The organism is Sphingomonas sp. CFBP 13706 (assembly GCF_014842355.1).
Lineage (GTDB): Bacteria > Pseudomonadota > Alphaproteobacteria > Sphingomonadales > Sphingomonadaceae > Sphingomonas > Sphingomonas aerolata.
The window spans coordinates 574,293-631,963 of sequence record NZ_JACYVM010000001.1 but is presented as its reverse complement, the minus strand read 5'-3'; the positions used below and the strand labels follow the sequence as shown (position 1 = coordinate 631,963).

Genomic DNA, 57,671 nt, shown 5'->3' with positions numbered 1-57,671 from the left:
TGCGCGAGGAGGCGGGGCGGTTGTGGCTGACCGGCGTCGACAAGCGCGAGCGGCGTGAGTTCGCGGTCGCCGATGCCGGCGGCGCCGCGCCGGGCGATCTGGTGCTGGCCGAACTGGCGGGCAAGCCGCCGCGGATCGCCGCGCGGGTCGTCAACAAGCTGGGCGACCCGTTCGCCGCGCGCAGTTTCTCGCTGATCGCGATCCACAAGCACGGCATCCCCGACGTCTTCGCGGTTGAGGCGATCGACGAGGCGAAGCGTGTCGCACAGCTCCCGCTCGGCGACGACCGCGAGGATCTGCGCCACCTGCCGATCGTCGCGATCGACCCGGAGGATGCGCGCGATCATGACGACGCGGTCTGGGCGCAGGCGGACCAGGATCCGGCCAATGCCGGCGGCTGGAAGGCGATCGTCGCGATCGCCGATGTCAGCTTCTACGTGCGGCCGAAGTCGGAAATCGACCGCGAGGCGCGACGTCGTGGCAATTCGGTCTATTTCCCCGACCGCGTCGTGCCGATGCTGCCCGAGATCCTGTCGGCGGACGTCTGTTCGCTGAAGGAGGGCGAGGATCGCGCCGCGCTCGCCTGTCACCTCGTGATCGGTCGTGACGGGACGCTCAAGTCGTGGCGTTTCACCCGCGCGGTGGTGCGGATCGCGGCGAACTTGGCTTATGAGGAGGCGCAGGCCGCGATCGACGGTACGCTGGCGCTCGACATGACGGAGACGGTGCTGAAGCCCCTCTGGGGATGCTGGGCGTCGCTGGCGAAGGCCCGCGATGCGCGCGCGCCGCTCGACCTCGACCTGCCCGAGCGGCGGGTGGTGCTCGACGAGAAGGGCCGAATCATGTCGGTTGCGCCGCGCGAGCGGCTCGATGCGCACCGGCTGATTGAGGATTACATGATCGCGGCGAACGTCGCCGCGGCCAAGGCGCTCGAGGGCAAGAAGGCGCCGGTCTTGTACCGCGACCATGAGCCGCCGAGCCGCGAGAAGCTGGCAGCGCTGAAGGATTATCTCGAGACATTCGGGGTGCCGTTCGCGCTGGGGCAGGTCATCCGTCCAGCGACGTTCAACCATGTGCTTGAGCGGATCGGTGACGCCGACTTCCGGCCGCAGGTAATGGAGCAGGTGCTGCGCACGCAGACCCAGGCCTATTACAGCCCCGCCAATCACGGGCATTTCGGGCTGGGGCTCGGCAGCTACGCCCACTTCACCTCGCCGATCCGCCGTTATGCCGATCTGATCGTGCATCGATCGCTCGTCGCGGCCTATGGCCTGGGGGCAGGCGGTCTGCCTGCCGAGGATGCAGCCGGGATGGAGGCGATCGGCGAGACGATCAGCCGGCTCGAACGCCGCGCGATGGAGGCGGAGCGCGACACGATCGACCGCTATGTCGCCTCGTTCCTCTCCGAACGCGTCGGCCAGATCATGGAAGTGCGGATCACCGGCGTCACCAATTTCGGATTCTTCGCGACTGTCGAGGGAATCGGCGGCGACGGGCTGATGCCGGTGCGCGACCTTGGCGGCGAATATTTCCGTTTCGACGAGGCGGCGCGGACGCTGGTCGGCGAAGACAGCGGCGACGTTTATGCGCAGGGGCAGATGCTCGACCTGAAGCTCGCCGAGGCGAACCCGGTATCGGGCGCGCTGCGCTTCGAGATGCCCGAGGGGAAGGGGGCCGCGGGACCGGCACGCGCGCGCAAGCCGGGCCGCGAGATCAAGCGGCGCGGGCGTCCGGCGAACATCCGGCACCAGGGAAAGCGACGCTGATTGTGATCCCCGTTGCCACGGATGTCGCGGAAGCTTTGGCATAAGCCCGGCGAGGTGCTAACGGCGCGCGCATGACGACCGAATTGTCCCGCATCCGCAACTTCTCCATCATCGCGCATATCGACCATGGCAAGTCGACGCTCGCCGATCGACTGATCCAGCAAACCGGCGGCCTCACCGCGCGCGAAATGTCCGAGCAGGTGCTCGACAACATGGACATCGAGAAGGAACGTGGGATCACGATCAAGGCGCAGACCGTGCGCCTGGCTTACCGCGCGAAGGACGGCGAGGATTACGTCCTCAACCTGATGGACACGCCGGGCCATGTCGACTTCGCCTATGAGGTGAGCCGCAGCCTCGCCGCCTGCGAGGGCGCGCTGCTGGTCGTCGACGCGGCGCAGGGCGTCGAGGCGCAGACGCTCGCCAACGTCTATCAGTCGATCGAACATGATCACGAGATCGTGCCGGTCATCAACAAGATCGATCTTCCCGCCGCCGAACCCGAGAAGGTCCGCAAGGAAATCGAGGACGTGATCGGCATCGACGCGTCCGGCGCGGTGCTCGCATCGGCCAAGTCGGGGATCGGCATCGAGGACATCCTCGAGGCGATCGTCACGAAGATCCCGCCGCCCAAGGGCGATCCGGAGGCACCGCTGAAGGCCATGCTGGTCGACAGCTGGTATGACCCGTATCTCGGCGTCGTCATCCTCGTCCGCGTGATCGACGGCGTTCTGAAGAAGGGCCAGCAGATCAAGTTCATGCAGACCGGGACGATGCATCTGGTCGACCGCGTCGGCTGTTTCCGCCCCAAGATCGAGCAGCTGACCGAGCTTGGCACGGGCGAGATGGGCTTCATCACCGCGCAGATCAAAGAGGTCGCGCAGACCCGCGTCGGCGACACGATCACTGATGCGAAGCGGCCTGCGCTCGAGGCGCTGGCGGGCTTCAAGGAAGTCCAGCCGGTGGTGTTCTGCGGCATGTTCCCGGTCGATGCGGCTGAGTTCGAGAAGCTGCGCGAAAGCATCAGCAAGCTGCGCCTCAACGATGCGAGCTTCTCGTTCGAGATGGAGACGTCGGCGGCCTTGGGTTTTGGCTTCCGCTGCGGGTTCCTGGGCCTGCTCCATCTGGAGATCATCCAGGAGCGCCTGACGCGTGAGTATGACCTCGACCTCATCACCACCGCGCCGTCGGTGGTGTACGAGATCGAGCTGACCCACCCCGATCCGGCGGGCACGACGCATATCGAGCTGCACAACCCCGCCGACATGCCCGAGCCGAACAAGATCGCGACGATCAGCGAGCCGTGGATCGAGGCCACGATCTACGTCCCCGACGAATATCTCGGCAGCGTGCTCAAGCTGTGCCAGGATCGCCGCGGCATCCAGAAGAACCTGACCTATGTCGGCGGCCGCGCGCAGGCGACCTACGAACTGCCGCTCAACGAGGTCGTGTTCGATTTCTACGACCGGCTAAAGTCGATGTCGAAGGGCTATGCGAGCTTCGACTATCACCAGATCGGCTACCGCGAGGGCGACCTCGTCAAGATGGGCATCCTGGTCAACGAGGAACCGGTCGACGCGCTGAGCATGATCGTCCACCGCGGCACCGCCGAAGTGCGCGGCCGCGGGATGGTCGAGCGGCTGAAGGACCTGATCCCGCGTCACCTGTTCAAGATCCCGATCCAGGCAGCGATCGGCGGCAAGGTGATCGCACGCGAGACGATCAGCGCGATGCGCAAGGACGTGACCGCCAAATGCTATGGCGGCGACGCGAGCCGCAAGAAGAAGCTTCTGGAAAAGCAGAAGAAGGGTAAGCTGAAGATGCGCGAATATGGGTCGGTCAGTATCCCGCAGGAGGCATTCATCGCTGCGCTGCGGATGGGCGACGACTCCTGATCGGATGTTCTCTTTCAGGCTGACGTGACGGATTTGTCATCGTCCCGATCGTTCGCGGGCATGAATGGTGGTGCATGGCCCGCGATCCTGGGGTCGGATAGCGTTGGTCATGGCACTGCATCCTGTTTTCTACGACGCTAGCGGTCGGCGTCGTCGTCGTTTCGCACTGGGTGTCATCGCGTTCGTCGCGCTCGTCTTATTGTCGGTCGCGGTGTTCGCCGTGTCGATCGGCGCGGTCCCGTCGGCACCGTTGCTGCCGTTCGAGCCCGAGCATCCCGGCCTCCACCGTCTTCCGGCACCGCATAGCGGCGTGATCGGCCGGGCGCAGCGCAGCATCGATTATTACGGCAAGGCGCTGTTCGGTGGCCCCACCGCGGGCGCCGGCAAGGCGGGTGCGAAGGGGGGCGTCGGACAGGCACCGCGCGCGACCAATCCGCGGCTGGCCATCGCCTTCCACGTGCCCTGGGACGAATCGAGCGTGGCGAGCCTTACCCGGCATGTCGAACAACTCGACTGGGTCATTCCCGGCTGGGTGTCGGTGACCGGGGCCGACCACCGGATCACTATGTTCCGCGATGTCGCGGGCCGCGCGGTGCTCAATCGCGCGATCCACCGCCCGGTGATCCTGCCCATGGTTCAGAACGCCAAGGATGGCGACTGGGACGGCGCGGGCAGCGCCGCGCTGTTTGCGGATGCGAGCGCCCGGCGCGCCTTTCTCGATCGGCTGGTCCCGTTCCTCGCGGCGAACCATGCAGGCGGCGCCTTCTTCGATTTCGAGAGCCTGCCCGCGGGGGCGCAGGCGAACTACCGCCTGTTCCTTGCCGAGGCGAAGGCGCGGTTCGCACCGCGCGGCTGGGTCGTCGCGATCGCGGCGCCGGTCGGGAATGCCGACTGGAACATGCATGCCTATGCGCGCGTGACCGACAAGATCTTCCTGATGGCCTATGACGAGCACGAGACGAGCGGCCCCGCCGGGCCAATCGCATCGCAGCGCTGGTTCGCGCGGTCGGTCGCGAATGCCGCGCGCGGCGTCGCCCCCTCAAAGCTGGTCGTCGCGTTCGGATCCTACGCCTATGACTGGCATGACCGTGGCGGCGATGCGCTGGGCGTCGAGGAGGCGTGGCAGGCGGCGGCCGATTCGGGCACCGTCCCGACGTTCGACAAGGGCAGCGGCACCAGCAGCTTCGCCTATGCCGATGGCGGGACCCGGCATCAGGTCTGGCTGCTCGATGCGGCCAGCGCGTACAACGAACTGGCTTTTCTTAAAAAAGCGGGGGTGCAAAGCTTCGCGCTGTGGCGGCTTGGGTCGGAGGATCCGGCGCTCTGGTCGATCTTCGGGCGCAACCATCGCCGATTGCCCGATCCGCGCGCGATCAATACGACCCCGGCCGGGACGAATGTCGATATCGAGGGCAATGGCGAGATCCTGAAGATCGGGTCGACGCCGGTGTCCGGGCTGCGTGATACGGTCGCGGCTGCCGACGGAACGATCGCGGACGTCCGCTTCACGCGCATGCCCTCGCCCTACGTCGTCCAGCGGACGGGCTACAGCCCGCGGGCGCTTGCGCTCACCTTCGACGATGGGCCGGACTCCGAATGGACGCCGCAGATCCTGGATATCCTCAAGCGCAAGCACGTGCCGGCGACATTCTTCGTGGTGGGCGAGAATGCGCTGACGCAGCGGAGCCTGCTCGAACGCATGGTGGCCGAAGGGCATGAGGTCGGCAGCCACACCTATACACACCCCAATCTGGCGACCGTATCGGGGCGGCAGGTCGGGTTCGAGCTCAACACGACGCAGCGGCTGTTCCAGGCGTTCACCGGGCGATCGCTCCGCCTGTTCCGCGCACCCTATTTCGGCGATGCCGAGCCGAGCACCGCGGACGAGATCAAGCCCGCACTAGAAGCGCAGCAGCGCGGCTATGTATCGGTCGGCCTGCACGTCGATCCCGACGACTGGAAGCGTCCGGGCACCGCGGCGATCATCGACCGCACGATCGCACAGGTCGTGGAAGGATCGCCCGAACGCAGCGCCAACATCATCCTGCTGCACGATGCGGGTGGCAACCGTGCGCAGACCGTCGCGGCGCTGCCGGTGATCATCGATCGATTGCAGGCGATGGGCTATCACTTCGTGCCCGTCTCGGCGCTGGCCGGGCTGACGCGCGATGCGGCGATGCCGGTGATATCGTCGAGCGACCGGGTCGCGGCGGTCGCGGATCTTGCGCTGTTCAGCACGCTGGGTGGGCTGGTAATCGGACTGCGCTGGATCTTCGGGATCGCGATCACCATCGGCATCCTTCGTGCGCTCGCGCTGTCGGCACTGGCGCTGATCCAGGCACGGCGCGAATTGCGGACGGTGTTCCCGGCAATCGATCCGGCCCGATTCGTGACGGTGATGATCCCGGCGTTCAACGAGGAACGCGTCATCGTCCGCGCGGTCGAGGGCGTGCTGGCGTCGACCGATGTCGTGGTGGAGGTGATCGTGATCGACGACGGGTCGAGCGATGATACGAGCCAGGCCGTCGCCAGCGCCTTTGCCGGCGACGCGCGGGTGCGGCTCATGACTCTGGCGAACGGCGGCAAGGCGCGGGCGCTGAACCGCGGGCTGGCCGCGGCGCGCGGTGACATCGTCATCGCACTCGACGCCGACACGCAGTTCGAGCCGCTGACGATCGCACGGCTGGCGCGGTGGTTCGACGACCCGGCGCTGGGGGCGGTCGCGGGCAATGCGAAGGTCGGTAACCGGGTCAATCTGATCACCCGCTGGCAGGCGCTCGAATATATCACCGCGCAGAATCTCGAGCGTCGCGCGCTCGCGCGGCTGAACGCGATGACCGTCGTGCCGGGCGCGGTCGGCGCGTGGCGACTGGCAGCAATTCGCGCGGTCGGCGGCTATCCCGACGATACGCTGGCCGAGGATCAGGATCTGACGATCGCGATCCAGCGCGCGGGGTGGACGGTCCAGTATGACCAGTTCGCGATCGCCTGGACCGAAGCGCCCGAGACGCTGCGCGCGCTCGCCAAGCAGCGGTTCCGCTGGGCGTTCGGGACGCTCCAGTGCCTGTGGAAGCACCGGTCCGCGATCGGCCGCAGCCAGCCGTGCGGGCTTGGCTGGGTCGGGCTGCCCCAGGCGATCGTGTTCCAGATCCTGCTGGCGGCGATCTCACCGATCATCGACCTCGCGCTGCTCGTCAGTGTCGCGACGACCTATGTCGCGGTGTCGGCGCATGGCTGGGCACAGAGCAGCCACGACCTGCAGACCATGCTGACCTATTGGCTGGTCTTCACCGCGATCGACCTGCTCGCGGCGACGATCGCGTTCGCACTCGAGCGACGCGAGCGGTGGAGGCTGCTCTGGCTGCTGATTCCGCAGCGGATCGGCTATCGCCAGGTCATGTACTATGTCGTGCTCAAGGCGCTCGCCCAGGCTTTGCGGGGGCCGATGGTCGGCTGGGGCAAGCTGGCCCGGACGGGGCGCGTGACGGCGCCCTCCGGGGCAGAATGAACCCGACGTCGGTTGTGGCGTTCAGTGGGCGGCATACTATAGCGCCGTGGTGATTGGCGGGCCCGAGGGGACATGATGAAGTATCCGGTATTGCTCGCCATGCTGGCCGTCGGCGGCGTCGCGACGGGCGCTGACGCTGCACAGCGCGCGGCACCGCTCGTGCTGGCAGCGGCGAGCCTGCAGGAATCGATGACCGCGGCCGCCGATGCGTGGGCGGCGAAGGGGCATGTGCGCCCGACGATCTCGTTCGCGGCCTCGTCGGCGCTGGCACGGCAGGTCGAGGCCGGCGCGACAGCGGACCTGTTCGTGTCCGCGGATGAGGACTGGATGAATGAGCTGGCGAAGCGCCGCCTGATTGTCCCTGCGTCGCGCGTGACGTTCCTGGGAAACCGGCTGGTCGTCGCGGCGGCGGCAGGGACGACGGTGCGGATCCCGTCACGCCCGCCTGCAGCGCTGGCGCGGGTGCTGACCGCGGGGCCACTCGCGATGGCGGATACGCCCGTCCCCGCGGGGCGGTACGGCCAGGAGGCGCTGGAGGCGCTCGGCGTGTGGAAACAGGTCGCGCCGCGCGTCGTGCGCGCCGAAAACGTCCGGGCGACGTTGGCGCTCGTCGAACGCGGCGCTGCACCTTTGGGGATCGTCTATGCGACCGATGCCAAGGCATCGACGCGCGTCAGGATTGCGGACGTGTTTCCCGCATCGACGCATCCGGCGATCACCTATCCGATCGCCCGGCTGACGACGTCGCGCAATCCGGAGGCCGAGGCGTTCCGCCGTTTCCTGACGTCACGTCAGGGCAAGGCGATCTTCGTGCGTTACGGCTTTTCGGCGCGCTGAGTGGCGGATGGGTTCGTCCTGACACCGGCGGAATGGGGGATCGTCGGTCTGTCGCTGAGGGTCGGCGCCGTCGCCATGCTGATCACATTGCCGATCGCGTTCGGCTTCGCCTGGCTGCTGGCGCGCGTGCGGTTTCCCGGGCGGATCCTCATCGATGCGGTGATCCACTTGCCGCTCGTCGTGCCGCCGGTCGTGACGGGGTGGCTGCTGCTGCTCGCCTTTGCGCCGAACGGGCCGGTCGGCGGGTGGCTGCAGTCGTGGTTCGGCGTCAGCGTGCTGTTCCGCTGGACGGGTGCGGCGATCGCGGCGGGGGTCATGGCGCTGCCGCTGATGGTGCGTGCGATGCGGCTGTCGATCGAGGCGGTCGATGCACGGCTCGAAAGTGCGGCGCGGACGCTGGGCGCGGGGCCGTGGCGGGTGTTCTGGACGGTCACGCTGCCGCTGAGCGTACCGGGCGTGCTCGCGGGCGCGGTGCTGGGCTTTGCGCGATCGATCGGCGAGTTCGGGGCGACGATCACCTTCGTCTCCAACGTGCCGGGCGAAACGCAGACGCTGCCGCTGGCGATCTATTCGGCACTTCAGCAGCCGGGTGCGGAGATGCTGGTGTGGCGGCTCTCGGCGATTTCCGTCGCGCTGTCGCTGATCGCACTGGTGGCGTCCGAACTTCTGACGCGGCGCGCGGGCAGGGGGCTGCATGTCCTTTGAGATCGACGTCCGCAAGCGTCTGGGCGATGCCGAGGTCGCGCTGACGCTGGCGGCGGGGGACGGCGCGACCGTGCTGTTCGGACCGTCCGGTGTTGGCAAGACCAGCATCCTGAATATGGTCGCCGGGCTGCTTACGCCCGACCAAGGCCGGATCGTCGTCGATGGCGTCACGCTGTTCGGGGAGGGTGTCAACCTGCCACCGGAACACCGCCGTGCGGGCTATGTATTTCAGGAGGCGCGGCTTTTCCCGCATCTGAAGGTGCACGCTAACCTGCTTTACGGCGCCGGCCGCGACACGTCGGGGTTCGAGGAGCGGATCGGCTTCCTGGGGATCGCGCATCTGCTCGACCGCTGGCCGCGGTCGCTATCGGGGGGCGAAGCGCAGCGCGTGGCGATCGGACGTGCGTTGCTCAGCAACCCGCGCTTCCTGCTGCTCGACGAGCCGCTGGCGTCGCTCGACCGACCGCGCCGCGAGGAGATCGTCCGTGCGATCGAGCATCTGCGCGACGCGATGCGCCTGCCGATCCTGATGGTGACCCACGACCCCGACGAGGCCGCACGGATCGGCACCCGCGTCGTGCGGATGTAGCGCTGGCATGAAAAAAGGCGGCCCGGGAAAACCCGGACCGCCTCTTTCGTAGCTCGGTAAAGCGTTTAGCGCTTCGAGAACTGGAAGCTACGACGGGCCTTCGCCTTGCCGTACTTCTTACGCTCGACGACGCGGCTGTCGCGCGTCAGGAAGCCTGCTGCCTTGACCGATGCACGCAGCACCGGCTCGAAGCGGGTCAGCGCCTGGCTGATGCCATGCTTGACCGCGCCGGCCTGGCCCGAAAGGCCACCGCCCTTGACGGTGCAGACGACGTCATACTGACCTTCGCGCTCAGTGATGCCGAACACCTGGTTGATGACAAGACGCAGCGTCGGACGTGCGAAGTACACTTCCTGGTCACGACCGTTGATCGTGATCTTGCCGGTGCCGGGCTTGACCCAGACGCGAGCGACGGCGTCCTTGCGACGGCCGGTCGCATAGGCGCGACCCTGCTTGTCGAGGATCTGCTCGCGGAGCGGCATCGGCTCGCGGACCGGCTCGTTCGAGACGGGCGCTGCGATGTCGCCTTCGCTGGTCGGCAGCGACTGTGCGGCCGGAGCAGCCGGTGCGGGCTGGTTGGTCAGGCTCGCGAGATCGGCGAGCGACTGGCGGTTGTCGGTCATTTACGCACCCACCTTGTTCTTGCGATTCATGCTGGCGATGTCGAGAACCTCGGGGTTCTGCGCCTCATGCGGATGCTCGGTACCCTTGAAGATACGCAGGTTGCGCATCTGCTCACGGCCAAGCGGGCCGCGCGGGATCATGCGCTCAACGGCCTTTTCGAGAACGCGCTCCGGGAAGCGGCCGTCGAGAACCTTGGCGGCAGTGATGCCCTTGATGCCGCCGGCATAACCGGTGTGCTTGTAATAGACCTTCTTCGCGGCCTTGTTGCCGGTGAAGCGGATCTTGTCGGCGTTGATCACGACGACATTGTCACCGCAATCGACATGCGGGGTGAACGACGTCTTGTGCTTGCCGCGCAGGACGTTGGCGATGATCGACGCTGCGCGACCGACCACCAGATCCTCGGCATCGACGATATGCCATTTCTTCTCCACCTCGTGCGGCTTGGCCGACTTGGTGGTCTTCATGAGCGCCTTCATGGGGCTGAGACCTTTGCTGAAACGATATGCGCCGCCACGACGGACGGCGCTAACGAGGCGGCAATGGCGAAAAGGGGTGTTTAAGTCAAGCTTTCCGCCGGTTTCATGGCGGGTATTGTGATACCTTGGACGGATTGCCGAGGCGATGCGCGGCAAATACCGTGGCGATCAGCAACAACGCGGCGTTGGCCTGATGTGCGACGGCGACATGGATGGCGACACCGGTCATGAGCGTCGCGATGCCCAGAAAGACCTGCAGCGTGACGAGCCCGACCACCCAGAAGCCGGCGCGCGAGCCGTGCTGCGTCGCGCGAACGGCGAGCCAAACGAGCCCGGCAGCGGTGGCGAAGGCGAGCCACCGGTGAATGAACTGGACGACGATCGGGTTGTCGACAGCGTTGATCCAGCCGGGTGACAGCATCGGGACGCCGGCCGGGAATAGGCTGTCACCCATCAGCGGCCAGCTTGCAAAGGCATAACCAGCGTCGAGCCCTGCGGTGAACGCGCCATAGACCAGCTGAACGAACAGCAGCGCAAACGCAGTGATCGCGATCGGCATGAGGCGGGCTGGCGCCGCAAGCTTCGAGCGGTGGAGTGCGATCAGGTCCAGCGCCGTCCAGACAATGCCGGCGAGCGTGACGAGCGCGGTCATCAGATGGACCGCCAGACGAATGTGGCTGACGTCGGTGCGAACGGACAGCCCGGACTTCACCATCCACCAGCCGACAGCGCCCTGAAGCGCACCGAGCGCCAGCAGCGCGCCGAGTCGCCAGCCATAGCCGACCGGGATCGCCCGGCGCAGCGCGAACCACAGGAGCGGGATCGCGAACGCCGCGCCAATCGTCCGTGCCAGCGCGCGGTGGAGATATTCCCAAAAGAAGATCGCCTTGAACCCGTCGAGCGTCATGCCGCTGTTGAGCTGGCTATATTCGGGGATCTGCTTGTAGTTCGCGAATTCCGCCTGCCACTGCGCAAGCGTCAGTGGCGGGATGATGCCGGTGATCGGCTTCCATTCGGTAATCGAGAGGCCCGAATTGGTCAGGCGCGTTATGCCGCCCACGACGACGATACCGACGATCATCACCGCGACGATAAGAAGCCAGATCGCGACCGCTCGCGGACGCGCTGTGGACAGGAAGGCGGCACTGGGCTGGAGCATCGCACGGCTCTACGCCTGTCTGACTGGGGCGTCGAGTATCAGGGGTTATCGGCCGCCGGGTTTCTACCGGGCCGGGAGCCGCGCACGGCGCGTTAAGAACGAGCGCACGCGCAGGATTGATCACGACGTCGATCGAGCGTCCTTTTCCTGGAAAAAAAGCGAGCGGACGGCGGGCGTTCGGTCGAATGTGATGTTGTATCCTTTCCTCTGATGGACTATCTGAGCCGAACGATGTCGACGACCGCCCACCACCACAACCATGCGCATCCGTCCTGGATCGCAGGCCTGGATCGCTATGCGATCGGGCTTTCGGGTCTGTGCATGGTGCACTGTCTGGCAACGTCGGTGCTGGTTGCGCTGATGTCGACCGCGGGTGGGGTGCTGCTCGATCCTATCTTCCACGAAGTCGGACTGACGATCGCGATCCTGTTCGGTGCGGTCGCGCTGGGGCGCGGGATCCTTCATCATGGCTATGCGATGCCGGCGGCGATGGGTGCGTTCGGGCTCGGGATCATGGCGGGGGCGATGACGCTGCCGCATGATTCGGGGAGCGGTGAGACGCTCTGGACGATCATCGGCGTCGCTTTGCTCGCGTTCGGGCATGATCTGAACCGCCGCGCCGACAGCTGAGCCGGGCCGCAGGATCGCCCGGGCGCGGTCGCTGCTTGTCGCGGCTCCTGCGGCACCCTAGATTCACCGTATAATGGCAACGCATTCGCATTCGCATCATGAGCCGCAAGGCGCCGACCTCAACGTTGCCGCACAGGCGACGCTGGAAAAATCGGGCGAGCAGTGGACGACGATGCGCGCCAGCGTGTTTTCCGCGCTGGCTGGCTTCGACAAGCCGGCTTCGGCCTATGACATCGCAGAGGCCGTGTCGAAGGCGGAAGGGCGGCGCGTCGCTGCCAACAGCGTTTACCGGATTCTCGACTTGTTCGTGGGCGCCAATCTCGCGCGACGGGTCGAAAGTGCGAATGCGTATGTCGCCAATGCTCATCCCGATTGCCTTCACGACTGCATCTTCCTGGTGTGTGATTCGTGCGGGCAGACGACGCATATCGACAATGACGTGATCACCCGCGGCGTCCGCAACGCGGCGGTTTCGGCCGGTTTCGTGCCTGTCCGCCCCGTCATCGAAGTCCGCGGCCGGTGTGCCGCATGCGAGGCGCAGCGCTGATCGAGGACGGCTGCCAGCGCCATGACGGGGTAACCAATCTGGCGTCGCTGCGTAGAATTATCCGCGGATGGCGGGGTTTCGTTCGGTAACAATCGACACCAAACCTGTGCTGCGATAAGCCGGTGGGATGGCAGATACTCCTGTAACCCCGTTGCTCGACACGGTTTCGACCCCCGATGACCTGCGCAAGCTGAAACCCGACCAGCTTCGCCAGCTTGCCGATGAACTGCGGACCGAGACGATCTCGGCCGTCGGCACGACCGGTGGCCACCTCGGATCGGGGCTCGGCGTGGTCGAGCTGACGACCGCGATTCACTATGTGTTCGATACGCCGCGCGATCGTCTGGTCTGGGACGTCGGGCATCAATGCTATCCGCACAAAATCCTGACGGGCCGCCGCGACCGGATTCGGACGCTGCGGCAAGGTGGCGGCCTCAGCGGCTTCACGAAGCGGAGCGAGAGCGAATACGACCCGTTCGGCGCTGCGCATTCCTCGACGTCGATCTCGGCCGCGCTCGGCTTCGCGGTCGCCAACAAGATCGCGGGCACGCCGGGCAAGGGTATTGCCGTTATCGGCGACGGCGCGATGTCGGCGGGCATGGCCTATGAGGCGATGAACAATGCCGAGCAGGCGGGTAACCGCCTCGTCGTGATCCTGAACGACAATGACATGTCGATCGCGCCGCCGGTCGGCGGTCTGTCGGCCTATCTCAGCCGGATCGTGTCGAGCCGCGAGTTCCTGGGCATTCGCGAGCTTGCCAAGAAGCTCGCCCGCCGCCTGCCGCGGCCATTCCACAACGCCGCGCGGAAGACCGACGAGTTCGCGCGCGGCATGACGATGGGCGGTACGCTGTTCGAGGAACTCGGCTTTTATTATGTCGGGCCGATCGACGGGCATAATCTCGAGCATCTGATTCCCGTGCTCGAGAATGTGCGCGACGCGGAGGAGGGCCCGATCCTCGTCCATGTCGTGACCAAGAAGGGCAAGGGCTATGCGCCCGCCGAGGCCGCGGCCGACAAATATCACGGCGTGCAGAAGTTCGACGTGATCTCGGGCGTGCAGACCAAGGCCCCGCCGGGACCGCCGCAATATCAGAACGTGTTCGGTGCGCAGCTCGTCGCCGAGGCCGCCAAGGACGACCGGATCTGTGCGATCACCGCAGCGATGCCGTCGGGCACCGGCCTCGATGCCTTCGCCAAGGCCTATCCCGATCGCTTCTTCGATGTCGGCATCGCCGAACAGCACGGCGTGACCTTCGCGGCGGGGCTTGCCGCGCAGGGGATGCGGCCGTTCTGCGCGATCTACTCGACGTTCCTGCAGCGCGCCTATGACCAGGTCGTCCATGACGTCGCGATCCAGAACCTGCCGGTGCGCTTTGCGATCGACCGCGCCGGGCTGGTCGGGGCGGATGGTGCGACGCACGCTGGATCGTTCGACGTGACCTATCTCGCGACGCTGCCGAATTTCGTCGTGATGGCGGCGGCGGACGAAGCCGAGCTGGTCCATATGACGCACACCGCGGCGCAGTATGACACCGGCCCGATCGCGGTGCGCTACCCGCGCGGCAACGGCACGGGCGTCGCTTTGCCTACCACGCCCGAACTGCTCGAGATCGGCAAGGGCCGGATCGTTCGCGAGGGCAAGGCCGTGGCGATCCTGTCGCTCGGCACGCGGCTTGAGGAAGCGTTGAAGGCGGCCGATGTGCTCGAGGCCAAGGGGCTGTCGACCACCGTCGCCGATCTGCGATTCGCCAAGCCGCTCGACGTCGAGATGATTCGCAAGCTGCTGACCACGCACGAGGTTGCGGTCACGATCGAGGAGGGCGCGGTCGGCGGTTTCGGGGCGCATGTGCTGACGCTGGCCAGCGACGAGGGGCTGATCGATGGTGGGCTGAAGCTGCGCACGCTGCGTCTGCCGGATCTCTTCCAGGATCAGGACAAGCCCGACGCGCAATATGCCGAGGCCGGGCTCGATGCGGCGGCGCTGGTGGAAACCGTGCTCAAGGCGCTGCGCCATAATTCGGGCGGGGTTGCCGAAGCGCGCGCGTGAGCGGGCCGACCAAGGCCATCGTGATCATCGCGCTCGCGGTGATCGTGATGGTGTCGCTGAACATCGCCATGTGGCGGCGGATGCGCGCCGGGCTGGCCGCGGCGCGCGCCGCGGACCAGCAGGATCAACAGATGCCGGCAGACGACACACTGCGCGGCTGAGCCAGAATGACTGCCCGACTCGTGCCCTGCCTATCTGCCCAGATAGTGGGAGTGGGCCGCGTCTGTTGCGCTGACGGCGAGGATCGATCGCGCCTGGCTGGCCGGCAGAGCCTGGCCGTGACCGTCGCCACTCGCGGCGATCACCCGCTCGAGCAGATCCTGTCCCTCGCGCCACCAGCCGATACCGCTTGCGGCATTGAGATGCCCCTGCGGGCCGGCATCGACGAAATGACTGCCCCAGTCGGCGGCCATGCTGTGCGCGCGGTCGGGCGTAACCCAGGGATCGTCGCTGCTCGCGACGACGATCGAGGGGAAGGGAAGGGCTCCGCGCGGGGTCGGTGAAAAGCCCTTGAGCTCGGCCTGGGCCCCACCGCGATCGACATCGGCGGGCGCGACGAGCAATGCCCCCGCGACGGGCCATCCATAGGGTTGTGGGCTCAGCTCGGCCCACCACGCCACCGCAAGGCAGCCAAGACTGTGCGCGGCAAGGATGACGGGGGCCTGCGCGCGCCGGATCGCCTCGTCGAGTCGCGTGACCCAGGCGTTGCGATGCGGCGTGTTCCACATCCCCAGTTCGACCCGGACGGTATCCGGCCGGGCATCTTCCCACAGGGTCTGCCAGTGTGACGGACCGGAGCCACCGAGCCCGGGGACCGTCAGGATGGTCGGTTGAACGCTATCATATGGTGCAAAAGAACCCACGACGCCTCTCCTTCTCCATACCCCCGGAACCCGAGGGTGGGATCGTGATCGATCAACGCTCTAGGGGACGTCGGCCGATCACGATCCCTGTCCTTAAGATAATCCCACCAGTTCAGTGGGCAATAAACATTGCGGCAAAAGGAAGGCAGCTTGCGATGATCGGACGCCGGGGCGATAGGCTGGGCGTATGGCAAAGCAACGCGCGGATCAGATGCTGGTCGACAGGGGACTGGTCGAGTCGCGGACGCGCGCCCAGGCGCTGATCATGGCGGGGCTGGTCTTTGCCGGCACGCGCAAGGTCGACAAGCCGGGGCAGACGCTGGCGGACGACGTCGTGCTCGACGTGCGGGGTCGCGATCACCCCTGGGTGTCGCGCGGCGGGATCAAGCTCGCGCACGGGCTCTCACATTTCAGCTGGACGGTCACGGACGCGGTGGCGATCGACGTCGGCTCGTCGACCGGCGGGTTTACCGACGTGCTGCTCAGCAACGGGGTCGCTCGCGTCTATGCCGTCGACAGCGGGACCAACCAGCTTGCGTGGAAACTCCGTCAGGACCCGCGCGTGATCGTCCACGAACAGACCAGCGCGCGCATCCTGACCGACGCGCATATCCCCGAACCGGTCGACCTGATCGTATGCGATGCGAGCTTTATCGGGCTGGCCAAGGTGCTCGAGCGCCCGATCGGGTTCGCACGCCCCGGCGCGCGGCTCCTCGCGCTCGTCAAACCGCAGTTCGAGGCAGGCCGCGAAGAGGTCGGAAAGGGCGGCGTGATCCGCGATCCGGCCGTCCATGCGCGCGTCTGCGGCGAGGTCGCGGCCTGGCTCGAGGCACAGGGCTGGCAGGTCGAGGGCGTCGTCGAGAGCCCGATCACCGGCCCCGAGGGCAATATCGAGTTCCTGATCGCCGCGCGTGCGATCGCCGCGCCACGCGACTGAGGATCCGGATGCTACCCGCGCTGGACCCGGATCGGCCATCGCAGAATGACACACTTCCCGATCGGTCCATGCATGTTGCGGTTTACGGCAGGGCGTTCCCGCGGCAGGACTAAGCCGATCAGTCTTGAAAGGACGTATGTGGGAGGCATCGCTTCGAAGGGCCAGCTGAGGATGTCGTTCCTGCGCTGGGCGATCGTGACCGTTCCGTTGATCGTCCTGCTGGGCTTTCTGGCCGGGCGCGCGGTCCCGGTGGGGAGCGAAAGTGCTTGGTACACCAGCCTGGTGAAGCCCGCGCTCACTCCGCCAGGCTGGGCGTTTCCGGTCGCCTGGTCGACGCTCTACGTGCTGCTCGGCCTGGCTCTCGCAATGATCCTCAATGCGCGCGGCGCGCGGGGGCGAGGCCGCGCGATCGCCTTGTTTGCCGCGCAATTCGTGTTGAATCTTGCCTGGACGCCATTGTTCTTCGGCGCGCACCGAATCGGTGCGTCGGTGCTCGTCATCGTCGCGATGCTGCTGCTCTCAATCGCGGCGACATTCCTGTTCGCGCGTATCCGGCGCGGGGCGGCGTGGCTGATGGTGCCCTATATGGTGTGGATCAGCTTTGCGGGAATGCTCACATACGGTATAGGCCGGCTCAACCCCGAGGCCGAAACCCTTGTGCCGACGACGCGCACCTCCCAGATGTTGTGAAGAGGCGCGCGGCGCGAGTTACTAGCAGGATGATGATAATGCAGTCCGAAAACCGGATGTTCGACGATTTCGTGAAGGTCCTCAACGGCGCCGCAGGAACCTTTGCCGGTGTCGGCCGCGAAGCGCAGTCTGGGGTTCGCGAGCGTGCCCGTGAATGGCTCGGCGGCCTCGATTTCGTGAGCCGTGAGGAGTTCGACGCGGTCAAGTCGATGGCGGCCGCCGCGCGCGACGAAAATGACGCGCTGAAGGCCCGGCTCGACGCTCTCGAAGCAAAAATGCAGGTCGGCGTCTGACTTTTCCACAGATTTCTGGGCATTCGGATCGAACGGGGTTGTCGGAGCATTTTTGCCCCGGCACCCTTTGTCGCGTGACAAGGAGTGCCAGGACGTAATGATGCTCGACCACGCCGACCATGACCAGGACGATGCTGCGCCCATCGACATGCTCGAAGCCTATTATGCTGCGCATGGATGGGAACATGAACGTCACGACGACGAGATCGTCGCGACCGTAAAGGGCAGCTGGACGACGTACGAACTGCGCGCCTTGTGGCGCGAGGATGACAGCGTGCTGCAGTTCCTGGCGTTTCCGGACATCAAGGTGCCCGATGAACGGCGTCAGGCGGTCTACGAGACGATCGGGCTCGCCAACGAGCAGCTCTGGATCGGCCATTTCGAACTCTGGTCGACGAGTGGGATCCTGCTGTTCCGTCACGCGGCGATGGTCGATGGCGGCGAGGATGGCACGATGTCGCTGTCGGCCGCCGAATTGCTCGTCGAATCGGCGATCGAGGAGTGCGAGCGCTTTTATCCGGTGTTCCAGTTCGTCCTGTGGGGCGGGAAGACGCCCGCGGATGCGCTTGCCTCGGCGTTGATCGAAACCCAGGGCGAGGCGTGATCGCGCGCGTTTCCCCGGGCGCGGCGTGCCGATGACCGGGCGGATCCTGATGATCGGCTGTGGCAATATGGGCGGGGCGATGTTGGCCCGCTGGCTTGCCGACGGCCTTTCACCTGACAGCGTGACCGTCGTCAGCCCCAGTAAGCGCGTGATGCCACCCGGTGTGCGCGTCGTCGCCGCTTTGCCCGACTCGGACGACTGTTCCGCCGAAACTGTCATGCTCGCGCTGAAGCCGCAGCAGCTCGGCGCACTGAAGACGCCCGTGTTCGCGGGCTATGCGCCAAAGCTGCTGATTTCGATCCTTGCGGGGGTCGAGATTGCCGCACTCCAACCTCTGTCCCAGGCGCAGGCGGTGGTTCGGGCGATGCCCAACCTGCCGGTTGCGATCGGGCAAGGCGTGGTTGCGCTGCACGGCGCGACGGATGACGGCGCGGCGCGTGCGACCGCGGAGGCGTTGATGACCCCGCTCGGCCTGGTCGAGTGGATCGCCGCGGAGGCGCAGTTCGATGCCGTCACCGCGCTGGCGGGATGCGGGCCGGGATTCGTGTTCCGCTTTGCCGACGCGCTGGCCAAGGCGGGGCAGGCGCTCGGCCTGCCGGCGGATCAGGCGGCTCGGCTCGCGCTTGCTACGCTCGAGGGCTCCGCACGGATGGCCGGCACCGCGGACGTTTCGCCGGCGGTGCTGGCGGACCGGGTCGCGAGCCCGGGCGGATCGACACGCGAAGGGCTGAACGTGCTCGACGACGGCGATGCGCTGGTCACCCTGATGTCCCGCACGCTGGCGGCGTCGGCACGGCGCAATGCGGAGATGGCGGCAACGGCACGAGGCGACCTCGAGCCGCGCTAGTCATCCGCGCAGCTTTATGACCTGCTCGCGCTCCTCTTCCGGAATCAGGCCTTCGAGCACCGCCCAATAGCCCGCAACCGCGCCGTGGCCGGCGTGATTATAGGCTGCGGACATCTTCTGTCGCGCAGCTTCGAACAGGTCGCTCTCCATCTTGCTGCCGACCGGTGTCAAGCGCAGCAGCCGCTGACGCCGGTCACGATCGCCGGGACGGACCTCGATAAAGCCACGATCGCTAAGTTCGTTCAACACGCGGCCGAGCGACTGTTTGGTGATCGCCAGCAGCGACAGCAGCTCGCTGACCGTCATGTCCGGTTTGCGGGCGATGAAATACAGGGCGCGGTGGTGCGCGCGCCCCAGCCCCTGCTCCGCGAGCCCCGCATCGATCGACCGGACCAGATGGCTCTGACCGAAGTACAGGAGTTCCATGCCGCGACGCAGTTCGGGTTCGCGAAGAAACAGGGGTGAAGCGGGTGATGCTGAGGCAGCCATGTTGACCGGTTTAGTCTTCGGTCCTAGTCGACGGCAAGCCGTGGAAAGAGAGAAAAATTCAATGCATCCTCCGTTGTCGCAGGCCTCATCGTCCCCAGACGCGAGCATGACATTTTCGTTCGAACCGTGTGGCGATCCGGTCGCTGCGAACGAGCGTGCGCAGCGCCTGATCGATCCCGGCTTCGGCCGGGTCTTCACCGACCATATGGCGATGATCCGCTTCAGTGACACGAAGGGCTGGCATGATGCCAGGATCACGACGCGCGCGCCGATCATGATGGATCCCGCGTCGTCGGTTCTGCACTATGCGCAGGAAATCTTCGAGGGGATGAAGGCCTATCGACTCGCCGATGGCGGCACCGCGCTCTTCCGGCCCGAAGCCAATGCGCGGCGCTTCCAGGATTCGGCGCGCCGGATGGCGATGCCCGAGCTTCCCGAGTCGCTGTTCCTCGAATCGGTCGAGCGGCTGGTCAGGACGGATCAGGACTGGATTCCCGACAGCGACGGCGGCGCGCTGTATCTGCGGCCGTTCATGTTCGCGAGTGAGGTGTTCCTGGGGGTCAAGCCGAGCGCCGAATATCTCTACATGGTGCTCGCTTCGTCGGTCGGTGCCTATTTCAAGGGCGGCGCCTCCGCGGTCTCGATCTGGGTCAGCCAGCATTACACGCGCGCGGCACAGGGGGGTACGGGCGCGGCGAAGTGCGGCGGCAATTATGCCGCCAGCCTGCTCGCGCAGAAGGAAGCGATCAGCCAGGGCTGCGACCAGGTCGTCTTCCTCGATGCGGTCGAGCGCCGCTGGGTCGAGGAACTCGGCGGCATGAACGTCTTCTTCGTGTTTGCGGACGGCAGCCTGTCGACCCCCGCTCTCACGGGCACGATCCTGCCCGGCATCACCCGCGATTCGATTCTGACGCTGGCGCGGGCGCAGGGGATCACCGTGCGCGAGGAGCCCTATGCGATCGATCAGTGGCGCGCCGACGCGGCGAGCGGCAAGCTTGTCGAGGCGTTCGCCTGCGGCACCGCCGCGGTCGTGACCCCGATCGGGACCGTCGCGTCGCCCGAGGGCCGCTTCACGATCGGCGGCGGCGAGCCGGGCGCGATGACGCTACGGATCCGCGATTCGCTCGTCGCGATCCAGCGCGGTCTGGCGCCGGATGCCAATGGGTGGGTCCATCGACTCGATTAAGACGCGATAGGGCTTTTCTCGTCGGGGCGCGCCGCTATAAGGCCGCCTCTGCTGGGGCGTCGCCAAGTGGTAAGGCAGCGGCTTTTGATGCCGCCATGCGCAGGTTCGAACCCTGCCGCCCCAGCCAGTCCTTCCTGCGTCTATCGGTTCTGCCATATATGGGGAGCCGAGGATTGAGTGAAAGCAGGCGGTGATGACCCATCCTTATGATCTTGAACGGTTCGTCACTGCGCAGGCGGCAGTCTACGAGTCCGCGCTTGCCGAGATAAGCGGCGGCGCCAAGCGTGGGCATTGGATGTGGTTCATCTTCCCGCAGATTGCCGGGCTCGGTCGAAGTGCGATGGCGCAGCATTATGCGATCGTGTCGCTGGAGGAGGCGCGGGCCTATCTCGCGCATCCGGTGCTCGGGGCGCGTCTGCGGCAGTGCGTGGAAGCGCTTGACGCGCTGACGGGGACGAGTGCCCGGGCCGTTTTCGGTGAGGTCGATGCGATGAAGCTGCGATCGTCGCTGACGCTGTTTCGCGAGGCGGGGAATGATCCGCTGTTCGGCGCAGCGCTCGATCGCTGGTTTGCCGGGACGAGCGACGCGGCCACCCTCGGCCTCATCAACAGACCAAGCTGACGACGATCCGCGTCGCGCCGTTCAGTCCTCGGCCCAGCGCCGGAGCAGGTTGGATTGCGTCTTGGCGAGCAGGTCGAGTTCGGGCGTCTTGCCCAGCCGCTCGAACAGCGCGTGGCGGGCGGTTTCGAGATCGAATAGCAGTTCCCGTGCATGCGCGTCCCGAACGAGGCTCCGGACCCAGGTCACCGCGGCAAGCCGCTCGCCCGACACGACCGGCGCCACGCGGTGCAGCGAGGTCGTCGGATAGCAGACCGCCGAGCCCGCAGGCAGCTTGACGTCCTGTTCGCCGGCGGCGGATTCGATCACCAGTTCGCCGCCGTCATAATCCTCAGGCTCGCTGAGGAAGACCGTCACCGACACATCGGTTCGCATTCCGCCCATGATCGCATCGTCGACATGGCTGCCATAGGCCATGCCGGCGTCATAGCGGCTGAACAATGGCGGGCGGACGACATGCGGCCGCGTCGCCATGCGGAAAAGGGCATTGTCGAGCAGCCGATCGACGACGAGGTCCTGCATCTCGGCGAGCAACGGGTCGCCGCGGTCGACCTGTTCGTTGCGTTTGACCGGGCGCGCCTCGCGCCCCGCGGTCCGTCGGCCGTCGACATAGCGGGTCTTGCGCATATTATCTCGCAGCCACTGGAGATTGTCCGCATCCAGGACGTTGGCAATCATGATCATCATGGGAAATCTCGCAAATCCGGCATGAAGCCAGGTGACGCGCCCTTAACAGTTGAGTGCCCTCCCGGCCAACGCGTCGGGACCGAGGAGATAGTATGCGTACGAAATTGTGGATGGGCGTCGGCGCCTTTGTGATCGCGCAATCGGGCCAAGCCGTCATCAGCGACGCGGCCGCCAAGCCAATGCCGTCGCCAGCTCAGCAGGTCGGTGAAGGTGAGGGCGAAGGCGAGGGTGAAGGTCGGCGGGTCGTTCGGTCGGGCAAGGCCCGGCATGCGGTGACATCGCCGCGGCGCGTGCGCGCGGTGCAGCAGCAGCGTGGCCAGCGCGGCGAAGGCGAATATGAGGGTGGTGAGAACGAGCGCGGCGAGGGTGGCGAAAATGAGGGTGGCGAGGGCGAACGATGAGCCGGCTACGCCCCTTGGCGTGACCAGCACTGCCGCGCGGATCGGCATGATCCGTGCGGCAGTAACGAGACGGCACCATCGGCATCGCCCCGGCCGTGACGAACGAACGATCAGTCGGGGCTTGGTCCGCTCGGCTTGGCGCGATAGCGATCGAACCAGGCGATGATCGCGGAGGCCTTTGCCGCGGATTGCGACGGCCGTGCGGTGAAGCCGCCATGGCTCGCACCCGGCACCTTGACGAGCGCGGTCGGTACGCCGCGAATCTGCAACGCGGCGTAATATTGCTCGGATTCCGAAACGGGCGTGCGGTAATCGTCGCTGCCCACCACGACCAGGGTCGGCGTCTTGACGTTGCCGACCAGACTGAGCGGCGAGCGGTTCCAGTAGCTCATCGGATCCTCCCACGGCAGTTTGGTGAACCAGTAGCGCGACGTGAACAGCGTATTGTCCATCGTCAGCGCCTCGCTTGCCCAGTTGATCACCGGCTTCTGCGTCGCCGCGGCCTTGAACCGGTCGGTCTTGCCGACAATCCAGGCTGTCAGGACGCCACCGCCCGATCCGCCGGTGACGAACAGATTGTCGGCATCCGCGGTCCCGTCCGCAATCGCCGCATCGACCGCGGCGATCAGGTCGCCATAATCGTCGGACGGGTATTTCTTGTCGATCAGATTGGCGAACTCGGCACCGTAGGAGGTCGAGCCGCGCGGATTGGTCCACAGCACGGCATAGCCCGCCGCGGCATAGAGCTGCATGTCGGTGGCAAACCCCGGGCCATAGGCGCTGTTCGGCCCACCATGGATTTCCAGGATCAGCGGCACGCGCTGGCCGGGGGTTCGCGTGGCGGGCGTTGCGAGCCAGGCGTCGATCGCGCGGCCATCGGGCGCGGTCACCGCGATCTTGCGGATCGGCGCGAGCGTCTTGGCGCCGGTCATCACCGCGTTGAGTTGCGTCAGCTGCCGTGACTTGCCACCGCTCGACACCCAGACATCGGCGGGAGCGCTGCCGTCGCCGCCGGTATAGGCGATCGTTCCGCCTCTCGCGACGGAGAACTCGCCCCCGGTATAGGGCCGGTCGAGCCCGCCGCCCGCGACATTGTCGACCAGCGGCGTCGTCCGGCCGTCGAGGCCGATGCGCGCGATCCGGCGCTGGCCGTGATCGTCATAGCTCGCATAGAGGCTGCGCCCGTCGGCGGCCCACACCGCATCCTCGATCCCGCGATCGAGCGCGGCGGTCAGCGACCGGGGACTGCCAGCGTTGCGGTCGCCGAGGTAGAGCTGGGTGTTCTCGTAACTGCGCCGCTTGTCGTCGAAGCCGAGCCACGCGATCCGCGTGCCGTCGGGAGCGATCCGCGGCTGCGCATCGGGGCCGTCGCGGGTCGTCAGCGTCCGCATCGCGCCGCTCGTCGTGTCGACCGCGATGAGGTCCGAATTCATCACCTGCCGCTCGGCATCGGGCCCGCGGATCGCGGCGAACACGATCCCGCGGCCGTCGGGCGTCCATGACAGGGGGCCGCCGTCATCGAATGCGCCGAAGGTGAGCTGCTGCGGCGCGCCGCCGTCCGCCGCGACGACGAACAGATGATCGCGGCCGGGCTTCACATAGCCGGGGCCATCGTTGCGATAATTGACGCGGTCGATCACCGTCAGCGGCTCGGCCCATTTTGCGCCCTCGGGCTTTGGCGGTGCCTTGCCGAGCGTCGTCGCCTCGCCAGCAACGGTCGGGACGTAAGCGAGCCGGGTGCCGTCGGGCGACCAGGCGAGCGCCTGCGGATCGCCGGGAAAGCCCGTCACCCGCGCGCTCGTGCCGGTCGCGATCCAGCGGACGAACAGTTGCGACTGTTCGCCGTCGCGCGCGGCATAGGCGACGCGCGTGCCGTCGGGAGACCAGCGCGGGTCGGACCCTTGCACGGCGAACGGCGACTGGCGACCGGTCGCGACGTCGATCAGCCACAGCGACGACTGGACACGGTCGGTCATGACGTCGGCGGTGCGGCGGACATAGACGATGGTGCGTCCGTCAGGGCTGATCTGCGGGTCCGCTGCGATCGACAGGCCGAACAGGTCGGCGCCGGTGAAGCGCCGCGTCGGGGCGTCGGCGGGCGCCGCGATCGGCTGCTGCTGCGCGACGGCGGGGGCAGCCGACAGCAGGGCGAGGGCGAGGGTGAGGCGCAAGCACGGCTCCTTTGACGATGATCGAGGTGCGATCATGCCCGATCCCCCGGCCCGTGCAAGGGCAGGGCCGGGGGCGTTACCAGCCGGGCGACCGTCAGCTGGTCGGCGCGAGAAACACCGCCCCGGGGACGCGCAGTGTCTGACCAGTCGGCGCGAGACGGCCGTCCTTGCCGAGCGTCAGGATCGCGATCGTGCCCGACCGCTCGTTCGCGACCAGCATCTGCCGCTGATCCTCGAGCAGGAGGAAGATGCGCGGCCAATGTCCGCCGGCGGCGATGTGCTGGACGAGGGTCGGTACTCCGTCGCGATCGAGTGCGAACACCGCGATACCGTCAGCGCCGCGGTTCGAGACGTAGAGGTGCCGGCCGGCGCGATCGATCGCGATGTGCGCGGCCTGGGACGACCCGACATGGCCATCGGGCAGGGTGGATACCTGCGTGCGGGTGGTGAAACGCCCGTCCGGCTGTGCATCGAGCATGGTCACGGTGTTGGCGAGCTCGGCGACGACATAGGCGCGTGGCAGGCGCGGATGCCAGACGAGGTGGCGCGGTCCCGTTCCCGGCGGCGCGCGCCAGGCCGGGACCGGCGCGGAAAGGCTGCGCGCTCCCGGATCGAACCGATAGGCGAAGATCGTGTCGGCGCCGAGGTCGACCGAATGCAGCCAGTGCCGATCGGGGCTGAACCCGACCCAGTGCGCATGCGGCCCCTCCTGACGGCTCTTGTCTAGACCGGTCCCCTCATGGCGGAAGATCGTCGGTTCGCCCGGCGCACCGGTCGCGGGATCGATGCGGTAGAAGCCGACGCTGCCGCTCGAATAATTGGCGATGGCGAGGCAGCCGGACGCGTCGTCGAACGCGGCATGGCAGGGATCGGCACCACCCGACGGCATCGTGCCGCGGGTTTTCCAGCCGGGCGCAAAGCCGGTGACCGACCCTTTCGCCTGCTCGCGCAGGACGTACCATAGCCCGGTGCGGGGTGCCCGCACCGCGAACGACGCGTCGTCGATCCCGGCGACCGGCGGCTCGACCTGCCAGCGATTGCGAGCGCGGTCATGCGACAGCGTGTACAGGCCCTTGCCGCCCTCGCGCGCATAGGTGCCGACGAGCACGCGGGCGTCGCGCGGCGATAGCGGCGCGGCGCGCAGACCGGTGGCGAGCGTCGCGGTCGCCATGCCGCAGAGCAATGTTCGGCGGGTGATGCTATTGAAAACAGGTGACGTCATGGATGGCGGTCCGATGGTTGATCCTCCACCCCAGCTTACCATCTAAGAAGCGGTCTCGCGCAAGGGGCTCTCCAGACCGAGGATAGACCGACGAGCGAAGATCCTGTCATGCCCGGTATGGAGCCGGGCACTCAACAAAATCCACACGCTGATAACGAGTCCGGCTTCGACGCGGGATCGCAACCGCGTGGCGGGCGGTCGATCCCGCGCGGCCGGCTGTCGCGGCTGGGCGTGTTCGGGCGGCTTGCCGGCGGCGTCGCGGGCGGGGTGGTCGCCGAGGGGGCCCGGAGGCTCGCGAGCGGCGAGCGTCCGCGCATGTCGGACCTGCTGCTGACCCCCGCCAACGCGGTGCGGGTCGCGGACCAGCTTTCGCATCTGCGCGGTGCGGCGATGAAGCTCGGCCAGATGGTGTCGATGGACGCGGGCGACATGCTGCCGCCCGAGCTGGCGACGATCCTCGCCAGGCTGCGCAACGATGCGCATCACATGCCGCCCGCGCAGCTCGACCGGGTGCTCACGGCCGAATGGGGGAAAGACTGGCGCCGCCGCTTCGCCCATTTCCAGGCGCATCCGGTCGCGGCCGCATCGATCGGCCAGGTGCACCGGGCACGGCTCCCCGACGGACGCGTGCTGGCGATCAAGGTGCAATATCCGGGCGTGAAGGACAGCATCGACGCGGATGTCGACAATGTTGCGACGCTGCTGCGCGTGTCGGGGCTGTTGCCCAAGGAGCTCGACATCACGCGGCTGCTTGGTGACGCGAAACAGCAATTGCACGACGAGGCGGATTATGTCCGCGAGGGCGAGATGCTGGAACGCTATCGCGCGCTGGTGGGCGACGATGCGGGGCTGCTGGTTCCGGAACTCGAGCCGACATTGTCGACGCCGCGCGTGCTGGCGATGGAGTATATCGACTGTGCGCCGATCGAGAGTCTTGAGACCGCACCCCAGGATGTACGCGATACGGCCATGGAGCGGCTGATCGGGCTCACGCTGCACGAACTGCTCGACTGGCGGCTGATGCAGACCGATCCCAATTTCGCGAATTATCGCTGGCAGGCCGAGACGGGGCGGATCGTCCTGCTCGACTTCGGTGCCGCGCGTGCGGTGCCGCAGGTCGTGGCGGACGGGTATCGCCGGCTGCTGGCCGCGGGGCTCGCCGGACAGCGCGACGCGGTCCGCGACGCCGCCGTTCAGGCGGGCTTTCTGGGTGAGGCCGCGGTCGTGGGGCATCGGCCGCAGATCGACCGCATGATCGACGTGATCCTGGCAGAGATGAACCGGACGGGGCCGTTCGACTTCGGCGATCGCAGCTTCGTCTCGGTGCTGCGGGACGAGGGCGCGGCGATCGCGCGCGACCGGTCGACCTGGCATATCCCGTCGGCTGACATGCTGTTCGTGCAGCGCAAGATCAGCGGTACCGCACTGCTCGCCGCACGGCTGAAGGCGCGCGTGGACGTGCGGGCGATGGTCGAATCTTATTGTTAGTCAAATGAAAGCCGTACTTACCTATAAAGGCGATCACCGGCTGCGATTTTCCTGTTTTGCCGCTTATGCTGCGGCGCGGTATCGCGACTCCAAACGTTAAGGCTGCATGGACCCGGGCAATTTCCGCGGTGACACGCCCGATTTGGAGATTTGAGTATGCGTGACAAGCGTCCCGACGGGATTGTCGACTATACTGGCCCGGCCGGTGGCTGGGGTGCGCTCAAGGCGGTCGCGACGTCGCTGAAGGCCCAGCAGGTCGTGGTGCGCGGCGGGCAGACGCTGCTCAAATCCAACCAGCCCGACGGGTTCGACTGTCCGAGCTGCGCCTGGCCCGACCCCAAGCATACCTCGTCGTTCGAATTCTGCGAGAACGGCGCCAAGGCGGTGGCGTGGGAATCCACGGCGAAGCTGATCGGCGCTGACTTCTTCGCCAAGCACAGCGTCGCCGAGATCTGGAAGCAGAGCGATCACTGGATCGAGGATCAGGGTCGCGTCACCGAACCGCTGCGCTACAACGCCGCGACCGACCATTATGAGGTCGTGACCTGGGCGGAGGCGATGTCGGCGATCGGTGCGGGTCTTGCCGCGGTGCCGGACCCGAACCAGGCCGAATTCTATACCTCGGGCCGCTGCTCGAACGAGGCGGCGTTCCTCTATCAGCTGTTCGTCCGGCTATACGGGACCAACAATTTCCCCGACTGTTCGAACATGTGCCACGAGGCGACGTCGGTCGGCCTCCCCAAGTCCATCGGGATCGGCAAGGGTACGGTCAGCCTCGAGGATTTCGACCATGCCGACCTGATCCTGTCGATCGGCCATAATCCGGGGACCAACCACCCGCGGATGATGGCGACGCTGCGCGAGGTGTCGCGCCGCGGTGGCAAGATCATCGTGTTCAATCCGCTCAAGGAGCGCTCGCTCGAACGCTTCGAATCGCCGCAGTCGGTGGTCGAGATGGCGACGATGTCGGCGACCCAGATCGCCAGCTCCTATCTGCAGGTGAAGGTCGGCGGCGACGCCGCGGCATTGAAGGGTATCGCCAAGGCACTCGTGGCGCTCGACGAGGCGGCGCGCGCGAGCGGCGGCGAACCCGCGCTCGACCATGCTTTCATCGCCGAGCATACCGACGGGCTCGAACCCTATATCGCCGATCTCGCACGGACTGACTGGGCCGATATCGAACAGGCCAGTGGTTTGCGCCGGGCGGATCTCGAGGACGTCGCGCGGATCTATGCATCGTCCAAGGCGACGATCGCCTGTTACGGCATGGGGATCACCCAGCACCGCACCGGGACCAGCAACGTCCAGCAGCTCGCCAACCTGTTGCTGCTGCGCGGCAATATGGGCCGCCCCGGCGCCGGGATCTGTCCGCTGCGCGGGCACAGCAACGTGCAGGGCGACCGGACGGTCGGCATCACCGAACGACCGATGCCGCTGTTGCTCGACCAGATGAAGAAAGTCTTCAACTTCGAGCCGCCGCGCGAGCATGGTCATTCAGTGGTCGAGAGCATCGCGGCGATGCGCGACGGCAAAGCCAAGGCGATCGTCTGTCTCGGCGGCAACCTCGCCATCGCGTCGTCCGATCCGCAGGCGTGCGCCGAAGGGTTCCGCAATCTCGATCTGGCGGTGCACATCACCACCAAGCTCAACCGCACCATGCTGTTGATGGCGAAAAATACCTATATCCTGCCATGCCTGGGGCGGACCGAGCTCGACACGCAGGCCGGTGGCCCGCAGTCGGTCACTGTCGAGGATTCGATGTCGATGGTCCACGCGTCGCGCGGCTTCCTGATGCCGCCGGGCGAGAATGTGAAGTCGGAGATCTGGATCGTCGGCGAGATCGCCAAGGCGACGCTGAAGGGCAAGGGCGATATCGACTGGGATGCCTATGTCGCCAATTACGACCTGATCCGCGACAAGATCGAGGCGGTGTTTCCCGACTTTGCCGATTACAACGCGCGCATCCGCAAGCCCGGCGGGTTCCATCTGCCCAATTCCGCCGCGATGCGGATCTGGAAGACGAGCAGCGGCAAGGCGAACTTCATCGTCGCCGAGGGGATCGAAGAAGACGAGACCGCAAACGCGCCGGACGTGCTTCGTCTGACGACGCTGCGGGCGCATGATCAGTATAACACGACCGTCTACAGCCTCGACGACCGGTATCGCGGTGTCTTCGGCCGTCGCGATATCCTGTTCATGAACGAGCGTGACATGGCGCGGCTCGGCTATGCGGAGGGCGATGTCGTCGATGTCGCCACCGCGTTGCAATATGCGCATCCGGACCGCGTCGTGCAGAAGCTGACCCTGGTCCGCTATGCGCTGCCGGACGGGTGCCTCGCGTCCTATTATCCCGAGACTCAGCCGCTGATCGCGCTCGAGGATCATGATCCGCAGAGCTTCACCCCGTCCTACAAGTCGGTGCCGGTCACGGTGCGGCGGGCCGGCGGGGATGTCGGTGCGGAGCGCGGCGTGGCGCGCGCGGGGGTCGTCGGCCAGAGCCAGGCCGCGATGGCATGAGCGTGGGATACGCGCCGACGATCGACACCTATGCGACGCTCGCGGCGGCCAAGGCCGCGGCGTGGCGTCGCTCACCGATCGGCTTCTTTGCGGGCGCGATCCTGGCGGGAACCTATATCGGGATCGCGATGATCCTGGCGATCAGCGCGGCGGCGGGGCTTCCTGCCGGCGTCCGGCCGCTGGTGATGGGCGCGACGTTCGGGATCGGCCTGATCCTGACGGTATTCGCCGGCGCCGAGCTGTTCACCGGCTATGTCATGTATCTTGGCTTCGGCCTGGCGAAGCGGACCATCAGCTATGGTGAAGCGATCACGCTGGCGAGCGTCGTCTGGGTCGGCAATCTGGTCGGCGGCATCCTATTGTCGGCGATCTTCGCAATTGGCGGGGGCGGGGCCGTGTTCTCCAACGCCGACACGATGTTCAACGCCTATGTCGAGCACAAGGTCGAGGCGGACGGGCTCGCGTTGTTCGCGCGGGCGATCCTGTGCAACTGGCTCGTCTGTCTCGCGATCTGGACGGCGGCGCGGATGAAGGGCGATGCGGCCAAGTGCATCGCGATTGCCTGGATCCTGCTCGCGTTCGTTGCCGCCGGTTTCGAACATTCGGTCGCCAACATGACCGCGCTCACGCTCGGCCTCATAGCGCCGCATCCGGTGATCGATCTGGCGGGCACGGTGCACAATCTCGTCGTTGTGACCGCTGGAAACACCGTCGGCGGGCTGGTCTTCGTCGTCTTCGGGTACATGCTCGCGGCCCGCACGGATGCCGCGGCCGCGCCAGCGGCGGACTGACGCGCACTTGGCGAAGAAGCATTATCTCACCGCGACGCTGCCCGATGGCTATGTGAAGACGATCGGGCCCACGGCGACGGCGTTCACCCATTACTGGCGGATCGTCGCGGTGCTGGCCAACGGCAAGACCGAAGTGTTCTGGGGGCACAGCAAGTCATTGGCCGAGGCGAAGAAGAAGCGCGTCGCGGCCGAGGAGGCGTCGATCCAGCGTGGCTGGCGATCGCACGCGTTCGAGATCGTCGAGCTCGTTCGCTCCTAGACCGTCCGCCCGTNGTTCGACGAACGAGACCACGCGCGAACGGCGGGATCTCATTCTCATGTCGATCAGGCGAGCGTGCGGATGCCGGGTTCACGATCCCAATAGCGCTTCGCACCCGCGGTCGCGATGTCGGCCAGCGCCACCACACCCGCATCGGGCTCTACGCCGGCCTTGTCGAGAAGCGGCTTGGCCGCATCGCTCGCGCCGATCGCCTTCAGATGACCGAACGCATCCATGACCCACTGGACCGCCGCGCCTTCCTTCAGGAGCATCTTGCACCCTTCGGCCGACAGGACGACCGCCACCGCGTCGAAGATCTGCGACGGGCTGCCCGCAAGCTGGCCCTGTGCCTTCTTAATGCTGCCATCGGCGAGCTTGGCGCCACCGACCTTGGGGGCGACGAGCACCGGCTTGCCGCCTGCACCCTCGACCGCCGCGACGACCGCGTCGATCTCCGCGCCATCCGACCCGTCGGCGATCAGGATCCCGACCTGACGGCCCTCGAGCGTCTCCTTCATGTTCTTCTGGATCGACAGCGCCGGGCTCGGTGGCATGTCGACCGGCGCACGGAACGCCGGATTGGCCGCCGGCAGGGGGATGCCGAGACCATCGGCAATGCGCGTCGCCAGTTCCTCGTTCACGTTGCGCAGGTTGGCGACGGTGCGCTCCTGGACATGCGCGAGACCGACCTTCGACAGCTCGAAGGTGAAGGCCGACGCGATATGCGCCTTCTCATTGTCGGTCGCCGACACCCAGAACAGCCGCGCCTGGCTGTAATGGTCACCGAACAGTTCGGCGCGCATCCGCAGCTTCTCGCCCTGCTCGTCCGCACCGGTCGGGTTCGTCGTGGTCACGAAGCCATTTGGCGATTCGCGCGGGCCACCGTCTTCGCCGACAACCGACAGGCTGTTCGGCTCGTAATTGGCACGACCCTTGGGCACCTTGGTCTGCATCATGCCGTCACGCTGGAAATTGCCGGCGGGGCTGCGCGGTGCGTTGACCGGGATCTGATGGAAGTTGGTCGTGCCGAGACGCGACTTCTGAGTGTCGAGATAGCTGAACAGACGGCCCTGAAGCAGCGGATCGTTCGAGAAATCGATGCCGGGGACGATGTTGGTCGGCAGGAACGCGACCTGCTCGGTCTCGGCAAAGAAGTTGTCGACGTTGCGGTCGAGCACCATCCGGCCGATGATCCGGACGGGAACGTCCTCCTCGGGGATCAGCTTGGTCGAATCGAGCACGTCATAAGGCTGTGCCTCGGCAAACGCCTTGTCGAACACCTGGATGCCGAGCTCCCATTCGGGGAAGTCGCCGGTGTCGATCGCTTCCCACAGGTCGCGACGATGATAGTCGTTGTCCGCGGCCTGGAGCTTGAGCGTCTCGTCCCAGATCGTCGACTGGAGGCCAAGCTTGGGCTTCCAGTGGAACTTCACGAAGCTCGACTTGCCTTCCTCGTTCACGAGCTGGAACGTGTGAACGCCGAAGCCTTCCATCATCCGCAGCGAACGCGGCAGGGTACGGTCGGACATCGCCCACATCTGCATGTGCGTCGATTCCGGGGTCAGCGACGCCCAATCCCAGAAGGTGTCGTGCGCCGAACCGGCCTGCGGATAGGCGCGATCGGCCTCCATCTTCACCGAATGGATCAGGTCGGGAAACTTGATCGCGTCCTGGATGAAGAACACCGGAATGTTGTTGCCGACGAGATCCCAGTTGCCCTCGGTCGTGTAGAACTTGACCGCGAAGCCGCGCACGTCACGCGGGGTGTCGACCGAACCGGCGCCGCCGGCGACGGTCGAGAAGCGCGTGAAGAGTTCGGTCTTCGTGCCCTTCTTGAACAGCGCCGCCTTGGTCAGGTCGGAAATATCGTCGGTCGCCTCGAAATAGCCGTGCGCGCCCGATCCGCGTGCGTGGACGATCCGCTCGGGGATCCGCTCATGATCGAAATGGAAGATCTTCTCGCGCAGCACGAAATCCTCGAGCAGCGTGGGGCCACGCGCGCCGGATTTCAGGCTGTTCTGGTTGTCGGACACGGGCACGCCGTGGTTGGTGGTCAGGACGGGGACGTCGCCGCCGGCCTGCTGATGCGTCTCACCACCGTTGCCGGGGTTGCGCTGTTCGGTGTCGCTCATTGCGGATCCTTGCTGTCGAGGACGAAGTTCGGGGGCTCAACGTGCGATCCACCAGACCGGGTCCATGCAGGCGGCAAGGAATCGGCCTGCTTCATGTTAGGGCATCAGGTCGTCGGCGACGGATGTTGCCCGGACCACGCCGAACCGAGTCCGTTTCCAGCAGGTGCCGGGAATCGCCGGAGTTTTTTCGCCGACCGCCAGAGCAGAAGCAGGCCGATCGCGAACAGGAACAGCGCACCGAACAGGAATGCGAGATAGAATCCTGGTGCGAGCCAGGCCGATCGTATCACCGGCCCGGCCGCTGCGGCGTCCGCGGCGGCCCCTGCCATGCTGGTCATCGGCGTTGCACTGGTTTCGATCGCTGTCATGGCGTGTCCCCGGCCGGACCGGCACCGTCGCGGCACCGGATCCGACCTGAGGTATGCCCGCGATTTATTGCACGCGTGGGACAGACCGTATCATTGCGTCACCCGCTGCGCGGCCGGAACGCGCCGATCCCGGCGATTGCGAGGCGACGGGCAGGGATCGCGGTCTCGGCAAAGCTGAGGCGGAGCAGACGGGCGGTGACCGGGGTCGCAAAGGCGATGCGCTGAGTCGCGAGCGCATAGGCGATGTTAGGCAGTTCGCCCTTGCCGGCCTCTTGCCAGTCGGTGCCGTCGGTGCTCGTCTCGATCCGGTAGCCCTTTGGCGGCGCGGTGTCCGCCATCACCGCGCGCGACGGCGTCAGGCTGAACCCGGCAAGCGTCTCGGTCGCGCCGAGGTCGATCGTCACCGAGGCGGGGGCGCCGAGTTTGGGGGCGGGCAGCGCCCAGCTCGTCGCGGTGTCGTTGTCGAGCAGTGCCTGCGCGCCCGGGGCGGAGGCGGCGGCGATCGACCAGCGCGTCGTGGCGACGATGCTCGGGTCCGACGCGACGACGGTGGCGACCGCGGCGGGCGCGACCTGGCGGAAGAGCGCGATCTCGCGGATCGCGGGACAGGCGGGGGCCTCGAGGATTCGCAGACGCAGGCGGCGGGCCGTGACCGGTGCGGGCAGGCGGATGATCCGCTGCGCGCCGATGCAGGCGTGCTGCGCCAGTTCACGCCACCGGCCGTCCACTTCGGCATCGACCGCAAACCGCGTCACGCGCAGTCCGAGCGGGAGATATTCGCGCAGGCGGATAAGGTCGAAAGTTCGGCCGGGGGGAAGGTCGAGCACGAGACTGGGAGTCGTGATCCCGTCGGCGGTCGACCAATAGCTGTCGGCGCGACCGTCGAGAACGTTTGCCGGCGTGAAGCCGGGGCCGCGGCTCTGGCTGGCGGTCGCGACCGCACCCTGAGCGAGGTCGCGCGCGAAGGTGGCGGCCTGCGCGGTGCCGAACGACTTCAGCACGGCGACGTCGATATCGGCGAGGCGGCCGCGCCGGTCGGGCGGCAGGTTGAGGTTGAGGTTGGTGCCGCGACCGACCGACTCGTCGTACAGCTTCACCAGCCGCGCGGGCGTCTTGACCTTCGCATCCTCGTCGGCGTGATAGAACCAGCCCGGGCGGATCGAGACGTCGGTCTCGGCCGGCCACCAGAGCGGCGCACCGCGCACGCCCGAATTGCCCTCGCTCTGAACATAGGGATGGTTCGGCATGGTCGGCCAGCAGGGATCGCCCGCGACGCCGTCCTCGTTGCCGACCCAGCGGACATCAGCGCCGAGCGGATCGAAGGTGCAGGCCATCGGCTGATGTTGATGGACCAGCGCGACGATCGACGGCCAGTTGTAGTATTTCGGCGCATCGATCTTCCGCGTGTCGCGCGCGCCGCCATAATAGCCGTCGCCGCCATTGGCGCCGTCGAACCAGAATTCGAACAGGGTGCCATAGCGCGTGCAGAGCTCGACCACCTGCTTGCGGAAATACTCGACATAGGCCGGCCGGCCATAGTCCGCGTGATTGCGATCCCAGGGCGAGAGGTAGAGGCCGAAATCGAGCCCGGCCCGCCTGGTCGCGCGCTCCATCTCGCCGACGACATCGCCCTTGCCGTTCTTGTACGGGCTGTTGCGGATGCAATGCTCGGTCAGCATCGTCGGCCACAGGCAGAAGCCGTCATGATGCTTGGCAGTCAGGATGATGCCGCGCATGCCGCCTGCCTTGGCCGCCGCGACGATCTGGTCGGGGTCGAAATCGGTCGGATCGAAGAGCTTGGGATCCTCGTCGCCATAGCCCCATTCGCGATCGGTGAAGGTGTTTATCGAGAAATGGACAAAGGCATATTGCTCGCGCGCATGCCAAGCGAGTTGGCGTTTCGACGGCGTCGCACCCCATGGCTTGGGGGCGGCCGCGCGGGTCGCCGCGAGCGCAGGCGTCGCGGTTGCGGCGAGGCCCGAGGCGAGCAGGAGGCGGCGGGAAACTTCGGTCATCAACGTCTCCGTGGGAATTCAGGCAGCGGGGCGGCCGAACGAGGGGGGGCGGTCAGCGAGCTTCGCGCCGAACGCGGGATCAGGGGTGGCGGACATGGTGAAGCGCAGCGTACCGCCGGCGACGAGGTCCGCATGCGCGATCCAGCTCTTCGTCCAAGGCTTGCCATTCCAGATGACCGCGGTGACATAGGGCGTATCGATGCGGTTGCCCGGCGCCTCGATCACGACCTTGCGCTTGCCCCCGACCTTGAGTTCGGCGCGGGTGAAGAGCGGCGAGCCGAACACATAGACCGCCGCGACCGGATCGACCGGGTAGAGGCCGAGCGCTGACATCACGAACCATGCGCTCATCTGGCCGCAATCGTCGTTGCCGATGATCCCGTCGGGCGCGCGCTTGTACATCGTCGTCAGGATCTTGCGCACCAGCGCCTGCGTCTTCCAGGGCTGGCCGACATAGGCGTAGAGATAGGGCACGTGCTGATCGGGTTCGTTGCCGTGCGCATATTGGCCGATCAGCCCCGAAATGTCGGGCGGTGCGTCCCTGGGCAGCGTCGAGGGCGCCGCGAACAGCGCGTCGAGGCGCGCGGCGAATTTCGCGTCGCCACCGAAATGCGCGATCTGGCCGTAGAGATCATGCTGGTTGAGGAAGGTCGTCTGCCAGCCATTGGCTTCGGTGAAGTCGTGGTAGCGCTTGATGTGGCCGAGCTGGATCGGGTCATAGGGCGTCAGCCAGCTGCCATCGGCGAGCTTGGGCCGCGCAAGGCCGATCGCCGGGTCGAGCACGTTGCGATAGTTCCGGCTGCGTTCGCGCAGGCGGGCGGCGTCGTCGGTCGCCCCGGCCTTCGCGGCGAGGGCGGCCATCGCCCAGTCGTCATAGGCATATTCCTGCGTCCGGCTGACCGACTCGTCGACCTGATCGGCGGGCAGATAGCCCCGCGCGATATAGGTGCCGCGGGCGCGGCTGTTGACGAGGTCGGGCGCCTTGGCATCGAACGCGCGCGTGCGGATCGCGGGCCAGGCGGCTGCATAGTCCGCGTCGATGCCCTTGGCCGAGGCCTCCGCCATGATCGCGACCGAATGCCAGCCGATCATCGTGCCGGTCTCGACCCCCTGGAGCGGCCAGCAAGGCGGGCCATAGGCGCTTTGCTGCGTCTGGCGGACCAGGTCGCGGACGAGCGACCGCGCGCGATCGGGCGCGACCAGGGTGAGTAGCGGGTGGAGCGTGCGGTAGGTGTCCCAGGTCGAATAGGTGCTGTAGGCCTGTTCGCCCTTGGGCACGCTGTGGACCAGTCGATCGAGCCCGACATAGCGGTCGTCGACATCCGAAAAGAGCGTCGGCGCTAGCATCGCATGATAGAGCGCGGTGGCCATGACGACGCGCTGGTCGTCGCTGCCACCGTCGATCTTAACGGTCTTGAGCGCGTCGGCCCAGTCGCCGATCGCCTGACGCCGCGCCGCATCGAAGTCGCGCGATGCCGAGGCGGCGAGGTTGGTCCGTGCGCCCGCCATGTCGACCGCGGAGACCGCGGTTCGCACGACGATCGGGGCGGATCCCGCATCGTCGTAGTGCAGCACCGCGCGCACGCGGTCGGCGGTCGCGATCGCGCCGTTGACGACCTGGTCGCCCGCATGGAGCGTGATCCGGTCGGGCTTGCGGGAGACCTGCATCGCGAAGTGGATGCGGCGCCCCTTGGCCCAGCGGAAGGTGCGGCGGCTGCCGATCAGGATGCCGTCCGATTCGAGTTCGATCCGGCTGTCGTCGATCAGCGGGCCTTCGCCCGGGCGGCTGTCGCGGTAGTTGCCGAGGTCGATAAGGAGATGCCCGGGGCCGGCAGGAAAGCGGTGCCGCTGCCAGCCGACGCGCGCTTCGGCGGTGAGTTCGGAGCGAACGCCGTTGCCGAGCGTGCAGGCATAATAACCGGGCTCGGCACTCTCCTGTGCATAGGTCTGGCGATAGCCTTCGCCGGGCTTGTCGGGTGCGCCGGGGCGCAGCTTGACCGGGCCGCGGGCAGGCACGACGAGCACGTCCATCATGTCGGCGATGCCGGTGCCCGTCAGATGCGTGTGCGAAAAGCCCATGATCGACGGATCACCGTGATGATAGCCCGAGCAGTTCGCCCAGTTCTCCGTATCCGTGTCGGGACTGACCTGGACCATGCCGAACGGCACGGTCGCGCCGGGATAGGTATGGCCGTCGCCGCCGGTCCCGATCCACAGATCGGGCACCGCGCGCGACCGGCCGGCAAAGGCCGGCATCGCGCCGGTCAGCGCCAGCGCACCGGTCGAGCCGAGCAACGCGCGTCGCGTGAGCCTCATAACGGCGCCGCCAGCAGCGCAGGGCGGGTATCGGCAAGATGGACGAGCAGTTCCCCGAACAGTCCGTTCGTCCAGGCGAACCAACTGCGCGTGAACTTGGCCGGATCGTCCTTGTCGAACGCCTCGTGCATGAAGCCGGTGTCGGCATCCGTATCGCGCAGCATTCTGAGGCAGCTGCGGACGGTCGCGTCGTCGGCGCCGGCAAGCGCGCGGATGATCAGCGACATCGGCCAGATCTGGCCGAGCCCGACATGCGGGCCTCCGATCCCCTCCGCCTTGGTGCCCTTGAAGAAATAGGGATTGGCGTCGCTCCAGGCCGCGTCCGAGGTGCGGCGCCAGAGCGGGTCGGTGGCGGGAACGCAGCCCATATAGGCGAGCGCGGACAGCGACGGCACGTTGGCGTCGTCCATGAAGACCGCGTTGCCGAACCCGTCGACCTCATAGGCCCACACCTCGCGGCGGTCGCGCAGCCGCATCTTGCCATGCGCGTTGAGCGCGGTCTCGACCTCGGCCGCGAGCGCGGTGGCATCAGCGGCGAGCGCGGTATCGTTGCGCGCCTCCTTCGCGACGACGGCCAGTTCGCGCAGCGTCGTCACCGCGAAGTGATTGGCCGGGATCAGATAGGGATAAAGGCAGGCATCGTCGGACGGACGAAAACCGCACTGGATCAGGCCGTTCGGCTTGGCGGGATTGCCCCAGCCCTCGAGCGCCATCGTCTCGGTATTACGGTTCGAGGCGCGCAGGAAGCTATAGGGTCCGCGGCCATCCTTACGCTGCTGCTCGCGGTAGGTGCGCAGGCTGGCGCGTGCTGCCTCGGCCCAGGTCGCGTCGAACGGGGTCGCGTCGCGCGTGGCCTGCCAATAGCCATAAGCGAGACGCATCGGGTAGCAGAGCGAGTCGATCTCCCATTTACGCTCGGCGACACCCGGTTTCATCTCGGTCTGGTCGTGCAACGCCCAGCTCAGCTCGGTCTTGCCGGCGGGATCCTCGAGAAATGCGTTGGCATAGGGATCGAGCAGGATCGACCGTGACTGGCGGGCGATCAGCCCGCGGAACACCGTGCGCAGTGCGGGATCGTTGCGGACGAGGTGGAGATAGGGGCGGAGCTGCGCCGAGCTGTCGCGCAGCCACAGGCACGGAATGTCGCCGGTGATGACGAAGGCATCGGGCGCGCCGCCGATGGTCGACATCCGTACGGTCGTGTCGAGCGTGTTGGGATAGCAGTTGCCGAACATCCAGCGCAGCTTCGGATCGGCGATCCGGGCCGAGACGCGGGCGATCTCGCGTTCCACCGCCCGGCTCTTGAACAGACGGTCGGCGACGGCGGGGCGCTTGGAGGGCAGGTTCGGGCGGGCGGCAAAGGCAGGGGTACCGACGAGCGCGAGCCCGCCGGCGATCAACGAACGGCGATCGATCATTTGGGCAGCCCCACCGCTGCACCGGTGATCGTCAGGTCGGTCCATTGTCCCTCGCCGTCGCCGGGCTGGCCGCCGCCGACATAGAGGCGATAGGCGCCGGGCTGGATCGTGCGCGTGCCGTCACGCGCGACGCTGCTCATCGAGCGGGGATCGAGCGCGAACGAGACGGTGCGCGACTGGCCGGGCTTGAGCGCGACGCGGTCGAAGCCGACGAGCTGGCGCTGGAGCACCGCGGTGGTCGGACCGCCACCAGTTGTCGCGGTCGGGACGAGATAAGCCTGAACCACCTCCTCGCCCGCACGCGCGCCGGTGTTCGAGACCTTCGCCGAGAGCGTGAGCGGCTGGCCGGCGGCGACGGTGAGGCCGGGCTTTGCCGCGGCATAGCCGAAGCTGGTATAGCTCAGCCCGTGGCCGAAGCCCCAGAGCGGCTTGCCGGTGAAATAACGATAGGTGCGCTCCTTCATCGTATAGTCGATGAAGGCGGGCAGATCGCTGGCAGACTTGTAGACGGTGACGGGGAGGCGACCCGAGGGGTTGTTGAGCCCCGCCAGCGTCTCCGCGATCGCGGTGCCGCCGGCCTGGCCCGGATACCAGGCGGTCAGGATCGCGTCGGCGAGCGATGGATCGACCGCCACCGCGCTGCCGCTGGTCAGGACGAGGATGACGGGTTTGCCGGTCGCGCGCAGTGCTTTCAGCAGCGCCTGTTGCGCGAGCGGAAGCCCGATGTCGGTGCGGTCGCCGCCGACGAAGCCGGGGACGCTGACCGACAGCGCCTCGCCCTCGAGATCGGGCGACAGGCCCATCACCGCGACGACGACGTCCGACGCGTTTGCGGCGGCAACGGCGGCGGCGAGCATCGGCGCGGCGGGCGGCGTCCAGAGCAGGCGGATGCCCTCGTCGTCGCTGCGGTGATCGAGTTCGAGGCGGAAGGCGGCGGGCTTGCCGTCGCTGGAGACCGGGATCTCGACGCGGCCCTTCTTGATCTCGCCCGCGGTGAGCTGGCGGTCGCCGATCCAGAGGCGCGCGACGTCATGAACCGAACAGTCCTTCCAGCACGCCGGGACGTCGATCACCAGCGTATAGTCACCCGCGGCGGGCGGAGTGAAGACGCCCGACCAGCGGACGCCGAAGCTGCGGCCAAGCCCGGGCGCCGGACTGACGCGGTTGAGGTCCGCATCGATACGTCGTTCGGTTCGCGTCAGGACGGGCGTGCCGCCGGTCGTCCCGGTACCGGCGAAATACTCCGCCTTCAGACCCTGTGGGAAGACGGTTTCGGGCACCACCACCGGCGCGCCGTCGGCGAGCAGCGAGCCCTGTGCATAGCGGACATTGGTGGCGCCGAACTGCTTGCGGATACCGTCGAGCGGGGTGACCGGGGCGACGGCGGTGCCGTGGTAATTGCCCTGAAGAACGCCGATATCGTCAGCATTGGTGCCGATCACCGCGATCCGGCTGCCCGATTTGAGCGGCAGGCGGCTGGCATCGTTCTTGAGCAGCACGATCGACTTGCGCGCCGCCTCGAGCGCGAGCGCACGGTGCGCGGGGGTGTCGACCTGATCGGTGCCGATCTTGCTCCACGGGCTGTCGCCGCCGAACGCGATGCCCAGTGCACGGCGGGCGCGGAACGCCCGCGTCAGCGCGGTGTCGACCTCCGCCTTGCTCACCAGGCCTTGGCGAACTGCGGCGGGGAGGCCGGCATAGGCGGTGCCGCAATTGAGGTCGGTGCCGCCCCTGATCGCCGCTGCCGCAGCGCCGGGCGTGTCGAGCCGGTAGTGGTGATAGGTGCTGATATTGCCGACCGCGTCGCAATCCGAGACGGTGAAGCCGGTAAAGCCCCAGTCGCGACGCAGCCGGTCGACCATCAGCGGCGACGATGCGCAGGCGGGCACGCCGTGGATCGAGTTGTACGCGCACATCAGCGAGAGCGCCTTGCCCTCGGTCACCGCCTGGCGGAAGGCGGGCAGGTAGGTTGCTTCCAGATCCTGCGGGCTGGGGTCGACGTCGAAGCTGTCGCGCCCGGCCTCGGGGCCGCTGTGCACCGCGAAATGCTTCGGCGTGGCGACGACTTTTGGGTGGAGCGGGTCGGGGCCCTGAAGGCCGCCGATGAACGCGACGCCGAGCCGCCCGGTCAGATACGGATCCTCGCCATAGGTTTCCTGCCCGCGCCCCCAGCGGGGATCCCGGAAGATGTTGATGTTGGGCGACCAGATCGTCAGCCCTTCATAGATGCGGCGATCGGCATTGGCGGGCTTCGCATTGAAGCGCGCGCGTGCCTCGGTTGCGACGACGTCGCCGATCTTGCGGACGAGCACCGGATCCCAGGTCGCGGCCATGCCGATCGCCTGCGGGAACACGGTCGCATGACCGTTGCGCGCGAGACCGTGCAGTCCCTCGTTCCACCAGTCATAGGCGGGCAGGCCGAGCTTCGCATCGGCGGGCGCGGTGCTCTGCAACTGTGCAGCCTTTTCCTCCATCGACATGGTGGCGACCGCGGTGGCGACGGGATCGGCGGAGGCGAGCAGGAGCCAGATCATCGGGCAAGGGTCCTCAAGGTGAGCGCTTTGCGCAGTGTGGCAGGCGACGCGTCCGACGCAACGGCGACGGTCCGCGTCTCGCCCGGCAGAAGGTCGAACCCGTCATCGGCGGGCTGCGCTGCCACGTCGCCGAAATCGAGCATGACCGCGCGGGCGAAGCGGCTGGCGGTGATCGTCGCGGTCGAGCCCGACCAGGTGACGCTCAGGCCCGGATCGGGATAGGCCATGTCCTTGGGCAACGCGCGTTCGATGATCGCCCGGCTGGCGACCGCGTCACCGACGATCAGCTCGGCGACCGCATAGCTGGCCTCCGGCGCGGCGCTGCCGAACAGCGTCGCATCGGGGAGCGTCGCGGCGAGCGTCGACGAGAGCGGCGGCAGCGTCGCGGGCGTGGTGGTGTCGTTCAGCACGGTGCCCGCCATGTCCATCGCGCGCACCCGCCAGCGCGCGGCGATCGGCGTGGTCGCGTCGGAGATCAGCGAGATCCGCGTCGCGCCATCCTTGTGCTCCGCGGCGATCGCCTGGGGTGCGAAGAAGCGCCGCGCCGCATAGTTGAGCAGCTTCCACTGGCCGTCATGATCGATGCTCGCCCAGCTGATCGAGGGCCAGACGTCGTTCAACTGCCAGTAGAGCGACCCCATCGTCACCGGGCGGCACGCACGGTGATGCAGCGCGGCGATGCGGATCGCCTCGGCCTGGTTGACCTGCGTCAGATAGACGAGATCGGCGAAATCCTTCGCCGGGCGCAGGCGATCGCGCAGATACATCAGCAGGCGCTCATTGCCCTCGCCGGCGAGGAACTTCTGATGCGCCTTCATCACCGGGCTGTCTGCGGCAAGCGGGCCCTTGCCCGCGAAGGCGCGGATCGTGGCGAGGTCGGGCATAGCCTGGAAGCCATATTCCGACATGAAGCGCGGACAGCTGTCGAGATAGCGTTCGACCGGTTTCGAGCCGGACCAGACATCCCAGAAATGGCGATCGCCATTCTTGTCGGTGTCGGTCGGGCCCTCATAATCGGTCGAGGGGGAGCCCGGCCAATAGGGCGTGCCGGGCGAATATTTCGTCACCGCCTGGCGCAGCACGCGGTCGAACAGAACCGCCATGCCCGCGCCGATCCGCTCCTGCTCATCCGCGCCAACCGCCTTCTTGAACGCCTTGCGATCGGACCAGTTCTCCCAGCCCGACAGCACTTCGTTACCGCCGGCCCAGATCACGACCGACGGATGCGATCCGATCCGCGCGACCTGCTGCTCGGCTTCGATCCGGACATTCTCGCGGAATGCGGCATCGGGCGGCGTGACGCTGCCGCCGAACATGAAGTCCTGCCACACCATCAGCCCCATGCGGTCAGCCAGGTCGTAAAAGGCGTCGTCGAGATAATAGCCGCCGCCCCAGACGCGGATCATGTTCATGTTGGCGTCCGCTGCGCCCTTCAGGATCGTCTGCATATAGGCCGGCGTCACGCGCGACGGGAACATGTCGAACGGGATGAGGTTCGCGCCCTTGGCGAAGATCGGCGTGCCGTTGACCTTGAAGCCGAAGCTGCCGTCCTTGCGGATCAGTTCGACCGTGCGCAGGCCGATCCGCCGCGTGACACTGTCCTCGGCGGTCGCTTGCGCGCCCGCGAGCGAGGCGGTGACGGTATAGAGCGGTTGCGCGCCATAGCCGATCGGCTGCCAGCGCTGCGGCGCGGCGATCGTCAGCGGGAGCGAGACGCTGTTGCTGCCGGCGGCGAGCGTGACGCTACGGTCGACCGTGACGGCCTTGCCGTCGGGACCCGTGACAACGGCGTGCACAGTCGTGCGACCGGGCGTGTCGGCGACGATGTCGAGCTTCGCCGCGATCCGCGCCTCGGCGTCGCTCAGATCCTCCTGCTCGACCCGGAACGTCTCGATCCGCGCCTCGTCCCAGATTTCGAGACGGACCGGGCGCCAGATGCCGATATTGACGATCCGGGGACCCCAGTCCCAGCTGTAATGATATTTGGGTTTGCGAATATAAGGCGAGGTCTGCTTGCCCTTGGGCTCGTCGCCGAACGCGCTGTCATATTCACCGGGCAGCGGATGCTTTTCGGCGAGCACCATCGGCTGGAGTGTGCGGATCGGCGAGGCGATCGTCACCAGCACCTCGTTGCGGCCGGCCTTCAACGCCGATTTCGCGTCCACCCGCCAGCGACGGTGCGCGTTGTCGGTCTTGAGCAGCTGCGTGCCGTTGACGGTGACGGTCGCAAAGGTGTCGAGACCGTCGAACACGAGGTCGAGATGGTCGCGCACGAGCATCGCGGGCGTGACGTCGAGCACGCGGCGGAACTGCCACCGGGTCAGCCCGGCCCACTGGATCGCACCCTCGTTCATGCCCTTATAGGGATCGGGGACGCGGCGCGCGGCGATCAGGTCCTGCTGGACCGATCCCGGCACCGTGGCCGCGAGCCATTTCGCCTCGCGCTTGTGCGCGGCGACCGCGCTCGTGTCGGTCGGATCGATCCGCACCTGCCAGTCGCGGTCGAGCGTGACCACTTTCTTCGGGGCCGAGATCGCGGGCGAGGCGAGCGCGAGGAGAGGGAGAAGGAACCAGCGACGCATCAGCGTGTCTCCGTGAGTTGCATCCGCTCGACCGCATAATAGGGATCGGACGTGGGGGAGGTGAATTGCAGGCAGATGTCGCGGTCGCCGGTCAGCGCGGGCAGGCGGCCCCTGACGCTGAACCGGGTGGCGGCGGTTGCCGGATCGGGGAGCGGGAAGGTGCCGGCGACGACGGGCTTGGCACCCGCGACGGTGCAGCCGACGAGCACGATCAGCTCGCCGTGCGGGGTGACGTTATAATGCCGGCGCAGCTTGGTATCTTCATGCGCCAGCGCATAATGACGCGGCAGTCGTGCGATATCGATCGTGAAGGCCTTTGCGACATCCATCGGCGCGGCGGGATAGGCGGTGCATAGGTCGAACAGGTCGATATTGTACACCGGTGCATTTGCCTGCGCCTCGGGCGTCAGCGGCACGCGTAGCGCGAGCGATCCCTTTGGACAGGCGACCATGTCGGAGGCAGTTCGCGTCAGCAGTGCCTGACGGCCGGTATCGAACAGGCGTGGCTCGGCGATCTGCTGACCGCCGGCGTCGAACGCGGCGGCGCGGATCTTGACCCCGGGTTTGATCGACAGCGGCGCCGTATAGGCGGGCGACCGCGCGCCGGGGGCCTTGCCGTCGAGCGTGTAGCGGATCGTGCCATAGGGCGCCTGCGTCGCCAGCGAGACCTTGGCGCTTTTGGTGCGCAGCGCATCGCCGCGCGTGCCAGCGAGCGTATAGCCGACTGCAAACGCGCTGTCCGCGACCTGCATGCCGGAGGTGCGCCAGCGGCCGATCTGCGGCTGGACCCGCTCGAGAAAGCTGCCGAAGTCGCGCTTGTCCTTGCCCGACCAGGTGATCTCGGCGAGCGCGGCGGCGCGCGGGAAGATCAGATGCTGCATCTGATAGGGCGTGACGATGTACTCACTCCACAGATTGCCCTGTGCACCGAGCACGTGATGCGCCTTGTCGGCGGGGATCCCCGCGGGCATCGGCTCGTATTTGTACACGGTCTCGAGAGACTGGATGTCGATCCGGCCCGGCGGTTCGTCGCTGCGATCGCTTTGCAGGCTGTTGAGGTAGAGCGTCGGCGCGGGCGAAAGGACCACGTCGTGGTTCTGGTTCGCGGCCTCGACCGCGCCCTTTTCGCCACGCCACGACATCACCGATGCGGAGGCGGGGAGGCCGCCTTCGAGAATTTCGTCCCAGCCGATCAGGCGGCGGCCCTTGCTGGCAAGATATTCGCCGAACTGGTCGATCATCCAGCTCTGCAGGCCATTCTCGTCCTTGACCCCGAGCTTGACCATCTGCGCCTGGACTTCGGGACTGCGTTCCCACTGATCCTTGACCGCCTCGTCACCGCCGAGATGGACATAGGTGCCAGGGAAGACCGCCATGATCTCGTCGAGCACCGTCTTGACGAAGGCGATGCCCTTGGGGCCGGGATTGAAGAGATAGGGGTTCACGCCCCAGTCGCTGCTGACCTTCGGCGTGTCGCCGAGGACGCCGAGGTCGGGATAGGCCGCGACGAGCGCCTGCGCGTGGCCGGGCAGGTCGATCTCGGGGACGACGACGATGCCGCGCTCGGTCGCATAGGCGACGAGCTTGCGCAGCTCGTCCTGTGTGTAGAAGCCGCCGACCTGTATACCGGGCGCCTCGCCGGTCGAGGGGGACGTCCGGACGCTGCCGATCGCGGTCAGCCGGGGATAGGCCTTGACCTCGAACCGCCAGCCCTGATCGTCGGTGAGGTGGAGATGGAGCGTGTTGAGCTTCACCGACGCCATCTGGTCGACGATCGCATAGAGCGAGGGCAGCGACTGGAAATGCCGCGCGGTGTCGATCATCAGCCCGCGCCAGCCGAAGCGGGGCGCATCGTCGATTGTGACCGCTGGGATCCGGACGGGCTGGCCTAACGCGCGATCGGGGCTGATCAGCTGCGCCAGCGTCATCGCGCCATAGACGAGCCCGGCATCGCCCGACGCCGCGATCCGCACGCCGGACGCATCGACCGTCAGGCGATAGGCTTCCGCACCCTTGATCGTCGGATCGCGGTCGATGCGGATCATGCCGCGCGCGCCGGTCGCCAGCGTCAGGCCGCGTTCGGTCTTCACATGGGCGAGGAGCAGACGGGCGGCGGCGGTGGTGCCGGCATCGCCGGGATCGGCGGACACCGTGCTGCCCGTCGCGATCGTCACGGTGCCGGTTCCGCGCGTCATCGCTGCGGGTTGCGGGACGAGTGGCAGGCGGTCCTGGGCATCGGCCAAACCGGTGGTGCCGAGCATCATGCCGGTCGCGATAAGCGCGCATCCGAAACGAGGGGGTGCGTTTGACCGCATGATTTCTGCTCCCGGTAACCGGCTCCTCACGGCCGCTGATCGGGGAATGTAACCAATATAGGTCCAGACACAAGCCGTTGATTGGCCAGCGTCCTGAAAGCAGGTCCCGAGCCGCCGCAAAGTTTGCCAGTGTTTCAGCCGATCTAGTAGCATCGACCCGTTTTGGACGGAAATACCAATATAATCCTTGGCGTCGGTCTGGTTGCCGCGCGGCTGTGCTTTGGCTATCCTCCCGCGCCAGGACAGGGTGTGGCGCGCTTCGGGCTGCCAGTCAAAGGGGGGTACATGGCGTTTTCCGATGATATCGGACGCTTTCGCAAGGGCAATCCGTCGCCGCTCTATCTTCAGTTGCAGGATCTGATCCGCAACGCGATCGGCGAGAAGCTGCTCGTCCAGGGCAATGCGATCCCCGCCGAACGCGATCTGGCGATCGAATATGACGTCTCGCGCATCACCGTGCGCAAGGCGATCGGCGGGCTCGTCGAGGAAGGGCTGCTGACCCGGCGTCGGGGTGCGGGCACGTTCGTCGCCGGTCGCGTCGAGAAGAGCTTCTCGAAACTGTCGTCGTTCAGCGAGGACATGGCGGCACGCGGCCGGACATCGAGCAGCACCTGGATCTCGCGATCGGCCGGCCAGGTGAACCCCGAAGAGGCGATGGCGCTCGGCCTCTCGCCGGGGGCGCCGGTGTTCCGCTTCAACCGCATCCGCTATGCCGACGAGGAGGCTATGGCGCTCGAATTCTCGACCATCGCGGGCTATTGCCTGACCTCGGTCGATGGCGTGACGGACTCGCTCTATGCCGCGCTCGAAGCGGCGGGGAGCCGACCGGTGCGCGCGCTGCAGCGGCTCCGTGCGGTGCCGTTCGGGGGCGAGCATGCGCGGATGCTGGGGGTCGATGCCGGTCATGCCGGGCTACTGATCGAACGCCGCGGCTTCCTGCGCGACGGACGCGCGGCGGAATTCACGCGCTCCTATTACCGCGGTGACGCCTATGACTTCGTCGCCGAACTGGCCGACATCTGATCCGTCACACCGAAAGACTGCCATGAACCGACGCCAGCTCCTCATCGGCACGGCAGGCGCCGGTGTCGGCGTCGTCGTCCGCCCGACCGACGCCTTTGCCGCTGCCGGGGCTGGCCCGGGCCGGCAGAAGGGCGAGGCCGGCGCGTTGCCGATGCCCGCGCCGTCGCGGACCCTGCCGCCTGCGATGCATGTTCAGGACCCGTCCTGCACCCGGATCGAACGCGGTTGGGTGTTTCATGAAGGCGATGTCGCGACGCCCGCGCCCGAGGGGCATAATGCGACCTATCTGAGCGTGAAGGCGGGCAACGCGCTCGGCGCCGCGGCCATGGCGTTCGACGATTCGGACTGGACGCCGGTCCGGTTGCCGCACGACTGGGCGTCCGCGCAGCCGTTCGAGCGCGATGCGAATATCTCGCAGGGCTATCGCCGGCGCGGCATCGGCTGGTACCGGCGGACGCTGCGGCTGGAGGCGGACGATCGCGGCAAGACGATCGCGCTGCGGTTCGACGGGATCGCGAGCAACGCGACGATCTGGGTCAATGGCAGCGTCGTCGCGCACAACTGGTCCGCCTATAACAGCGTCGAGATCGACCTGACCCCGTTCGCGCGGTTCGGCGACGACCTGAACATGATCGTCGTGCGCGTCGACGCGACTGCGATGGAAGGCTGGTGGTATGAAGGCGCCGGCCTGTACCGCCACGTCTGGCTGATACGGCGGGCGCCGGTCGCGATCGTCACCGACGGCGTGCACTGCGATCCGCGACGCGACCCGGCGGGGGGCTGGCATGTGCCGGTCGCGGTGACGATCGGCAGCATCGCCCGCGCGGAGATCGGCGTGACGATCGAGACGATCCTGCTCGACCCGGACGGCAAGCCGGTCACGACGGCACGCGCGGCGGCGAGCGTCGCGCCGCTCGATCCGGTGGTGACGACGCTGACGATGCCGGTGACGGCGCCCCGCTTGTGGTCGATCGAGACCCCGACGCTTTACACCGTCGTCACGCGCGTAATGCGCGACGGCAACGTGGCCGACGAACGTCGGTCACGCGTAGGGTTCCGGACGATCCGCTTCGATGCCGACAGGGGCTTCTTCCTTAACGCTCGACCGGTGAAGCTGAAGGGCGTGTGCCTGCATCAGGATCATGCGGGCGTCGGCACCGCGATCCCCGACGCGCTGGTCCGCTGGCGGCTCGAACGGCTGAAGGCGATGGGGTGCAATGCGATCCGCTGTTCGCACAATGCCCCGGCGGCGGAACTGCTCGACCTGTGCGACGAGATGGGGTTCGTCGTGATGGACGAGAACCGCCAGTTCAATCCCGCGCCCGACTATATGGCGCAGCTCGAATGGATGGTGCGGCGCGATCGCAACCATCCGAGCGTGATCCTGTGGTCGGTATTCAACGAGGAGCCGATGCAGGGCACGGAGGCCGGCGTCGAGATGCTCCGGCGGATGGTCCAAGCGACGCACGCGCTCGACGACAGTCGGCCGGTGACCGCGGCGATGAACGGCGCCTTTTTCGATCCCGTCAACGTCTCGAGCGAAATCGATGTGACGGGGTTCAATTACTATCAGGGCGATTATGATCGCTTTCACCAGCTCAACCCGACCAAGCCGATCACGAGTTCGGAGGATACGAGCGCCTATGAGACGCGTGGGGCCTTTGCCAGCGATCCGGCGCGGCATGTCCAGTCGTCCTATGACGTCGAGGCGGCGAGCTGGGGGGATACGCATCGCGGCACCTGGAAGAAGATCGCCGAGCGGCCGTTCGTCGCGGGCGGCTTCGTGTGGACGGGGTTCGACTATCATGGCGAGCCGACCCCGCATGAATGGCCGACGATCTCGAGCTTTTTCGGCATTCTCGACCTGTGCGGTTTTCCCAAGACCGCGTTCGACATCCACCGCGCGCACTGGGTCGATGCCGCGCCGGTGGTGAGCATCACCCCGCACTGGACCTGGCCGGGGCGGGAAGGCCAGCCGGTCACGCTGCTGGTGATGAGCAATGCCGAGCGCGTCGAGGTCCGGCTGAACGGCCGGGTCGTCGGCGAGGCCGCGGTCGACCGGATCATGGGGAATGAGTTCGTCGTGCCCTATGCCCCCGGGCGGATCGAAGTGGTCGCGCGGCGCGGCGGTTCGCCGGTGGCACGCGCGGCGCATGAGACCGCCGGTCCGCCGGTCGCGCTGCGGCTGACGCCGGCGCGGACGGTGATGGCGGGTGATGGTGAGGATGCGCAGCCGGTGACGATCGACGCGGTCGATGCGGCAGGACGCCATGTGCCGACCGCCAACCTGCCGACGCGGTTCGCGGTCGAGGGGGCGGCGATCATCGGGATCGGCAATGGCGATCCGAACAGCCATGAGAGCGAGAAGGGCAATGCCCGATCACTGTTCAACGGCCTCGCGCAGGTCATCGTCCAGGCGGGCGAGGGGCGGGGGCGGATCGTGATGACCGCGACCGCGCCGGGCCTGAAGCCGGCGCGGCTGACGATCGATCGCGCGGGTCTCGCGCCGCCTGCGCAAGTTGCCGTGACGCTAGCTGCGATGGCGATCCGCGAGTGGCGTCGTTCGCTGGCGATGGCGACGCGGCCCGATCCGGCGCTGGCACCGGTCGATGGCGACAATAACAGCTGGGCGTTCGTGCGCAGCGGGACCCCGGTCGATTCGGATCGCGCGGGCCGCTGGCGGATCTACCGCACGACGGTCACGCCGTGGCGGCGGGTTGCGCAGGAGGGGGGCGTGATCCGCTTTGCGGCGATCGCCGGGCGTGCGGAGCTATGGATCGACGGCACGCGGGTCGCGGTCAAGGACGCCGCATCGGTCGGACCGTTCGAGGCGGCGGTGCCGCCGGGCGGCGGCGTGCGGACGATTGCTGTGCTGGTCGAGGCAGCGGCCGGCGTTGCGTCCGGGCTCGTCGGCGGCGTGACGCTGGAGCCGCGCGCAAGATAACCAGGGCTGTGCCGTGCCGCCCGTCCCCCGGCCGATGCCGAAGGGACGGGCGGAATAGGCGTCAGGCGGCGGTGTGGATCAGCGTCGCGAGCGTCGCGTCGGTCCCGAGCAGGTGCAACTGACCGGCGGCGGGGCGTGCGGTGGCGCGGAGCCCGAGCCGTGCGAGGCGCGGTTCGTCGATCGCCGCAGCGTCGGCCAGTTTGATCCGCACCCGACCGGGGTGGCGGCTCGCAGCGACGACATTGCCCTCGCCACCGAGTGCGGCAAAGGCCGTATCCGACAGCCGCACCGCAGGGGTGTCTGGAACGGGTGCGGCAGTCGCGGCGGGCGCAGCGCTGGCGACAACTGCCGGACCGCCCAGGGCGAGCGCATCTCGGATCTCGACCGCGACCACATCCGCAATCGGGCCGAGCACGACCTGCAGCGCGGCGTTTGACGGGCGCAGGATACCACGGGCACCGAGCGCCTTCAGGGCGGCGTCGTCGACTGCGGACTGATCAACGACAATGAGACGCAGCCGCGTGGTGCAGGCGCTGACGGTGGTCAGGTTCGCACCGCCGCCGAGCGCCTGCGCGAATGCCGCACCACGGCCGCCCGCGACGGGGGCCGCGGCGACAACGCTCGCCTCTGCTTCCCGGCCCGGGGTGGCGAGGTCGAACTTGCGGATGAAGAAGCGGAACAGCCCGTAATAGAGCGCAAAATAGACCGCGCCGACGGGGAGCAGCAGCAGCGGCCGCGTCGCCTTGCCATAGTTAAGGACATAGTCGAGCAGCCCCGCCGAGAAGCCGAAACCGAGCTTCACGCCCAGCGCGTTCATCAACGCCATCGACAGCCCGGTCAGCACCGCATGGACCGCATAGAGAAGCGGCGCGAGGAACATGAAGCTGAACTCGATCGGCTCGGTCACGCCGGTCAGCGCGGAGGTCAGCGCGAGGCTGAACAACATGCCGCCGACCGCCTTGCGGCGTTCGGGAAGTGCTGCGTGATACATGGCGAGACAGGCGGCGGGGAGGCCGAACATCATGACCGGGAAGAACCCCGCCATGAACGCGCCGGCATCGGGATCGCCCGCGAAGAAGCGCCGCAGATCGCCGGTCGTGCCGTGATAATCGCCTGCGACGAACCAGACGATGTTGTTGACCAGATGATGCAGCCCGGTGACGAGCAACAGCCGGTTGAACAGGCCGAACAGGAACAGGCCGATCGCACCGCTGCCGCTGACCGCCAGGCTGAGCTGATCGACGCCTGCGTTGAGGATGCCGAAACCCGCCCCGAAGATGACCGCGAAAACCAGCCCCGCGACCCCGCTGACGATCGGCACGAACCGACGTCCGCCGAAAAAGGCGAGATATTCCGGCAATTTGATCGCCGAGTACCGGTTGTAGAGCAGCCCGCCGGCAAGCCCGGACAGAATCCCGATCGGCACGTCGAGCCGCGCAATCGCCTTGGCCTTCCAGGCTGCGGCGACAATCTCGAGCGTCGGGGTCGCTATCCCCGCGACGACGTCGGCGGGGACGGATAGGAACACCTTGCCCGCTTCGGTCGCGACGAGGAAGCACACGACACCCGCAAGACAGGCCGCCCCGTTGCCGTCGCGTGCGAAGCCGGTCGCGACACCGATCGCGAACAACAGCCCGAGATGCGAGAAGATCGCGTCACCGGCCGCGCTCAGGAACGCGATGTCGAGCAGGTCGGGCTGGCCGAGACGCAGCAACAGGCCGGCGATCGGCAGCACCGCGATCGGCAGCATGAGCGCACGGCCGAGCGGCTGCAGGGCTTCGAGTATCGACTTCATGCGGCAAACTCCCGGGCGAGCGTTCGGACTTGGGCAGCGGAGGTGCAGGCGAGGCACGCGGTCGCGTGCGCGCGGCAGGCCTCCATGCCGAGCGTGGCGACCAGCGCCTTGATCTCCGGAATGATCGCCGGCGCGCAGGAGAGTTCGGTCACGCCGAGGCCGATCAGGATCGGCACGGCAAGTGGTTCGGAGGCCAGCCCCCCGCACACGCCGGTCCAGCGTCCATGGACCGCGCCACCCTTGCAGGTCTGCGCGATCAGGCGAAGGACGGCGGGATGGAGCCCGTCGATGCCCGACGCGACCGCCGGATTGCCGCGATCCATCGCCAGCGTATATTGGGTGAGATCGTTGGTGCCGACCGACAGGAAGTCCGCTTCGCTGGCGATCAGGTCCGCGGTCACCGCCGCGGCGGGGGTCTCGATCATGACGCCGACCGGGACGCGATCGGGCAGATCGAGCTCGGCGGCGATCCGGTCGACCGCGGCGCGGACTGCGCGCAGCTCGTCGAGGCTGGCGATCATCGGCACCATGATCCGGCACTGACCCGTGGGACGGACCGACAGGATCGCGCGGACCTGATCCTCGAGCATCTGCGGATAGGCGAGCCCGACGCGGATGCCGCGTAGGCCCAGCGCGGGGTTTTCCTCGGCATCCATCGGCAGATAGGGGGCGGGCTTGTCGCCGCCGATATCGAGCAGCCGGACGATCAGCGGGCGACCGTCGAGCGCGTCGGCGATCGCCTGATAGTCGGCGGTCTGTTCGGCAACGCTCGGCGCGGACTCGCGTTCGAGGAACAGGAATTCGGTGCGGAGAAGGCCGGAGCCCTCCGCACCGTTGTCGCGCGCGAGACGGGCATCGCCGATTGATCCGAGATTGGCGAACGCCTCGATCCGCGTCCCGTCGGCCATGCGGCAGAGTTCGCCGGCGCGCGCGAGCATGTCGGCGCGGCGCTTCTCGGCCTGCGCAAGCCGGACCTGTGCGGCGACGAGCGTGTCCGCGTCGGGATCGACGCGCATGAGCCCTTCGCTCGCCTCGAGGATGACGGGCGTGCCGTCCGCCAGCGGGGCAAGCGCGGGGCCGATCGCGACCAGAGCGGGCAGGCCGATCGTCGCGGCGAGGATGGCGACATGCGACGTCGGCCCACCGCGCGCGACGCACAGGCCGATCACCGTCGCGCGGTCGAGCGCGAGAATGTCCGATGGCAGCAGGTCGTCGGCGAGCAGGATCGTATCAGGCGGAAAGACCGGGACGGTCGTCTCAACGCCTTCGAGGACCGCCAACAGCTGGCGTTCGAGGTCGAGCATGTCGTCCGCGCGCTCGGCGAGCCGTGCATCGGAGCCGGCACGCAACGCGTCGGCAAGCGGCCGGATCGTGGCGCGCCAGCCGTGGCCCGCGCTCTTGCCCGCCGCGATCTGCGCCTGCGTCCCGTCGCGGAGCACGGGATCGTCGAGCATCGCCGCATGCGCCTCGACGATCGCCTTCTGCGCGCCTGCGCTATGGCGGGTCTGCTCGGCGAGTCGCGCGGCGAGCGTCGTGATCGCGCTCGCGAACCGCTCATTCTCGACGGCGATGCCCTGGCCCTGTTCGGGGACCGCGATCTCGGCATGGCGGAACCAGCGCGCCTTGCCGACCGCGAGGCCCGGTGCAGCGGTCACGCCGAGCAGTGCGCCGTCGATCGCCGCACGCGCCGGGCTGGCTGCTGCCGGGGCCGGGGCGGGTGCCGGAGCGGCCTCGTCCATGCCGCTGAGGATCAAAGCCGCGATCGCGTCGAGCGCGTCGGCGGCGTCGGGGCCTCGCGCACCCAGCGTGATCGGGTCGTTGTACCGCACCCCGAGCGCGAGCAGCCCGATCGGGCTGAGGATGCTGGACGTGTTCGCGTCGCGCGTGACCGTGACGTCGGCGGTATAGCGTTTCGCGAGCGCCCCGAGCCGCGCGGCGGGGCGCGCGTGGATCCCGTGCGCAAGTGGCACGGTGATCGTCCGCGTCAGGATGTCGCCCGCGTCCGCGCCACCTGCGACTGCGTCGGGCCGGATGTCGGCAATCGGTTCGATCGTCATCAGCAGGTCGCCGAGCGCGACCTGCCGGTCTGTCGTGCACTGCGTGATGGCGAACCGGTCGGGGTTTACGACGATGATCGGCGTGACGACGGCGCGTGCCTCGCGGACGAGCAGGTCTAGATCGAAGCGGATCAGCGGCGCACCCGTGACGACCCTGTCGCCGACCGCGACGCAGGGCGAGAAACCGCGACCACCGAGCGCGACGGTATCGAGCCCGATATGGATCAGGATCTCCGCGCCTTCCGCGGTGCGCAACGTGATCGCATGGCCGCTGTCGAGCAGCGTCAGCACGGTCGCGTCACAGGGCGCGTAGAGCCCGTCGCCCGTCGGATCGATCGCGACGCCGTCCCCCAGCATGCGGTCGGCGAAGACCGCGTCGGGGACCTGATCGATGGGCAGCGCCCAACCCTGCATCGGCGCGCTCAGGAGGATGGGAGCCATGGGATCGTCCTTGGTGCCGTAAGGGGAGGTAAAGCGGGGCGCGGTCAGGCGGACGGAACGCCGCCGAACCAGGTGCCCAGGGGGTGGAGATCGTGCGTCAGCCGCACCCAGTCGGCGCGCTGCCCGGGGGCAAGCGCCCCGCGCGTGTCCGACAGGCCGAGAAACGCGGCCGGATAGGTCGACGCCATCGCTGCGGCAACCTCGGGCGCGAGGTCGAGCCGTGCGACCGCATTGCGAACAGCACCGGTCATGTCGAGGTCCGACCCTGCCAGCGTCCCGTCCGCGCCGACGCAGCGGCCATCCTCGACATGGATCGGCCGCCCCTGGATCGTGAAGGACTTATCCGCCGCGCCGACACAGGGCATCGCGTCGGAGACGAGCATGAACCGGTCATGCGGGCGGCTGCGCAATGCGATCCGCAACGCGGCGTCGTCGACGTGAAAGCCGTCGACGATGATCCCGCAATAGACCGACTGGTCGTCGAGCGCTGCGCCGACCACGCCGGGCGCGCGGTGGATCAGCGGCGACATCGCGTTGAACAGATGGGTGACGCCGGTGATGCCCGCAGCGATGCCCGCGGCGGCGGTTGCATAGCTCGCATCGCTGTGACCGATGCTGACCAGCACCCCGGCGGCGGTGAGCGCGGCGATCTGATCGGCGGTGACGCGTTCGGGCGCGAGCGTCAGCATGACGCGGCCGCGGCGGGGACGCGTCATCAATTCCATCAGATCGTCGTCGAGATCCTGGAAGCGCGACGCATCATGGATGCCCTTGCGGGCCGCGCTGATGACCGGGCCCTCGACATGAATGCCGACCACGCCCGGAAAGCCGGCGTCGATCGCGGCGTCGACCGCATCGAGCGCGCGCGCGATCACGTCGGGCGTGTCGCTGATCAGCGTGACCATGAAGGCAGTCGTGCCGTAGCGGGCATGCGCCGCACCGATGGCGGCGATCCCCTCGACCGTGGTGGCATCGTTGAACAGCACGCCGCCGCCGCCATTGACCTGCGTGTCGACGAAGCCGGGCATGATCCAGCCCCCGTCGAGGTCGATCGTCTCCACGACGGTGTCCGCGGCAGACGCCGCGTCGAGGCTGACGATCCGGCCGTCTTCGACGACCAGCGTCGCGTCGGTGAGGACAGCGGCCGGCGTGACGATATGGCCGTTGGAAAACCGGAAAGTCGTCATAGCGTGCGCGTGACCTTGGCAAGATGCGAGGGCGCGTCGGGATCGAACCCGCGCGCCACGGAAAGGGCGTTGACGAGCTTGTAGAAGCTCTGGATCATGAGGACCGGCTCGATCGCCGGATGCGCGGTGAGCGCGGGCAGCGTCGCGTCGCCGGCCTGCGCGTCGCGTGCGGCATCGGCCAGCAGGACGCAGGCGCCGCGCCCCGCAAATTCGGCCGCGGCATCGCGCACGCCGTCGCCGGCCGCGTCGGACGTCGCCAGCGCGAGCAGGGGAAAACCGTCCTCGACGAGCTGCATCGGGCCGTGGCGCACCTCGGCCGAGCTGAAGCTTTCGGCGTGAAGCGCGCAGGTTTCCTTCATCTTCAGCGCCGCCTCGTTGGCGATGCCGAAGCCCGGGCCGCGCGCGATGACGAAGAGATTGGTGGCAGTGCGCAACGGTGCGATCGCGCTGGACCAGTCGAGCGCCCAGGCGCGCTCCAGATCAGCGGGAAGTGCCGCCACCGCGTCGCGCAATGCATCGTCGTCGGCCCATTCCGCTGTGAGTGCCGCCAGCGCCGCCAGCGCACAGATATAGGATTTGGTCGCGGCGACCGAGCGCTCTGGGCCGGCCTTGAGCGCGATCAGCGTGTCGGCGGCGGCGGCGAGCGGCGAGGTCTCGTCATTGACCAGCGCGACGACATGCGCGCCGCCCGCCTTCATCGCGGCGACCGTCGCGAGCAGATCGGGGCTGCGGCCGCTTTGCGAGATGGCGATGCACAGGGTCGTCTGCGCGGAAAGCTCTGCGTCGTACAACGACACGACCGAGGGGGCGGCGGCCGCGACCGGGATACCGGTCTTCGTCCAGATCAGGTATTTGCCGTAAACCGCGGCGTGATCGGACGATCCGCGCGCGCAGGTGGCGACGACCGCGGGCGGTGCGGCCCGCAGCTTTGCGCCGAGCGTCGCGAAGGCTTCGGCATTGGCCGCGAGCAACCGGGCAACCGCGGCACCCGATTCCGCCGCTTCGCTGAACATCAGCGTGGCTTCCGGGTCGCGTGCCGCCAAGGGGGCGGGGGGGGCGTTGGTCATGACAGCTCGCTCTCAGGATCTTGCACGGTGACCGTATGGCGGCCTTCGTCGTTGGATTGTGCCAAGCGTAAGTTATAGATTGGTCTTATTCAAGCGTGTGTTTCTGCGTAAGCATATGCGACAGCTGGCGGATGCGGTCCGTACTGGTCGCGGTGCGGTGCGGCCCGGCGAAACCGAATCGCACGTCCACCGGGTCGGCACCGCCGGCGATCGGCTGACGGCACGACGCGTGGACTTCGGTGATGCCGGTGCGCAGCAGTGCAGGCAGTGATTGCGGGGACACGCCGCTACCCGCGAGGATGATGATGCGTCCGGCGGCTTGGCGATGCAGGTCGGCCACCACCTGGACCCCGTCGATCGCCTTGGGCGTCCCACCCGAAGTGAGGACCCGGTCGAAGCCGAGTTCGATCGCGGTGTCGAGCGCGGCGCCAAGATCGGAACACACGTCGAAGGCGCGGTGCAGCGTCAGCGAAAGCGGCCTGCCGCGCTCGCTGCCGAGCGTCCGTGCGTGCGCGATCAGCTTGGCCAGAGTTGCCGCGTCGAGCCGGTGGTCGGCCAGGGTTGCGCCGATCACGATACCCGCAAGCCCGGCGTGCGCAGCGGTGACGATATCGTCGGCGATCA

Annotated in this window: 45 protein-coding genes and 1 tRNA gene (2 of these 46 cut by a window edge); 25 read left to right on the top strand and 21 right to left on the bottom strand. The window is 67.3% G+C overall.

Going from position 1 to position 57,671, the window contains the following annotated elements; genetic code table 11:
- From IFS44_RS02745 to IFS44_RS02720, 6 genes are all read left to right on the top strand, one after another.
- Positions 1 to 1,766: the 3' portion of a ribonuclease R family protein gene (locus IFS44_RS02745; RefSeq protein ID WP_192097395.1), read on the top strand. 451 nt of this gene lie to the left of the window's left edge; 1,766 of the gene's 2,217 nt are visible here — the last part of the coding sequence; its start codon lies off the left edge, out of view; it ends in the stop codon at positions 1,764 to 1,766.
- 71 nt (positions 1,767 to 1,837) lie between these two features.
- Complete coding sequence (gene lepA, locus IFS44_RS02740; protein ID WP_031395119.1) at positions 1,838 to 3,661, top strand: translation elongation factor 4; 1,824 nt, start codon at positions 1,838 to 1,840, stop codon at positions 3,659 to 3,661.
- A gap of 109 nt (positions 3,662 to 3,770) precedes the next feature.
- The gene (locus IFS44_RS02735; protein ID WP_192097394.1) at positions 3,771 to 7,169 is read left to right on the top strand and encodes a polysaccharide deacetylase family protein; all 3,399 of its coding nucleotides are present in this window, start codon (positions 3,771 to 3,773) and stop codon (positions 7,167 to 7,169) included.
- A 75-nt stretch (positions 7,170 to 7,244) separates the two neighbouring features.
- Complete coding sequence (modA, locus tag IFS44_RS02730; RefSeq protein ID WP_192097393.1) at positions 7,245 to 8,006, top strand: molybdate ABC transporter substrate-binding protein; 762 nt, start codon at positions 7,245 to 7,247, stop codon at positions 8,004 to 8,006.
- Positions 8,007 to 8,711: a molybdate ABC transporter permease subunit gene (modB, locus tag IFS44_RS02725; protein WP_342366310.1), complete on the top strand. Its 705-nt coding sequence runs from the start codon at positions 8,007 to 8,009 to the stop codon at positions 8,709 to 8,711.
- Complete coding sequence (locus tag IFS44_RS02720; protein WP_192097392.1) at positions 8,701 to 9,300, top strand: ATP-binding cassette domain-containing protein; 600 nt, start codon at positions 8,701 to 8,703, stop codon at positions 9,298 to 9,300. The genes modB and IFS44_RS02720 overlap by 11 nt, the downstream gene beginning before the upstream one ends.
- Positions 9,301 to 9,365: 65 nt before the next feature.
- On the opposite strand, the gene rpsI is transcribed toward IFS44_RS02720, so the two are convergent.
- The 3 genes from rpsI to IFS44_RS02705 all read right to left on the bottom strand — a co-directional run bounded on the left by rpsI (position 9,366) and on the right by IFS44_RS02705 (position 11,562).
- Positions 9,366 to 9,923 (bottom strand): 30S ribosomal protein S9, encoded by a 558-nt coding sequence (gene rpsI, locus IFS44_RS02715; RefSeq protein ID WP_043157976.1) that lies wholly within the window; start codon positions 9,921 to 9,923, stop codon positions 9,366 to 9,368.
- Positions 9,924 to 10,403: a 50S ribosomal protein L13 gene (rplM, locus tag IFS44_RS02710; RefSeq protein WP_037530138.1), complete on the bottom strand. Its 480-nt coding sequence runs from the start codon at positions 10,401 to 10,403 to the stop codon at positions 9,924 to 9,926.
- A gap of 103 nt (positions 10,404 to 10,506) precedes the next feature.
- Positions 10,507 to 11,562 (bottom strand): COX15/CtaA family protein, encoded by a 1,056-nt coding sequence (locus IFS44_RS02705; protein ID WP_192097391.1) that lies wholly within the window; start codon positions 11,560 to 11,562, stop codon positions 10,507 to 10,509.
- A 231-nt stretch (positions 11,563 to 11,793) separates the two neighbouring features.
- Between IFS44_RS02705 and IFS44_RS02700 the strand changes: the two genes are divergently transcribed.
- From IFS44_RS02700 to IFS44_RS02685, 4 genes are all read left to right on the top strand, one after another.
- Entirely contained in the window at positions 11,794 to 12,192 is a 399-nt protein-coding gene (locus IFS44_RS02700; protein WP_244649844.1) for a MerC domain-containing protein, read from the top strand.
- A gap of 73 nt (positions 12,193 to 12,265) precedes the next feature.
- Complete coding sequence (locus IFS44_RS02695) at positions 12,266 to 12,739, top strand: Fur family transcriptional regulator (protein WP_107933086.1); 474 nt, start codon at positions 12,266 to 12,268, stop codon at positions 12,737 to 12,739.
- Positions 12,740 to 12,866: 127 nt separating this feature from the next.
- A complete protein-coding gene (gene dxs / locus IFS44_RS02690; protein WP_192097389.1) occupies positions 12,867 to 14,789 on the top strand; it encodes a 1-deoxy-D-xylulose-5-phosphate synthase in 1,923 nt (640 codons plus the stop codon).
- Positions 14,786 to 14,950: a hypothetical protein gene (locus IFS44_RS02685; protein WP_159510704.1), complete on the top strand. Its 165-nt coding sequence runs from the start codon at positions 14,786 to 14,788 to the stop codon at positions 14,948 to 14,950. Before dxs ends, IFS44_RS02685 begins: the two co-directional genes overlap by 4 nt.
- Before the next feature lie 30 nt (positions 14,951 to 14,980).
- On the opposite strand, the gene IFS44_RS02680 is transcribed toward IFS44_RS02685, so the two are convergent.
- The gene (locus IFS44_RS02680) at positions 14,981 to 15,652 is read right to left on the bottom strand and encodes an alpha/beta hydrolase (RefSeq protein WP_192097388.1); all 672 of its coding nucleotides are present in this window, start codon (positions 15,650 to 15,652) and stop codon (positions 14,981 to 14,983) included.
- Positions 15,653 to 15,839: 187 nt separating this feature from the next.
- On the opposite strand from IFS44_RS02680, the gene IFS44_RS02675 reads away from it, so the two are divergent.
- The 5 genes from IFS44_RS02675 to proC all read left to right on the top strand — a co-directional run bounded on the left by IFS44_RS02675 (position 15,840) and on the right by proC (position 19,023).
- Positions 15,840 to 16,589: a TlyA family RNA methyltransferase gene (locus IFS44_RS02675; protein WP_192097387.1), complete on the top strand. Its 750-nt coding sequence runs from the start codon at positions 15,840 to 15,842 to the stop codon at positions 16,587 to 16,589.
- A 171-nt stretch (positions 16,590 to 16,760) separates the two neighbouring features.
- Positions 16,761 to 17,279 carry a TspO/MBR family protein gene (locus tag IFS44_RS02670; RefSeq protein WP_107933094.1) on the top strand — a complete coding sequence of 173 codons (519 nt, stop codon included), beginning with the start codon at positions 16,761 to 16,763 and terminating at the stop codon, positions 17,277 to 17,279.
- Positions 17,280 to 17,317: 38 nt separating this feature from the next.
- On the top strand, positions 17,318 to 17,572 hold the full coding sequence (locus tag IFS44_RS02665; RefSeq protein WP_031395657.1) for an accessory factor UbiK family protein: 255 nt from the start codon (positions 17,318 to 17,320) through the stop codon (positions 17,570 to 17,572).
- A gap of 97 nt (positions 17,573 to 17,669) precedes the next feature.
- Positions 17,670 to 18,176 (top strand): YbjN domain-containing protein, encoded by a 507-nt coding sequence (locus IFS44_RS02660; protein ID WP_031395656.1) that lies wholly within the window; start codon positions 17,670 to 17,672, stop codon positions 18,174 to 18,176.
- A gap of 31 nt (positions 18,177 to 18,207) precedes the next feature.
- Entirely contained in the window at positions 18,208 to 19,023 is an 816-nt protein-coding gene (proC, locus tag IFS44_RS02655) for a pyrroline-5-carboxylate reductase (protein WP_192097386.1), read from the top strand.
- On the opposite strand, the gene IFS44_RS02650 is transcribed toward proC, so the two are convergent.
- The gene (locus tag IFS44_RS02650; protein WP_031395654.1) at positions 19,024 to 19,512 is read right to left on the bottom strand and encodes a MarR family transcriptional regulator; all 489 of its coding nucleotides are present in this window, start codon (positions 19,510 to 19,512) and stop codon (positions 19,024 to 19,026) included.
- Between the two features lie 106 nt (positions 19,513 to 19,618).
- Between IFS44_RS02650 and IFS44_RS02645 the strand changes: the two genes are divergently transcribed.
- The 3 genes from IFS44_RS02645 (at position 19,619) to IFS44_RS02635 (ending at position 21,320) form a co-directional block, all read left to right on the top strand.
- Positions 19,619 to 20,698, top strand: a complete 1,080-nt coding sequence (locus IFS44_RS02645; protein WP_192097385.1) for a branched-chain amino acid aminotransferase — start codon at positions 19,619 to 19,621, stop codon at positions 20,696 to 20,698.
- 52 nt (positions 20,699 to 20,750) lie between these two features.
- Positions 20,751 to 20,825: transfer RNA gene (locus IFS44_RS02640), tRNA-Gln, on the top strand.
- A 66-nt stretch (positions 20,826 to 20,891) separates the two neighbouring features.
- Positions 20,892 to 21,320 carry a DUF1810 domain-containing protein gene (locus IFS44_RS02635; RefSeq protein WP_192097384.1) on the top strand — a complete coding sequence of 143 codons (429 nt, stop codon included), beginning with the start codon at positions 20,892 to 20,894 and terminating at the stop codon, positions 21,318 to 21,320.
- Positions 21,321 to 21,341: 21 nt separating this feature from the next.
- Here the strand turns inward: IFS44_RS02635 and IFS44_RS02630 are convergent, their stop codons facing one another.
- The gene (locus IFS44_RS02630) at positions 21,342 to 22,004 is read right to left on the bottom strand and encodes a Fe2+-dependent dioxygenase (RefSeq protein WP_192097383.1); all 663 of its coding nucleotides are present in this window, start codon (positions 22,002 to 22,004) and stop codon (positions 21,342 to 21,344) included.
- Positions 22,005 to 22,096: 92 nt separating this feature from the next.
- On the opposite strand from IFS44_RS02630, the gene IFS44_RS02625 reads away from it, so the two are divergent.
- Positions 22,097 to 22,405, top strand: coding sequence for a hypothetical protein (locus IFS44_RS02625; RefSeq protein ID WP_192097382.1), 309 nt, complete (start codon positions 22,097 to 22,099; stop codon positions 22,403 to 22,405).
- 110 nt (positions 22,406 to 22,515) lie between these two features.
- Here IFS44_RS02625 and IFS44_RS02620 read toward each other — a convergent pair whose 3' ends face one another.
- Both IFS44_RS02620 and IFS44_RS02615 read right to left on the bottom strand, forming a co-directional pair.
- Positions 22,516 to 24,612: an alpha/beta hydrolase family protein gene (locus tag IFS44_RS02620; RefSeq protein WP_192097381.1), complete on the bottom strand. Its 2,097-nt coding sequence runs from the start codon at positions 24,610 to 24,612 to the stop codon at positions 22,516 to 22,518.
- A gap of 58 nt (positions 24,613 to 24,670) precedes the next feature.
- A complete protein-coding gene (locus IFS44_RS02615) occupies positions 24,671 to 25,798 on the bottom strand; it encodes a lactonase family protein (RefSeq protein ID WP_192097380.1) in 1,128 nt (375 codons plus the stop codon).
- A 117-nt stretch (positions 25,799 to 25,915) separates the two neighbouring features.
- Between IFS44_RS02615 and IFS44_RS02610 the strand changes: the two genes are divergently transcribed.
- The 4 genes from IFS44_RS02610 to IFS44_RS02595 all read left to right on the top strand — a co-directional run bounded on the left by IFS44_RS02610 (position 25,916) and on the right by IFS44_RS02595 (position 30,853).
- Positions 25,916 to 27,286: an ABC1 kinase family protein gene (locus IFS44_RS02610; protein ID WP_192097535.1), complete on the top strand. Its 1,371-nt coding sequence runs from the start codon at positions 25,916 to 25,918 to the stop codon at positions 27,284 to 27,286.
- Between the two features lie 156 nt (positions 27,287 to 27,442).
- Positions 27,443 to 29,803: an FdhF/YdeP family oxidoreductase gene (locus IFS44_RS02605; protein ID WP_192097379.1), complete on the top strand. Its 2,361-nt coding sequence runs from the start codon at positions 27,443 to 27,445 to the stop codon at positions 29,801 to 29,803.
- On the top strand, positions 29,800 to 30,594 hold the full coding sequence (locus tag IFS44_RS02600; RefSeq protein ID WP_192097378.1) for a formate/nitrite transporter family protein: 795 nt from the start codon (positions 29,800 to 29,802) through the stop codon (positions 30,592 to 30,594). Before IFS44_RS02605 ends, IFS44_RS02600 begins: the two co-directional genes overlap by 4 nt.
- Positions 30,566 to 30,853 (top strand): hypothetical protein, encoded by a 288-nt coding sequence (locus IFS44_RS02595; RefSeq protein WP_052149346.1) that lies wholly within the window; start codon positions 30,566 to 30,568, stop codon positions 30,851 to 30,853. The genes IFS44_RS02600 and IFS44_RS02595 overlap by 29 nt, the downstream gene beginning before the upstream one ends.
- A gap of 65 nt (positions 30,854 to 30,918) precedes the next feature.
- On the opposite strand, the gene IFS44_RS02590 is transcribed toward IFS44_RS02595, so the two are convergent.
- The 8 genes from IFS44_RS02590 to IFS44_RS02555 all read right to left on the bottom strand — a co-directional run bounded on the left by IFS44_RS02590 (position 30,919) and on the right by IFS44_RS02555 (position 46,482).
- A complete protein-coding gene (locus tag IFS44_RS02590; protein WP_192097377.1) occupies positions 30,919 to 32,985 on the bottom strand; it encodes a catalase in 2,067 nt (688 codons plus the stop codon).
- A gap of 104 nt (positions 32,986 to 33,089) precedes the next feature.
- A complete protein-coding gene (locus IFS44_RS02585) occupies positions 33,090 to 33,353 on the bottom strand; it encodes a hypothetical protein (RefSeq protein ID WP_146163686.1) in 264 nt (87 codons plus the stop codon).
- Positions 33,354 to 33,451: 98 nt separating this feature from the next.
- The gene (locus IFS44_RS02580) at positions 33,452 to 35,368 is read right to left on the bottom strand and encodes an alpha-L-fucosidase (protein ID WP_192097376.1); all 1,917 of its coding nucleotides are present in this window, start codon (positions 35,366 to 35,368) and stop codon (positions 33,452 to 33,454) included.
- Between the two features lie 18 nt (positions 35,369 to 35,386).
- Positions 35,387 to 37,684 carry a GH92 family glycosyl hydrolase gene (locus IFS44_RS02575; RefSeq protein WP_192097375.1) on the bottom strand — a complete coding sequence of 766 codons (2,298 nt, stop codon included), beginning with the start codon at positions 37,682 to 37,684 and terminating at the stop codon, positions 35,387 to 35,389.
- Positions 37,681 to 39,102, bottom strand: coding sequence for a glycoside hydrolase family 125 protein (locus IFS44_RS02570; RefSeq protein WP_192097374.1), 1,422 nt, complete (start codon positions 39,100 to 39,102; stop codon positions 37,681 to 37,683). The genes IFS44_RS02575 and IFS44_RS02570 overlap by 4 nt, the downstream gene beginning before the upstream one ends.
- On the bottom strand, positions 39,099 to 41,636 hold the full coding sequence (locus IFS44_RS02565; RefSeq protein WP_192097373.1) for a glycoside hydrolase family 3 C-terminal domain-containing protein: 2,538 nt from the start codon (positions 41,634 to 41,636) through the stop codon (positions 39,099 to 39,101). The genes IFS44_RS02570 and IFS44_RS02565 overlap by 4 nt, the downstream gene beginning before the upstream one ends.
- Positions 41,633 to 44,218 (bottom strand): beta-mannosidase, encoded by a 2,586-nt coding sequence (locus tag IFS44_RS02560; protein ID WP_192097372.1) that lies wholly within the window; start codon positions 44,216 to 44,218, stop codon positions 41,633 to 41,635. Before IFS44_RS02560 ends, IFS44_RS02565 begins: the two co-directional genes overlap by 4 nt.
- Entirely contained in the window at positions 44,218 to 46,482 is a 2,265-nt protein-coding gene (locus IFS44_RS02555; protein WP_244649840.1) for a beta-N-acetylhexosaminidase, read from the bottom strand. The genes IFS44_RS02560 and IFS44_RS02555 overlap by 1 nt, the downstream gene beginning before the upstream one ends.
- Positions 46,483 to 46,818: 336 nt before the next feature.
- On the opposite strand from IFS44_RS02555, the gene IFS44_RS02550 reads away from it, so the two are divergent.
- Positions 46,819 to 47,556: a GntR family transcriptional regulator gene (locus IFS44_RS02550; RefSeq protein WP_031396151.1), complete on the top strand. Its 738-nt coding sequence runs from the start codon at positions 46,819 to 46,821 to the stop codon at positions 47,554 to 47,556.
- Positions 47,557 to 47,578: 22 nt separating this feature from the next.
- Positions 47,579 to 50,500, top strand: coding sequence for a beta-galactosidase GalA (gene galA, locus IFS44_RS02545; protein WP_192097370.1), 2,922 nt, complete (start codon positions 47,579 to 47,581; stop codon positions 50,498 to 50,500).
- A 61-nt stretch (positions 50,501 to 50,561) separates the two neighbouring features.
- Here galA and nagE read toward each other — a convergent pair whose 3' ends face one another.
- The 5 genes from nagE to IFS44_RS02520 form a co-directional block, all read right to left on the bottom strand.
- On the bottom strand, positions 50,562 to 52,295 hold the full coding sequence (nagE, locus tag IFS44_RS02540) for an N-acetylglucosamine-specific PTS transporter subunit IIBC (RefSeq protein ID WP_192097369.1): 1,734 nt from the start codon (positions 52,293 to 52,295) through the stop codon (positions 50,562 to 50,564).
- Complete coding sequence (gene ptsP / locus IFS44_RS02535) at positions 52,292 to 54,793, bottom strand: phosphoenolpyruvate--protein phosphotransferase (RefSeq protein ID WP_192097368.1); 2,502 nt, start codon at positions 54,791 to 54,793, stop codon at positions 52,292 to 52,294. Before ptsP ends, nagE begins: the two co-directional genes overlap by 4 nt.
- Positions 54,794 to 54,837: 44 nt before the next feature.
- The gene (gene nagA, locus IFS44_RS02530) at positions 54,838 to 55,980 is read right to left on the bottom strand and encodes an N-acetylglucosamine-6-phosphate deacetylase (protein WP_192097367.1); all 1,143 of its coding nucleotides are present in this window, start codon (positions 55,978 to 55,980) and stop codon (positions 54,838 to 54,840) included.
- Positions 55,977 to 57,047, bottom strand: coding sequence for an SIS domain-containing protein (locus IFS44_RS02525; protein ID WP_192097366.1), 1,071 nt, complete (start codon positions 57,045 to 57,047; stop codon positions 55,977 to 55,979). Before IFS44_RS02525 ends, nagA begins: the two co-directional genes overlap by 4 nt.
- An 85-nt stretch (positions 57,048 to 57,132) precedes the next feature.
- Positions 57,133 to 57,671, bottom strand: the 3' portion of a protein-coding gene (locus IFS44_RS02520; RefSeq protein ID WP_244649838.1) for a copper homeostasis protein CutC. The gene runs 226 nt beyond the window's last position; only the last 539 of its 765 coding nucleotides appear in the window; its start codon lies off the right edge, out of view — the gene reads right to left on this strand; it ends in the stop codon at positions 57,133 to 57,135.

Coding starts and splice junctions, on each gene's coding strand:
- lepA (WP_031395119.1), top strand. CDS start 1,838: ATGACGACCGAATTGTCCCGCATCCGCAACTTCTCCATCATCGCGCAT.
- IFS44_RS02735 (WP_192097394.1), top strand. CDS start 3,771: ATGGCACTGCATCCTGTTTTCTACGACGCTAGCGGTCGGCGTCGTCGT.
- modA (WP_192097393.1), top strand. CDS start 7,245: ATGAAGTATCCGGTATTGCTCGCCATGCTGGCCGTCGGCGGCGTCGCG.
- IFS44_RS02720 (WP_192097392.1), top strand. CDS start 8,701: ATGTCCTTTGAGATCGACGTCCGCAAGCGTCTGGGCGATGCCGAGGTC.
- rpsI (WP_043157976.1), bottom strand. CDS start 9,923: ATGACCGACAACCGCCAGTCGCTCGCCGATCTCGCGAGCCTGACCAAC.
- rplM (WP_037530138.1), bottom strand. CDS start 10,403: ATGAAGGCGCTCATGAAGACCACCAAGTCGGCCAAGCCGCACGAGGTG.
- IFS44_RS02705 (WP_192097391.1), bottom strand. CDS start 11,562: ATGCTCCAGCCCAGTGCCGCCTTCCTGTCCACAGCGCGTCCGCGAGCG.
- IFS44_RS02700 (WP_244649844.1), top strand. CDS start 11,794: ATGTCGACGACCGCCCACCACCACAACCATGCGCATCCGTCCTGGATC.
- IFS44_RS02695 (WP_107933086.1), top strand. CDS start 12,266: ATGGCAACGCATTCGCATTCGCATCATGAGCCGCAAGGCGCCGACCTC.
- dxs (WP_192097389.1), top strand. CDS start 12,867: ATGGCAGATACTCCTGTAACCCCGTTGCTCGACACGGTTTCGACCCCC.
- IFS44_RS02675 (WP_192097387.1), top strand. CDS start 15,840: ATGGCAAAGCAACGCGCGGATCAGATGCTGGTCGACAGGGGACTGGTC.
- IFS44_RS02670 (WP_107933094.1), top strand. CDS start 16,761: ATGTCGTTCCTGCGCTGGGCGATCGTGACCGTTCCGTTGATCGTCCTG.
- IFS44_RS02665 (WP_031395657.1), top strand. CDS start 17,318: ATGCAGTCCGAAAACCGGATGTTCGACGATTTCGTGAAGGTCCTCAAC.
- IFS44_RS02660 (WP_031395656.1), top strand. CDS start 17,670: ATGATGCTCGACCACGCCGACCATGACCAGGACGATGCTGCGCCCATC.
- proC (WP_192097386.1), top strand. CDS start 18,208: ATGACCGGGCGGATCCTGATGATCGGCTGTGGCAATATGGGCGGGGCG.
- IFS44_RS02650 (WP_031395654.1), bottom strand. CDS start 19,512: ATGGCTGCCTCAGCATCACCCGCTTCACCCCTGTTTCTTCGCGAACCC.
- IFS44_RS02645 (WP_192097385.1), top strand. CDS start 19,619: ATGACATTTTCGTTCGAACCGTGTGGCGATCCGGTCGCTGCGAACGAG.
- IFS44_RS02635 (WP_192097384.1), top strand. CDS start 20,892: ATGACCCATCCTTATGATCTTGAACGGTTCGTCACTGCGCAGGCGGCA.
- IFS44_RS02630 (WP_192097383.1), bottom strand. CDS start 22,004: ATGATGATCATGATTGCCAACGTCCTGGATGCGGACAATCTCCAGTGG.
- IFS44_RS02625 (WP_192097382.1), top strand. CDS start 22,097: ATGCGTACGAAATTGTGGATGGGCGTCGGCGCCTTTGTGATCGCGCAA.
- IFS44_RS02620 (WP_192097381.1), bottom strand. CDS start 24,612: ATGATCGCACCTCGATCATCGTCAAAGGAGCCGTGCTTGCGCCTCACC.
- IFS44_RS02615 (WP_192097380.1), bottom strand. CDS start 25,798: ATGACGTCACCTGTTTTCAATAGCATCACCCGCCGAACATTGCTCTGC.
- IFS44_RS02610 (WP_192097535.1), top strand. CDS start 25,916: ATGGAGCCGGGCACTCAACAAAATCCACACGCTGATAACGAGTCCGGC.
- IFS44_RS02605 (WP_192097379.1), top strand. CDS start 27,443: ATGCGTGACAAGCGTCCCGACGGGATTGTCGACTATACTGGCCCGGCC.
- IFS44_RS02600 (WP_192097378.1), top strand. CDS start 29,800: ATGAGCGTGGGATACGCGCCGACGATCGACACCTATGCGACGCTCGCG.
- IFS44_RS02595 (WP_052149346.1), top strand. CDS start 30,566: ATGCCGCGGCCGCGCCAGCGGCGGACTGACGCGCACTTGGCGAAGAAG.
- IFS44_RS02590 (WP_192097377.1), bottom strand. CDS start 32,985: ATGAGCGACACCGAACAGCGCAACCCCGGCAACGGTGGTGAGACGCAT.
- IFS44_RS02585 (WP_146163686.1), bottom strand. CDS start 33,353: ATGACAGCGATCGAAACCAGTGCAACGCCGATGACCAGCATGGCAGGG.
- IFS44_RS02580 (WP_192097376.1), bottom strand. CDS start 35,368: ATGACCGAAGTTTCCCGCCGCCTCCTGCTCGCCTCGGGCCTCGCCGCA.
- IFS44_RS02575 (WP_192097375.1), bottom strand. CDS start 37,684: ATGAGGCTCACGCGACGCGCGTTGCTCGGCTCGACCGGTGCGCTGGCG.
- IFS44_RS02570 (WP_192097374.1), bottom strand. CDS start 39,102: ATGATCGATCGCCGTTCGTTGATCGCCGGCGGGCTCGCGCTCGTCGGT.
- IFS44_RS02565 (WP_192097373.1), bottom strand. CDS start 41,636: ATGATCTGGCTCCTGCTCGCCTCCGCCGATCCCGTCGCCACCGCGGTC.
- IFS44_RS02560 (WP_192097372.1), bottom strand. CDS start 44,218: ATGCGTCGCTGGTTCCTTCTCCCTCTCCTCGCGCTCGCCTCGCCCGCG.
- IFS44_RS02555 (WP_244649840.1), bottom strand. CDS start 46,482: ATGATGCTCGGCACCACCGGTTTGGCCGATGCCCAGGACCGCCTGCCA.
- IFS44_RS02550 (WP_031396151.1), top strand. CDS start 46,819: ATGGCGTTTTCCGATGATATCGGACGCTTTCGCAAGGGCAATCCGTCG.
- galA (WP_192097370.1), top strand. CDS start 47,579: ATGAACCGACGCCAGCTCCTCATCGGCACGGCAGGCGCCGGTGTCGGC.
- nagE (WP_192097369.1), bottom strand. CDS start 52,295: ATGAAGTCGATACTCGAAGCCCTGCAGCCGCTCGGCCGTGCGCTCATG.
- ptsP (WP_192097368.1), bottom strand. CDS start 54,793: ATGGCTCCCATCCTCCTGAGCGCGCCGATGCAGGGTTGGGCGCTGCCC.
- nagA (WP_192097367.1), bottom strand. CDS start 55,980: ATGACGACTTTCCGGTTTTCCAACGGCCATATCGTCACGCCGGCCGCT.
- IFS44_RS02525 (WP_192097366.1), bottom strand. CDS start 57,047: ATGACCAACGCCCCCCCCGCCCCCTTGGCGGCACGCGACCCGGAAGCC.